The sequence below is a fragment of the Paraburkholderia fungorum genome (assembly GCF_046027605.1).
GTDB classification, from domain to species: domain Bacteria; phylum Pseudomonadota; class Gammaproteobacteria; order Burkholderiales; family Burkholderiaceae; genus Paraburkholderia; species Paraburkholderia fungorum_F.
Genome location: NZ_JAQQEF010000017.1, coordinates 1 through 57671 on the forward strand (window position 1 = coordinate 1; position 57671 = coordinate 57671).

Genomic DNA, 57671 nt, shown 5'->3' on the forward strand with positions numbered 1-57671 from the left:
CTACGTCGAACACGTGCTGCAAGCCGACCAGGGCGCGGATCTGGACTTTCTGGTGGGATCGAGCGGCGCGCCGGTGCCGCGCGACTCGCACTAAACCACACCTGGCGGCGGATGATATCAATGACACCTGACACCCATTCTTCACCAAGCGGAATCTGTCCCGTCCTCTATGCCTACTTCGATTCCCGCAACCAATTGGATCGCAAAGCACTACGAACGCAGATCAATGCGACGATCGCCGCGGGCGCGCGGAGCATCGTCATACTCGGTCTCGCGACAGAGGTAAATCGGTTAACCCTTGATGAAAAGCATCAACTGATTGAGTGGGCCAGCGAAGACATCGCAGCACGCGTACCACTCATCGTCACGATCACGGGCGACACCGTGGATGCGCAAGTCGAATTGGCCAATTACAGTGTCGAGCGCGGCGCTTCGTGGCTGATCCTTCAGCCGCCGTCGATGCGGGACCAGCCGGAAACGTTCTATTTCGACTTCTTTGCTGCGGTGATGCAACGCACACGCATCCCGGCAGGCATCCAGAACGCGCCGGAGTACCTCGGCGTCGGCCTGTCGGTGGAATCGATCGTGGCGCTTGCAAGTCAATGTCCGAATTTCCGCCTGCTTAAAGGTGAGGGACCCGCAACCACGATTCAGCGCACCGTCGACCAACTGCGCATGCTCGGTCATACGTTACCGGTCTTCAATGGCAGGGGTGGGCAAGAACTTGTCGACAACCTGCGAGCCGGATGTGCCGGACTGATCGTTGCGCCGGACACATTCGACCGGCAGGTCGCGATACATCGAGCGTTCGCAAACGGACTCGAGCAGGAAGCCGAAGCACTCTATGCCCAGGCCTTGCCGGCTATCGTCTTTGTGATGCAGTCGCTCGACGCGCTCACGTGCTACGGGAAGCGGATCGCCGCGTGGCGCATGGGTTTCGACGTACACCACGATCGTGGCGTCGCGCCGACGGCGTTTGGGCTGGAATGTGCACGGCGTTTCGCAATGCAGTTCGGTCCCTTGGGGTAGCGATTGAAGGGCAAAGGCGGAAAATTTCTCGTGTTGCCCCCGGCTATAATCGCAGCAAGAGCGGACGCATGAGGCACGGGATGAAGTTGGAGTTGCTCCAATGCCGCTGTCCGTGTGCGTATTTCAAGTACCTGCAGCACGGATTGCCCGCGTGGCCTGTTAGCGTCCCGGGCTCACTCGCCTGGTGGCGGGCAAGCCTCAACCGCGGAGCGCCGCACTAGCCACAACGAGAGCCGAGAAGATCAGCGCCGGGGCGAGATGCCCGAACGACTCCCGGTTTCGTAGCAACGTGAAGAGCACGCCAACCAGGATCGCGCCGGCCAGCGTTAGGCCCAAAACTCTGGTTTGTTGTCCAAAAAGAAGTGCCGCACACAACAGCTCAAGAGCGCCACAGAGCAAATGAAACCATGCCGGGTAACCCCAGCGCGCGAAGTCGCGCTTCACCGCGCCGCGTCCTGCGAGATTGACCGCCCCAGCAATCGTGAACAGAACCGCTACGATCATCGCGAGAATCGATTCGAAAGATGCACTGTTCCACGCCATGGTCATGCTCCGTCGATTTGCTGAAAGTGCTTTTGTGCAGAGAGGTCCGCAATCAGGCCGGGGCCATGGGGCTTCCACGCAAGAACTTGCCGGGCATGCTGGCCGCTTACTGTCTGATCGAGCGCCAGTGCGTCAGCGAACGGTCCAAGCGATTTGCGAGCATCGTCGAGCGGCCAGGGTTCGACGCGATCGGCGCCGACCGAGGCCCGAATCGCTTCACCCATTTCGGCAACGGCAACGGCCTCTTCCGCGACCACGTTGAAGATCTGTCCCGCGACTCGACCATCCCCACTTGCCGCCCGCTCCGCCGCGCTCAGGTAGGCCGTGGCGAGATCATCGACGTGAACGGCAGGCCAGTGGTTGCGACCATCGCCGACGACCCTCACGCTGCCGGTCTGACGGGCCATGCCGGCAAGCATGCCGAAGATGCCGCCGCCGTAGCCGTGCACCATCGCCGGCCTGAGGATCACTGCAGCAATCGAGCGACGTGCTGCTAGCGCCAGCACCTGTTGCTCCACTGCGGGCCGCCAGGCGATGAGTGGTGTCGGGTTCGGCGCCGATGCTTCAGTCGCGAGCTCCCCCTCCGTATTGCCGTAGACCCAGATGCCCGACGTATAGACAAACGCCGCGCCCGGATGCAAATGCGAAAGCATCGCTACAGCCGCGGCCTCATCAGCTGCAGCGGCGAAAGCATCGTTGGTCGACGCGGCGTGCACCACGCCATCAGTCGCACCCGCAGTTGCAGCGAAAGACTGTGGCTCGCGCAGGTCGCCGGAATGCAGTGTCGCACCGAGACGTGCCAGCGCGCTGGCGGCCGCCGAGCTGTCGTCGCGCACCAGCGCCGTCACCTGATAACCGAGGCTGATTGCCTTGCGCACGACCGCTTGCCCGATAAAACCAGTACCACCTGTAATGAACAGTTTCAAAGCGTTCTCCAATGATTGGCTGCGAAGTTGAAAAGTCATACAAACGAGACTCGTCGGTCTCGTTTCGACAAATCTAAACGAGACTGATCAGTCTTGTCAACCACTCAACGATCTGTTATTTATCTCGCATGGACACTTCTTCTCTCCCCAGCCTGAGCCCGCTGCAACACCGTAAGCGGTCTGCAATCCTCGACGGCGCGAAAGCCGTTTTTTTAAGCCAGGGTTTCGGCCTGGCAACGATGGATGATGTCGCCGCGGCCGCTGGCGTGGGCAAACAGACGGTCTACCGCCACTTCAAGTCGAAGGAGGCACTCTTCGTTGGACTAGTGAGCGCGATGTGCGCTCAGGTCGGCGCGCTGCTCGCCAGCGCTCAGGGCGAGCAATCCGATGGCGCACCCGAAGTCGAATTGCGCGAGTTGGGACGGGTTCTGGCACAAATCCTTATCGCGCCAGATAATCTGCGGCTTTACCGGGCCATCGTCGCTGAGGCCGAGCGGCTTCCGGAACTCGGCCAGGTGTTTTACGAAAATGGTGCAAAGGGCGTACGTGCATTCGCGGCAAAAGTTCTGCAAAAGCGATTTGACGAATCGACTGCTGCATTGCGGGCAGCGACATTCGTTCAGTTGGTGCTAGGCGACGCGTATCTGGAACTGTCAATTGGCTACACGGTGCCCGATGTTGAAGCACGCTTTGCGCTGCAGATTGACGAGGCGGTAGCGGCTGCACTTCGCTAAGGAACGCCGAATAACATGTCGAGCCGCTGCATGCGAAACGCAACCGCGTGTAGCGCGGGGAGCAAGACACCGCATGTCCGATTTCGAACGCAGTCGCGCACCGGTTTCCGTACGATCCAGGCGCGGTTCTAAAATTGTGAGTGTCGTTTTGTGGCGGGTCACTGGCTGCCGCCAATCGACGGCAACCCAAAGCAGTAGTTCGCGATGAGCCGATGAAACGACGGCTTTCGTGTGAGAAGCGGACACATTCGCCGGAGACGACCTCAATCGGACGCTCGCTACGCACGCTTTCAACGTCCGTTCTGCCCCGAAGTTGTTAGCGATCCTGGATTCAGTGCGCCGTTACGCGCCGACCTGATGCACGCCGAAGCCACGCCGCTGTCTGCCAGCGGGCCGCAAACCGCCAGCCTGTTCCAGGGCTGGCGTGACTCATCCCCACGGATCAGGGTTGGCGTTTGCCGCGGCCACCAGCGGGTTTGCCAGCCGGCTTGCTTGAACCCGCAGCTGGCTTGCTGGCGGGTTTGCTGCGTGGCTTTTGCAGGCTGAATGGGTTACCGCTGGACAGGCTTGTGCCTTTACCCGCGGCCGCAGCGCGCTGCGCCGCAGGCTTGCGTTTGTTTTCGGTACTTTGCGGGCGCGGTTTTTTGCTGAGCACCTGCATGGCGCCCGGCGCAGCTTGCGGCACTTTGGGCTTCTTGGGCTTTTTGGGTTTCTTGATGATCTGGCCCGTCGCGCTGGTTTGCGGCACGCGGTGTTCGGCTTCAAAACCCGGCTCTTCTTCACGGGGCAGCGTTTGCCGGATCAGCGCTTCAATCGCGGCCAGTTGCGGCGCTTCATCGGCACACACGAGCGACACCGCCACGCCGCTGGCACCCGCGCGGCCGGTACGGCCAATACGGTGCACGTAGTCTTGCGCCACGATCGGCAGATCAACGTTGATCACCAGCGGCAGGTCGTCGATATCCAGCCCGCGCGCAGCCACATCGGTGGCTACCAGCATATGTACTTCGCCCGTCTTGAAGCGTTCCAGTGCACGCATGCGCGCGGGTTGCGGTTTGTCGCCGTGGATGGTGTCGACCGCATAGCCCGCCTCATCCAGCATGGCCGCCAGGTAATCCACGCCATTGCGGGTTTTGACGAACACCAGCGCGTGCTCCCACTTGTTCTCAGCCACAAGGTGCATGAAGAGGTCAGGCTTGTTCTTTTTATCCACCGGCACCACCCACTGCTTGATCTTGCTGGCCGTGGCATTGGGCGGGCTGACGCTGATATTGACCGGGCCGCGCAGAATGCCCGCCGCCATGGCGCGGATATCATCGGTAAACGTGGCAGAGAACAGCAGGGTCTGGCGCTGAGCGGGCAAAGCAGCAAAGACGGCGTTGAGTTCGCGCGCAAAGCCCAGATCCAGCATGCGGTCGGCTTCATCCAGCACCAGCGTTTGTACCTGATCAAACTGCACTGCGTTCTGGCGATTGAGATCTAGCAAACGGCCCGGCGTGGCAACGAGCACATCCACGCCTTTGCGTAACTTCATCATCTGCGGGTTGATACTCACACCGCCGTAGGCGGCCAGAAATTGTAAGTCGAGGCCTTTGCCGTAATCGATAAAGCTTTGCAGCACTTGCTCGGCCAGTTCACGCGTGGGCACCAGCACCAGAACACGCGCGCGGTTGCTGGACACCGCCGGGCCGTGTTGCACCAGCCGTTGCAACAGCGGCAGCGCAAAACCCGCCGTTTTGCCAGTGCCGGTCTGTGCCGCAGCCATGACGTCCTTGCCACTGAGCACAGCAGGAATCGCCTTGGCCTGCACCGGCGTAGGTGTCTGGTAATTGAGGTCCTGCACATTACGCAGCAAGGGATCGATCAGGCCAAGCGAGGCAAAAGACATGGGCGTATTCCGGGCTAAAACCGCAATTCTAGCGGCTACCGCGCCGATTGCACCGCGCAGATCAATGGTCAAAAAGATCGACGTTGATCGCCACTGAAAAACGTAGCGGTGCCGGCAAGCTGTACTACGAGACGCCGATTCTCTGGATGGCGGTCGGAATGCAGCGTGCGACGAACGAGTCCTTCGACCCACAACGGAGGGTCGCCAATATCGATAATGGTCATTCGCAGCGTGCCCGAGACAACGCAGGGGCACGAAAATCGAGGCGTCTTTGGCTTTTGCCTCGGATCGACCGTGCCATGATTAGTCTAAGCCCATAACCGACACGTAAATTTTCACTACTATCGAGGTTCCCTGCCAATTGCGCTAAAACGCGTTCGCGAAGTTTCTCCTGGCCGGTTGGAGATAGCGGGTGGATATCGTATGTCGTCGAGAGAAACTGGTCCCAAATTTCCAATGGGTCTTTACGAACGACAAATTGACGTCAAGAAATTTGCAGTCGGTGAATGATGACGACAAGAGAATTCTCCAGCCCCCTTCGGTCCCTGTTCCAGGGCATCTCCGTTTTCAAAGACGGAGTCTTCCCGCGTTCCTCGAGATGAATTTATTTTCATGGTTCCACAATCGACCCGCCAGGCGCAAGCGGCTACGCTTCCGCTTGACCGATCTGCAAACAGCCAACGCTTGAGGAATCGGTCGTACGCTCTGCACACTTGCGGATATTGCAAATGACATACTTGGCGAGCGCAATGGCTCTGGCCTGCTCGCGCTCCCTGAGTAACTTGTTGATGTTTTCCGGAATGACGCGCTTGCCCGCCTGAAGGCCGGCGCGGTCGAGCCGGGCCAGGAAGCCGTAATCGTCCTGCTTACTTGTGTCGAAATATAGACCGTCATCGGTCCGATACACGTAACCGGCCCGTTCCAGTTCGCCGATGAACGCGATCTGTTCGACGATGTGATCGGTCGCACGGCACCATACCGTCGGCTCGAGCAGGTGAAGAGCGCGCCAGTCCGCGATGAAGGCCTCGATGTAGCGCCGCGCGATAGCCCACGCCGATTCTCCGGCCCGTCGGCTGCCTTTTTCCATCTTGTCTTCGCCTTCGTCAGCATCCGAAGTCAGATGACCGACGTCGGTGATATTGACGACGTGCCGGACCTCATATTCGTTTTGCATCAGCGCGCGGCGCAGGATGTCCTCGAACACGTAGGTTCTCAGATTGCCGATATGTGCGTAGTCATAGACGGTGGGACCGCAGCAATACATGCCGACGTTGCCGGCGTGGATTGATGTGAACGGGCGCACGGTACGCGACCAGGTGTCATACAGCGCAAGCGGCATCGAGTTTCTCTGTCCAGAAGGTATTGGGACAAAACAAAAAGGCCGCCGGTTTTGCAACGGGCGGCCAGAAGGCGATTGATTCAACGTGTAGCCAGATCGCTAGATGCAGCTTCCTCCCGGCACGTTCTGACAACATGCACGGAGCAGCGAACCGAGGAATTTGTTGAGACTAAGCATGGGACAATGCTAGCGTCTGTTGGCTGCGCAGGTCAATACCGTCGAATGGCCGCGTACAGTGTGTACTTCCGGATGACTGTCATGGGCGCCTCCAGTCTGATACGGCTGTTAGTCTTCCCTCGCATTCACCACGACGGCCTCCAGTCAGCCTGACCGCACTCGCCTGCGCGACCGGCTCGGCGGCAAACCCCGTAAGATGTGGGTTTGCCACGAATGCAACATGCCCATGACTACGCTCGCCGACCGCCCGAATACCGCGCTCATCGTCATCGATCTTCAAAACGGCGTCGTTGCGAACGCCTATCGACGCCAGGAAGTGCTCCGCATCATCAACGCGCTCGTTGAGCGAGCACGCAGCGCCCTCGTACCGGTCGTCTGGGTCCGTCACTCCGACGAAGACCTGGAAGCTGGAAGTGAGGCGTGGCAGATCGTCGACGAACTTTCGCCAGGACCGGCGGAAGTGATTATCGAAAAGCATTACCGCGACGCGTTCGAAGGCACCGACCTCGAACAGGTCTTATCGACGCTCGGCGTCGGCAAACTCATCGTGACCGGCGCACAAACAGACATGTGCATTCGCTCGACAGTGCACGGCGCGCTTGTGCGCGGCTATGACGCAACTCTGGTCAGCGACGCGCACACGACCGAAGACATGACTCGATGGGGCGCGCCACCACCGGACGGCGTGATCGCGCACACGAATCTGTACTGGAGCAATCAACGCGCGCCGGGGCGCACGGGCGGCATCGTCGCAAGCAAAGACGTCGATTTTGGAGTCGTCGCCGATTGATGAAGAGCGAACGAGGTAAGCTGCCGGGGGCATCGAGCAGTAGCATTACCCTGCTGACCACCGACCAAAGATGCCCGAAAAAACTCGGTAGCCGACGACGGGAATGTATTCGCCGCTTCGGGGAAGCTCCGTAGCCGCCCCTGAGCTGACTCTGACATGCGCCAGAAGCGGCCATTGATACTCTCGTTGTCTGCGAGTAACGAAGACCCTTTGTGGAAGGAGGTACCAAACATACCGGTAGGAGAGGTTGCCTTGTTAGACGGCGCCGGCATTGAAACAATGCCCTGCTTGAATGGTCTGAATCGCGGTCTCAATCGCGGTCGCGGAAGCGAAGAAACAGACGCGCAATCTAACGAAGGAAACAGGTAATGCGTATATCGTTTTTGCACACAGTCGATGGGAACAAACGCGTATTCGAGGACGCGGCCCAAACTCTTGGCTTGCGGGTCGACAATCTCCGCCGTGAAGTCCGGTCCGATCTTCGTGAGGCTGTCCAGGATGCGGGGACGTTTTCGGCCGGCTTGAAGGAGGAGACAAAGCATTGTCTTCTGGCATTGGCGGCCGACGCAGATGCCGTCATCCTGACTTGCGCGACGCTCGGGCCGGCTGTCGAAGAAATTGATAGTCCGCCAGTTCCCATTGTGAGAGCAGATGTCGCATTGGCCGCTGCGGCCGGCAAAGTGGGGGGCAAAATCGCCGTGTTGTGTGCGGTTGAAGCCGCCGTCGAGCCGACCAGAAAACTTTCCGAACAGCACGCAAGCAACACCGTTACGTCAGTGGACGTCATCCATGTTGCGCGGGTATGGGCACTTTTCAAAAGTGACGACCTCGCCGAATGCTTCGCTGCCATCGCGGCATCGGCGAGTGAAGCATATGAAGCAGGCGCAACCGTTGTTGCATACGCTCATCCCTGGATGGCGCCAGCGGTGAACCTCGCGCGTAACGGAAGCCAGCCGCTTGATAGCGCCCATACCGCGTTGCGCGCCGTGATGCAGCGAATCGGTGGACCCTCTCTCTGCATCTGACAATCAACCGTGGTGCCAGATTGTCGACGATCTTCGTCGCATTCAGCTATCAAAAGCACAATTTCATCTCCGCTTTTTCTCCCCGAGAATAGCGGGCTATTTAACCTGTGCTATTTTCATGACACGTTCAAATGGTCCGCCGCGCAACAGCGATATGCGCCTGATCCCTGAGGGCAGACGACAGTCGCACGTGGTGACGGGAAACGGTTCATAGTTTCAATTCGTCCCAAGCCCGATTTCAGCGGAAGCAGGCTCATGCCTTTGCAATCCGGGATGCCATCTGATTTCGTTCGCCATCGTTTCTCTCCAGTCGGGGCACCACGTCCTTATGTCGAGAATGACTACCAATGCGATGAGCCGCCGGCACCTGCTGACGCTGATTGGCAAGAACCTCGGCGCGGCCGCCATGATGCAAGGCATGGGCACGTTGGGGTTCGCCGCTGCCTCGACCTACGCCGGACCGATCAGACTCGATGGCGCACTCAAAGGAACGCGAATTCTCGTGCTCGGCGCGGGCATGGCTGGCCTCGTCGCGGCCTTTGAGTTGAGGAACGCGGGCTACCATGTGCAAGTGCTCGAGTACAACGACCGCGCGGGTGGCCGGGCCTGGACTGTCAGGGGTGGTGATCGTTATACAGAACTCGGCGGTGCCACCCAGTACTGCGATTTCGCTGACGGGCTTTATCTGAACCCGGGGCCGTGGCGCATTCCGTATCACCACCAGGGCGTACTCGACTATGCAAAACGCCTGAAGGTGCCGCTCGAGCCGTTCATCCAGGTCAATTACAACGCCTACCTGCATTCGACGGAGGCTTTCGGTGGCAAGCCGCAACGCTTCCGGGCGGTGCAGACCGACTATCAAGGCTATATCGCCGAGCTGCTTTCCAAAGCAATCCGCAAAGACGCACTCGATGATGCGTTGTCAGCCGAAGATGCGCATCTGCTGCTCGAATCCCTGCGCCAATGGGGTGCGCTCGGTCGGGACGGTCGCTATCAGGCGGGCCCGCGAAGCAGTGAACGCCGCGGATTCGCGACTGCGCATGGCGGTGGGCTGATGCCCGAGGCCGTGCCGTCGAATCTGCTCCCGCGCCACCCCTTGCTTGCATCGCGTTTATGGCAATGGCTCTCGTCTGGAAACGAGCAGGACTTCCAGAGCAGCATTTTTCAACCCGTCGGCGGCATGGACAGGATTGCCCATGCGCTTCATTCGCAGGTCGCGAGCGCCGTAGTGTTGAACGCCAGAGTCACGGCCATCTTGCAGGACGAGCAAGGCGTCTCAGTGCGCTACACCGATACGACCACCCGAACCGAACGGAACGCGCACGCGGATTGGCTGGTGTGCACCATCCCCCTCTCGATTCTGAGCCAGATCGACATTGCGGTCGGCCCGGCCATGCGCGCCGCGATCGATGCGGTGCCCTACGAGACATCGGTGAAAATCGGCTTGCAATTCGGCCGGCGATTCTGGGAAGAAGACGAGCAGATCTACGGCGGCATCACGCATACCGACCTGCCGATCTCGACGATCGGCTATCCGGCAACAGGTTACGGATCGACCGGTCCTGCGGTGCTGCTCGGCGCCTATATGTGGGGGCCCGCCAGCTATGAAATCGGTGCACTGCCCCCTGCCGAGCGAATCGCGGTGGCATTGAGCCAGGGCAGCCAGATTCATCCGCAGTACGCGCGCGAGTACCAGAACGGCTTCGCGATGAGCTGGAGCCGATCGCCGTTCACGAATGGCTGCTTCGCCGCATGGACGGACGCGTTGAGAGAAGCGCATTACGCGAATCTCTGTCAGATCGACGGACGGATCGTCCTTGCGGGAGAGCACGCTTCCCATATCCCGGCATGGCAGGAAGGCGCCGTGCTGTCGTCACTGGATGCGATCACTCGCTTGCATCGGAGAATCGTCAATGGATAGGCCGACGCTAATCCTCAGCGTGATGCTGATGGCCATGCCGATGGGAGCCGCGACGGTGTCGGCTCAGACCGTGGCACAGGACGCACCACGCACCTTCACGATTTCGCCGGACTACCGCTTCACCGAAACAAGCGGCGAAGCGCTTTACAACGCTACTTGCGCGGGATGCCATATGCCGGATGGAAAAGGCGCACAGGGCGCGGGTCACTACCCGGCGCTCGCTGACAACCCGGCAATCGAAGCGGCACCCTACGTCATCGTCAACGTACTGCACGGCCGAAGGGGGATGCCATCGTTTGGCGACGCCATGAATGACGATCAGGTCGCTGCTGTCGTCAACTACACGAGAACCCATTTCGGCAATCGATTCGCTGAAAGCGTCACGCCGAGCCAGGTCAAAAGTTTGCGCTGAGTTCGCGTGGCATCGCCATCGATGTGCGGCATCGAGCTGGAACGGTTTGGGACTGCGAAGGCATATCGCTATATTTCCTGCGCAACAGCATGCGCGGAAAACGCCAGCAGGTTGGCCGTCAGCATCCGTTGCAGCTTTAGCGCGCTAACCGGCAATTCCCGGCCGCGCCTGACAATGAGTTGCGCCTGAGCCGTTTCCATCAACTTGTGCCGGATCGGTAACGCCTGAACGACACCCCGCTGAACGTCGTCATGGACGAAGAATGCGGGCAGCAGCGTGACGCCCATCCCCGCCCTGACGAAACTCATCAACCCAATCAGGTGGTCGCATTCGAGCGCAACCTTGAATTGACGCTTCTCTAGCGCTTCGACCTCATCGGCAATCATTCGCGTACCGAACGCCGCGCTCGCCAGTCCGAACGGATGATCGAAGAGATCCCTTGCACGTACCACCGGAAGCTGCGTCAACGGGTGCCCCGTCTTCACGATCGCGCACACCGGCTGTGTCGAAGACGCAGCCTCTTTCAGGCGTACCGCATGAAGGTTGAGCCGGGGGCCATGAGTCAGGCCGAGATGCACCTGATCGTCCTGCAACCACGCGAGGATGTCATTCACGCTACCCAGTCTTAGCGTAAGGGTCACATTCGGATACTGCTGGTGAAACTCCCGTAACGCGCGATTCATCAGATCCTCGGTGAATCCCTGGATTGCGCCGACGGCGACGTTGCCATGCTGGAGTCCGTGAATCCCGTCCAGCTGTGAAATGAGCGCTTCCTCGCGGGAAACATGCTCCCTGTAGTACGCCAGCAGGATCAGGCCGGCTTCCGTCGGATTGGCCCCGCGCCGGTTCGTCTCGAGCAGCGGTGTGCGCGCCGTCTTCTCCAGCAGCGCAATCTGACGGCTGACTGCCGACGGCGCAACGTCCAGAAAATCGGCTGCAGCACGGATGCCGCGGAGTCGCACTGCCTCGAACAGATACCGCATTCGTGTTATCGAAAAATCGCTCATCCCGCCTCCGACCCAGCCGTTTCCGATTTGACAATATGTTGCCTAAAAGGCAACAAAATTTTAAATCGAGTGTCGTTGTTGTCAAAAAAGAACGATGCAAAAATCTTCTCCATCTACAACGGAACGGATTCATCTCCATGACACGCATCGTTTTTCGCAACGCCAATCTCTTCGACAGTTTCACGGGCGAGCTGAACCCCGAAACGACGATCGTGGTCGAGAACGGCAAGATCGGTACGGTGACTCGCGGATCGCTCGCTGTGGATGACGCGCAGGAAATCGACGTCGCCGGCCGTGTCGTGTTGCCTGGGCTGATCGATGGGCACGTTCACGTCGCGGCGACCGTCCCCGACTTCTTCAAACTGTCGATGCTGCCGCAGTCGCTAGTGACGGCGCAGACCAGCGATATTCTCGAACAGATGCTCAAGCGCGGTTACACCACGGTGCGTGATGCAGGCGGCGCGGATTCGGGTCTCGTGCAGGCCATCGAACTGGGCCACTTCGCAGGCCCGCGCCTTTTCATTGCTGGCCGTGCGCTGACCCAGACCGGCGGTCACGGCGATGCGCGTCCCGCCTTCTATCCAGGCATGAACTGCGCGTGCTGCGGTGCGATCGGTTTGCTCGGCGCCGTGGCCGACGGTGTGTCCGAAGTGCGACGCGCGGCGCGCAATGAAATCCGCAACGGTGCGACGCATATCAAGGTGATGGCCGGCGGCGGTGTTTCAACACCGAACGATCCGCTGGAAGGCACGCAATACTCGATCGAGGAACTCACCGCGATCGTCGAGGAAGCGAAGGCCGCGCGGACTTACGTGATGGCCCACGCCTATGCTCCCGAAGCGATCCAGCGCGCCGTTCGGGCGGGCATTCGCTCGATCGAGCACGGCAATCTGCTCGATCTCGAGACCGCACAACTGATGGCCGAATATGGCGCCTACCTCGTTCCGACGCTGGCCACGTACGCTGCGATCGAGCGCAATGGAGAGAAGCTGGGCTGGACACCCGCGATGCGTGAAAAGGCCGACCGCGTCAAGCATCAGGGGATCGAAGCGATACGCATCGCGCAATCCGCGGGCGTGAAGATCGGTCTCGGCTCGGATCTGCTCGGCGACATGCACGCTTGTCAATACGAAGAATTCACCCTGCGGCAGGCCGCGATGAAGCCCGCCGACATTCTCAAAAGCGCGACCTCCGTCAATGCGGAAATGATGAACCAGACAGGAAAAATCGGCGTGGTCGCGCCGGGAGCATACGCCGATCTGCTTGTGCTCGACCGCAATCCGCTCGAGGACCTCGGTGTTTTCCAACAACCTGGCACGCTAAGCGCAGTGATGAAAGGCGGCCAGTTCTACGTCAACAACCTGACCGCCTAACACGGCTTCCTTGCACCGACGGGACTAGTCACATGTCAACCATTTCAACAAGAATCGAAAGTTGGCCGTTCTCGAAGTTTCATCGGCGACTGCTCGTCATCGGTGGGCTGGGCTATACCTTCGATGCAATGGACGCCGCCGTTATCGCGTTTATCCTCCCGGTCCTGCGCATTCAGTGGAATCTCACCAGTGTGCAGACGGGCCTGCTCGGCAGCAGTACGTATGTGGGCTATATGCTCGGCGCGCTTGCCGCCGGCTTGCTGGGCGACCTGATCGGCCGCCGCCGCGTGATGATGTATGCGCTGCTGATCTATGCGGTGGCGTCCTTCGTGAGTGCCTCGACGCATGGCTGGGAAACCTTCCTGATTTCGCGGATCTGTGCGGGTATCGGCACCGGCGCGGAAAGCGCGATCATCGCGCCGTATCTGGCGGAATTCGTCGCGCGACGGTTTCGCGGCAGCTTCGTCGGATCGTTGGCGGGTTTCTTCTCGTTCGGCTTTGTGGCAGCCGCGCTACTCGGCTACATGATCGTGCCGGCATCGGATGAAGGCTGGCGCATCGTCCTCGTTTTGACCGGCGTCCCGGTTCTGATGCTGCTGTGGTGGCGACGCGCGTTGCAGGAGTCGCCGCGCTGGCTGGAAAGCCGTGGACGTCATGACGAAGCGAAGCGGATCGTCGACACGATCGAGAAAGAACTCCTCGCGACGGGATATCGACTGGCTCCTCCGGAAAGCACGCCGCCGGTAGTGAATCAGGAAAACTCGCATCCTTCGTTCGTCGCCAACTTCAAGGCGTTGTGGCGCGGCAAGCAGGCCCGCATCACCGCGATGACGTGGGCGATGTGGTTTGCAATCACGTTTAGCTACTACTCGTTTTTCACGTGGATCCCCGGCTTGCTCATGCAACACGGGATGAGCATCACGAAGAGCTTTGCCTATTCGATCGCCATCTATCTCGCGCAGATCCCTGGTTATTTCTCGGCTGCGTGGCTAAACGAAAAGATCGGCCGTCAGGCAACGATCGCCAGTTATATGGTCCTTGGCGGAATCGCAGCGTTGTCGATGACGCAGCTTCAAAGCAATGAAGCGATCACCGCAGCGGGCATCTGTCTGTCGTTCTTCATGAATGGAACTTATGCGGGCGTCTACGCCTACACGAGCGAAGTGTTTCCGACCGCGATCCGGACCACGGGTGCAGGTGTCGCATCGGCGATCGGCCGGATTGGTGCGATCGTCTCGCCGGTCCTCGTCGGCTACATCTTCCCGGTGCTGGGCTTTGGCGGCGTGTTCGGCGTGACGACCGCCGTGCTACTCGCCGGCGCCGTCGCGGTGGTCACGATGGGCGTGAAGACGAAAGGCCTGTCGCTCGAGGCGATCGAGGTCAAGGAATTGGGAGCCTGATTGCATCGGGCTGCGAGCGAAATCCGGAACTAAGGACGAATCATGACGAACCAGAAATCCGACATTGCACTCGATGCAGTGAAAGCAGTGGCAACGGCACTCGCCGAAGGCAAACCTGAGAGCGACGTCTGGAAGACTTTCGAACGGGAGATGACCGCCGTGTTCGGACAGCGCTATTTCACTGTGCTGGCGTTTGACGCCGAATCCAGCCGTATGTGCCGGGTGTACAGCAACCGGCCGGACATCGGTCCCGTCGGAGGCGTGAAGCGGGTCACCCGCAGCCCGTGGGTTCAGCATGTTCTGCTGGACGGGAAAATCTACGTCGGATCAACGAAGGCCGATGTCAAGTCTGCTTTCTCCGAACACGAGAAGCTCTGGAGTATTGGTTGCGAAAGCACACTCAATATTCCGATCCGAAAAAATGGCCTGACGTTGGGCCTCTTCAGTTTGCTCGACGGCGCCCACGCGTATGATTCCGCGGATCTTGCCTTGGCGAACGTGTTTGGCCAACTCGCTGTGGTGCCGGTCGAAGCGGGTCTCGACCGTCTCGGCGACATTGAAACGCCGAATCACACGGAGTACGTATAGAGATGTGTGCTGACCCGGCAAGCGCAGTGCAGAACTGAGTGGCCGGGGCCCTCCCGGGGTTAGTCAAACAATACTAAGTGGAGAAAGGCAGCGCGCCTCCTCCACGCTGGCAAAAGCCCCTCGACCTTGACTCGCACCTAATGCCGGTCATTTCTCAATTCGAATTAGTCAGCGAATTGGTCAGCAGAAGAGCTTTGCGATATTTACGGTGTGTGTATGTGAAGGCGTACAGCGCCAAGATCAAACCAACTCGACCATCGCGCCAATTTCCCCGACGGATATACCACTTTCCGAATGCCCCGACTGGACTAAACCACTGCTTAAACCAAAGTACGCCGACCCACTTCTTTTTATCGAATATATCGGCTGCGGCCAGGTCGGTGTATAGATCAATTTTACGCATCAGCTCGGAGTTGGTCTCAAAGGTATGGTGGACCAACGGGGATTCGATGCGCCCGGCACTTTCATAGCCGATAGGAGTTTCGTGAACGCTGTGTTCAGAAAAGTCAATTTTATCTCGCTTACATATACGAATGGGGTAATCAGGACAGCTAGCAGGCATGAGCGCGTGGACAACCCTGCCCCTTACTACCCAATCGCGGCGAACAGAATAGGCATCGTGCGAAAACCCCGACACTTTTAGCGCCAGTACCTCGTCAATCAGCGCGTCGCTGGCGATCTCGTCGCTATCAAGAAACATCACAGTCTGATGTAAACATAAGCTGTGGGCAAAAAGTCGCTGTGCGCGAAAATTGTCAAAGGTGCGGAGCGCTATTCGAGCACCGTGTCTGGCGGCAATCGCTAGTGTTGTGTCATCGCTGCCGCTATCTACAACCAGCAGATCATCCGCCACGCGCTTCGCGGCCGCGAGGACCTTGTCTAAGTGCCGTTCACTATTGCAAGTGAGAATGTATATCGAGAGAGGTGTCAAACTTTCACCAACCTAACGTCATTTTTAAAAGAACCGCATCATTTTCATACCATGGCGAAATTCGTCGGTCACGTTACCCTTCTCGCCGGATTTCCCAATTCCCCGTGTGACCATGGCCTGCCGATAAAGTTGTCGGCATCTGCGGTGAAATCTTGAGCCGAAAGCTCGGAAGGGCTTAACGGGCCGACGACATGGCTGTGACGGTAAACGTTTGCCCGCAGTCAGGTGCGGAACCGCGGTTGGGATGTCTGCTTGAGAGCGTGCACCGCCGATGTAGCTTGTTCGCCCGGCAACCGACGACCCGCTCGGGCGAACAGCCGCTTTGACCGTCAAATAACGGCAATGAAAGCCTTAGGCTCCAATGACAGAATGGTGCCCTGATGGTTCCGAATTCAGGCTTAGGCAGCGGCGACGCTCGGCCGCGCTCGCACGCGGGCGCGCCAGTCCTTGAGATATGTCAGTGTGTCGGGCACTTCGATCTTAAGGAAATCTGCGAGGCTCAATCCGGCGAACGCGGTAATGTCGACCATGGAGAAACTATCCCCTGCAAGATACGGTTGCCCGCTCAAGACCTGGTTCAGATAGTGCAGGCCGGCAATCCCGCGCTTGAGGCTTCGCTCGCCCCATTCGCGGTTCTGGTAGAGCTCGATCTTTTCACCCAATCCTGGTGTGGCGTGATGAAAGTAGGTCCCTAGAGCATCCATCAATTCGACTTCGGCCCGACGCTGCATCATGTGAATGATCGCGCGTTCCTTACCGGTACGGCCAGTGAGCGTCGGCTCGCCGTCCAGGTGGTCGAGGTACTCGGTGATCGCCGTACATTCAGAGATCGTCGTGCCATCATCGAGCTCGAGCACCGGTACCGCGCCCGACGGATTTTTGGCAAGGAACTCCGGAGTTCTATGTGCGCCGCCAGGCAGATCGACCTGAATGAACTCGACGCGGTTGGTGAGACCTTTTTCGGCAATCGCGATGCGAACGCGGGCGGGATTAGGAAAACCTTTGAAATCGTAAACCTTCACTTCTAATACTCCGGAACTTGAAATCGGTAAGCAAGGGCAATGCAAGGATGGGCGCACATTTAGCACCCGTTTTGAGTCTACCTATTTCTTCCGATGCATGCGTGCCGCGGAAGTCGGCCTCGGAGAAGGCGGCGAATGGAACGGCTGCTCGCGGCTCGACATGATGTGATCGAACGCGACGCTTCGATCAGCCTATTGCCGGTTGTGACAGACCTTCGAGCGTTTGGCTGTGTGACCGAATAGGAAAGTCCGGTTGATCGCAATCCACCGACAACTGTCGAATCCATTTCACCGTTCAGCCAGGTGTGACGAAACGCCGCCGGCTAGTTGCCCCCTCCCCTCGATCTCGCGTTTTCATCTAACCCACTTTTCATTGCGAGCAGAGCAGCCGCCGTGCCGCGTCGAGACCAGCTTCCAACCTAAACCTTTCGTAATCTTAACGACGGGATGCAGGAGCGAACGGACACTATTTGGGGGACGTTCGGCCGGTTCGCGGCCTTTTCGGTTAGCCTTACGGAGCGCTTCCAAAAAATGCCGGCATGTTTGTCGTATAACCTACTACCAGGGGCCCCTCCCATGGATGAGATCAGCGGTATCGTTCGCGAATTTATTGAGGAGGTTCTGAACCAGGGGCATATTGATGCCACTGGTAGGTTCTTCTGGGAGGACATGGTGGAACAGGTCCCGTTCCCTGGCCAGGGCCCGGGTCTCGAAGGCCTCAAGGACGTTCTGCGCGGCATGCGCGCAGCGTTTCCGGATATGCATTGGCGAATTGACGAACAACTTTCTGACGCAGACCGGGTGCTGACCCGTTTCGAATGGACGGGCACGCACAGTGGAGACTTTCTCGGCGTGCCCGCCACCGGGCGTCCAGTACGCGTCTGGGGTATGGTCATCGACCGCGTTCAGGAGGGCAGGATCAAGGAGAGCCGCATCATCATGGACACGCTCGGGTTGATGATGCAACTCGGTGTGGCCAAGCCGCCCGGCGATTAAGGTTGCCGACGCGCTTGACCATGTTTCGCAGTGGCCTGCATCCGCAACGGTAGTGTGCCGCGCCGCCGCGGTCAGCGGCTTCGATCGAGCAACAGGCCGTTGCCTCTGGTACTAGAGCCGGGCAGCGGTCGGAAAAAATAGAATGCAGGTTCGTAGGCCCGTCTTCCGGGTCAGACATCGAACGTGGTCGTCGACGATCTTTCGAGTTGCAGTTTGCTTGCCTTCTTGACGAGAGTGGCAAATGAATCCGCTTGCATCTTTATCATGACGTGGCCGCGATGCACCTGCACGGTGTATTCGGTGATACCAAGGACTGCTGCCGCCTGCTTGTTGGACAGGCCGCTTGCAAGTAGCGGCAACAGCTCCTGCTCACGAGGCGTCAGCGATTGGTAGAGCGCCTGGAGCGCCGCTGCACCTTGCGCCTCCTTGCGAAGAACGTGTGCCCGGGCAAGGGCCGCGTCAACCGCGCGCATCAACACATCTTCATCGAAGGGCTTTATGAGGAAGTCAACAGCCCCGCCCTTCATGGCCAGGACCGCGGACGGTACATCTCCGTTCCGGTAACGAAAATGACGGGAATCAGCGTCTGCTGTTAGAGGCGATCATCTCCTTTGCGAAAAAGTGGGATGAGGTCCGAGCCGTTGGAGTCGGATTCGTGAATCACGGGGCGAAGGGCTGGGCGACATCGGCGGAAGAAGCGATGACAGCGCTCAACTTTGGTTGGCGCGGCGATAGAGCAAAGAAGGTGTACCTGTACTCGGATATCGCCATTGACGAAAGCATTCGTTCCAACGGAAGCGCTTTGCGCTACTTCGAATCCATGTTTTCGGAAATCCTGCATGAGAAGGACTTGATGACGACCCTGGAGTGCTACTTCGACAACAGCCAGCGCCGTAAGTCGACCGCCGCTTCACTTGCCATACATCCCAATACGCTGAACCACAGGATCGCCCGTATCGAGACGTTGCTCGGCGCCGAACTCGATGCTCCAAGCTGGATAGCCCGGCTCTTTATTGCCCTGAATCTGCGCAATACAATTAGCGTCTATCCAGGAGGCGACGCCGAAAGCTCCGGCGCCAGGACGGAGGATTGACCTTGCGTTTGCATTCGACCGACGATCCCCGCGGCAGATGGATGAAGGTTGTCAGCACGTTATAACCGCATAGCGATGACGAGCCTATTCACGTTCTCGTCGCACAGTCGGATGCTCCCGCTCGCTGGAACGGAGACCGGCGACTTGCACTCGCGCGGATGAAACGCACCGCCGCGCTCGATATCGGTCCGCATGCGGGTCAACCGCCGAGCATACTAAATCCTGAAGTACTGGATAGACGCCGCGCGTTTTAGCCGGGTTTTAGATTTTTTCTTTAGGCAAGCCTCGACGTTGCAACGTACGGCTGACATAGCCTGAATCAAGATTCAGCCTCGCCGGCCCCAGAATCCGGCAACGGCTTCAACTCCCTTTCCACAAGGTCTTTCCAGTGCACTCGCAACTGTGATTCTTGTCAGGGCGGCCTGCACAAATTACCGAGTGGGGGCTCACCCAGACACCCCTCTTCATGGCGTGCCACGCACAGCCGGCGACCTTGTTCGAAGGCACCAGAAAGTAAGGGTCCTGCATACATTGCTGGTTCTTGATATGGAGCAAGCCGTCGCTTTCTGTCTTGAGTATCAGGCATGTCGGGTCAGCCGGGTCCACAGGACTTCCGGCAACCGATGCCGGGACCGCCCCAGGCGAGCCGCTCGACTTCTGATTGGCTCCGGCAAGTTCAGGAGCGCCCTGACTCGGGGCAGCGGCGGTCGAAGTCTGGCTTCCGATTGCCGAGTCCAGGCTTTTATGCGCCGCGTCGGCTAGTCCCTGTTTGAGCGTCTGGGTGAGATCGTCAAAGGGTCCGGCTTGCGCAGTACCGAGACAAAGCACGCAAACCAGGCCGGCGCATAAGCGAATGGAACGTGTACGAAGAAAACTCTTCGGGCTGGAAATCATTGCGTATCTCCCCATGGTGTCCGTCCTGATGCTGGCGGGTCGGCACGGCGAGTCGTGAAGTGATCCATGACGGCGCTTAGTTTGCCAGCGGCATCGCAGTCAGCTCGATGTTTGTGCCATCCGGGCAAGAGCACGGCACTCCGTAAGGCGCCGTTTTTGGCAACGGCATTGCCGTGCTGCACAGGCGGGCAACCGGCATTGCCCGCTTCACAGCATGCGGGTGCACCCACGAAGCGACGCACAGTTCTTTGCTGACCTTGCCCTGATAGGTCATCACGGTCAGCTCGCTGTCGCAGTCATTGACGATGTCCATGACCATGGAGCCGTTCCAGACGATGAACGCCTTCTGTGGGCTCGAGAGGCGCCTCTTCGCGCAGCCGGCGGACGCCTGGCCCGTGCCCTGAGAGGAAGCACCCGGACCGCTCCCGCGGACCGGCTGGATCGCGTCGGGCGCCTGGGGTTGTGCGGATCCCGTGCCCGCCGAGCTGGAGGTTTGCACCTGGGCGGGGCCACCCGACGGCGTGTTCCCGAGCGCTGCGTCGACGTTCCTCTTCGCCGCATCGTTGAGGCTCTTCCCCAGGCTTTGCTTGAGGTCGTCGAAGGCGCCGGCGTACCCGTACGATGGCTGTAGCGCGCAGACAAGCGTCACCAGCGCAGCACCCGCGCCGAAGAGAAATCCATCCCTTGACCACGTCATATGCGACTCCAGCGTCATCTGAGGAGATTCTGCAAGCGATCAGGAGACTACGTTTTCCTGACGTTGGCTTTCAGTCTAGGGCGCGAATCGCGGTTGGTCATCTCTCAAATGGGAGAGAAATCATCGACGGATGGAGATGGCAGCGACTTCTAAAATCAATCGACCTGCATCGAGAGCCGCAACCATCTACTCACCGCCTCTTTCGAACCGAGATGGCTACGCCAACCGAGATGCCCGTCAGGCCGCACGCCCCACACCGTGCCGCCTGGGGCACGAAATGCGATAGCAAATTCGTTTGCCGCATCCGTTAGCACAGTGAACCGCTCATTGGGAGGCACGTCACATCCCGGTGCCGCGATCAGCGCCGCGGACGCCAGCCCACGAGGCAGGGCGTCGAGCGCAGCGCAACCCTCGACAAACGCATCGTATTGCGCGCCGGGTGCATCGATATAGCCGAGCAAGACATGCCGGCCTCGGCCGACATATTCATGCAGCCGCTGCGCATGGCCGACGAACCTCTGCTGCAAGCCCCCCACTTCGGGAACACGATCACCAGGCGCGGGGGACGTCGCGTCCATCCCGGGACACTCGTCGGCGACGATGCGGCTGCCTCGATAGGTGACGAGCAACTGCGTTTCGCGCATGGCCGGCGTCGCCGCCTCGCGAGCGAACACCGCATTCAGCGCCGCGCTCGTCGACTGAACGACATCGACCCCGACCGGATGCCGTTCTTCCGAATAGCTCTCGAGCAATTCCGGCTGTGCGAGGCCTCTCGCCGCGAGCGACAGCTTCCACGCCAGATTGTGCGCATCCTGCAAGCCCGTATTCATGCCCTGACCGCCCACCGGAGGATGGATATGCGCCGCGTCGCCGGCAATGAACACATTGCCCCGCGCATAAGCAGGCACGATGCGATGACTGACACGGTAGACCGACGACCAGCGCATCGACGACAGCCGCGTGTTATCCGGCAAAGCCGGCAGGAGCAGCGCGCCCATCGTATCGAAATCGGGCGACGGCGTATCGGCGAGCGCCGCAGCCTTGTCTTCGGGCACGATGATCGAGAGCCGGTAGCGTTGCGCCGAGCCGCGAACCGGAACCGCCGCGAGCGAAGCTTTCGGGCGCGCCCCCGCGCTCCAGTCGAAGCGATACATGGGTCCCCGGGGCAGATCCCACTCCAAGTCGAGATCGGCCAGCGCGAATGTTTGCGGATATTGGCCGCCTTCGAACGCAAGACCGAGCGACGAGCGAACCTTGCTGTGCGCGCCATCGCAGCCTACGAGCCAACGGCAGCGCATGGTGTGCGTTTGCCCGTCGGGGTCAGTGAGTTGCGCATGGACCCTACCCTCGCGCTCTTCGAACGCGACCAACTCGACGCCATACTCCACGCGTCCGCCCCGCTCAGCGAGTGCGGCCTCGAGCAGGCGTTCCGTTTCGAACTGTGCGAGCGACAGCGAGCCGTACGGCAGGCCTTGCATCTGGATGCTCATGCTGCGGGCGGGGACAGGCGCGCCGTCCTGCCAGGTTTGAACGCCGGTGAGCCATACACCAGCTTCGATCGCGCGTCGGGCGATGCCGATGTCTTCGAATATCTCGATCGTGCGTGGGGTAATCCCAAGCGCCTTGCAATAAAAAACCCGGGCGGGCATACGGTCGACGAGGCGCACATCGACACCGTCGCGTCGCAACTCTGTCGCGAGCAATAGACCAACCGGGCCGGCGCCGACGATCAGTACGTCTGGAGCATCATTCGACATGTCAGCAAATCCTTAAGATGTACGGAACGACTTGCTGTAACGCCCGACCGTCAATTCGGCAGACAAATTGCCGAGATCGGCTGGTCGGCGGAGCCTGCGCTCCCTCGTGTTCGCGCAGGCAGCGGACGTGGCAGCTCGTCAAACAGCTTGCGCATATCGGGAGCGTCACTCTGCAGCCTGTCAAAATGTAGTCCCGATTTCAACTGTCTGCGCACACTTTCGACATTTCAAGCTGCTGCCCGGAACATCCATTCCTGACCGCCCTCGGAAGCTCGAGCCAAAAACGGATCCGACGCTGGGACGCGCAGAAGCATTGCGGCAAACCCTCATTGCGATGATCGACAATTCCGGGCGAGTCAGAGACGGCAAGGTCATCGCGTCGTATGCCCACCCGCTCTTCTGGACACCGTTCGCACTCTCTGGCAACGGAGAAGAAAACTGAGACGCCGCACAGCATGCATTTGATCTCCATGTCACTATTCTGTCTGCCGACTGGTCACTGGTAACGGTGAATATCTTCCCGGCGATGTTAAATAATTATTAATATTCCAATTCCTAAAACTTAACCCCGCCGCACTTGCGATTTTCACTCGCTTAATCAGCAGAACATCATAATTCAACTGTTATCGTTTCGTTCCAAAAATACAATTATCCTGCCAAACGACTAGCCCCTATCATCGGTCTCAACGGTACAGCCTGTCTGGCGAAATCCGGTTGATTAATCAATTTAGGATCGTTGATGATGAAAATTAATTTACCAGCCTTTTCGCTCAGAACGCGTTGAGCGTTCTATATATCGCTTACTTTTAATAGTCGGCTAACCGGTTGATCCCGGCATAACCGATTGAATTTCAGGCAGCAAAATACATCGCTTTAGTTATTCAGTTTTCGCAACGGAAAGGAGCAAACCATGACTGATCTGTCACGACGTAAAATGTTGGTAGGCGCGGCCGCCTCGGCCGCCGCGCTCGGCGTTGCCGCAACAGCCAAGGCGGCCACGTTCGGCAATCCCGACCGACCGCCCGAAGGTGAAATCAACGCCTTGAGCCCGACGAGCCGGACCGACCCGGGTCCTCAAAACCCCGCAATTGCTAATCAATTCCCGTCGTTCCAGAACCCGCCGGCTACCGACATCAACGGGATGCCGCTGTTCTGGGCGTCGTTCAACAATGCGCACAAGCGCTATCAGAACGGTGGCTGGGCTCGCGAAGTTACGCAGGATGACTTCGCAATCTCCGAAGACATCTCGGGCGTCAACATGCGCCTTGGGACCAACGGCACCCGCGAAATGCACTGGCACCAGCAGGCCGAATGGGCCATCATGCTGGACGGCCAATGCCGCATTACCATCCTCGACGAGCAAGGCCGCCCGCAGGTAGCCGACGTCAAAACCGGCGATCTCTGGTATTTCCCTCCGGGCTTGCCGCACTCGTTGCAAGGCATCGGACCTACCGGTGCGGAATTTCTGCTCGCATTCGACAACGGCCACGCATCGGAATTCAATACGCTTCTACTGACGGATTGGATTGCCCACACGCCGCCGGACATCCTGGCCGCTAACTTCAACGTACCGGCCGACGCCTTCAAGAACATTCCGGTCGACAATCTGTGGATTTTCCAAGGTTCAGATCCCGGTCCGCTGCCAGCCGCACAACGTTCAGTGGCGACGCCTCTTGGCCTGCCTGAGCACCCGTTCGTTTTCTCGCTGGGCGATATGGCGCCGACGAAGGAGACCAAGGGCGGCTCGGTACGGATCGCCGATAGTCGCAATTTCAAGGCATCCGCAAACGTCGCAGCCGCGCTGGTTACGGTCAAGCCGGGTGGTATGCGCGAACTGCACTGGCACCCGAACGCAGACGAATGGCAGTACTACATCAAGGGCGAAGCCCGCATGACAGTATTCGATACGGGCCCGAAGGCGGCGACCGCGGACTTCCGCGCGGGCGACATCGGCTACGTCAAGAAGAGTCTCGGTCACTACGTGCAGAACACGGGCACCACCGACCTCGTCTTCCTGGAAATCTTCAAGGCGGACCACTTCGCCGAAGTGTCGCTTTCCGACTGGCTGACGCACACGCCGCCGCGGATGATCATGGATCATCTGAACGTGACTGCGGAGACCATCGCCCGGTTCCCGAACAACCGTCCCGACGTTCTGCCGCTTTAAATCGCGGTTGCGGTTCCTCTACTCAGCAGCCGCCCGGGCATCAAGATATCCGTCCCGTGCGGACCGTTGAAAGATACACAGTGACAGTAATCGACTACCGCGTGGCTTCCGGCCAGGCCGACCGCGCGGGTAGTCATCTATCGGCAAACAACGGGGAATCAAGGAGAAGATGAGATGGGTTCAATAAGCATTTGGCATTGGTTAATCGTTGCGCTGATCGTCGCGCTGGTTTTTGGCACCACGAAACTGAGAACGCTCGGCGGCGATCTCGGATTCGCTGTGAAAGGCTTCAAGGATGGATTGCAGAGCGAACCGGGCAGTCCCACCGATGCGATGACTTCGTCGCGCGTTTCGATCGAACAGCAGCACACAGGAGCCGAAGAGGTCGCCAAAGTTGCGACGTCTCCAGTCCTGAACGATCACTGACCGACGCGGATCATCATGGGACCCGAAGAACTAACGGGCCCATACATTTCGTCGCGGCGCACGCATCACCTGACTTACGGCCGACTCCGCGAATACGCGTTTCGCTGCAAGACAGCTTCTATGCAACGGCTGATAGAAACGCAGCTTCAGTGCCGACGTTGCCAAGCCTACCTATTCGTGTTGAACCTTCTTCGAGAAGAAAGTGCTTAAATGCTTCGGCCACGGGAGAGAGTTGCTTATCGGCGCGATGCACGATACGCCACTCTCGCACTATCGGGAGCCCAACTACATCAAGCACGACAAGCATCCCCGCTTTCAGTTCAAGGTCGACGGTATGCGCGGACAGAAAGCTGATACCCATTCCCGCGATAACAGCCTGCTTGATCGTCTCTGTGTTCCTGATCTCGATCGGCTCGCTATTCTTGTCGAACCCATCCGCTATCCCTTCCTCCATAACACCCCACGTGTCGGAGCCCTTCTCTCGAACGATAAAACGCTCCGTCGTCAGCTCACAAACCGGAATCTCCCGTCTGTGCGCGAGTGGATGGGACGGCGACGCAACAATCAGGAATGGATGCGGTGCAAATGTCTCACTGACAATTCTCGAGTCTGCCGGCGCGCCCACCATCACGGCGAGGTCGATACGATTCTCGTCGAGTTGAGTCAACAACTGATCCCGATTCTCGACGGCCAGTTCCAACTTGATTCCCGGATTCTTCTGGTTGAAGTCCGCGAGCAAGCGCGGGAAGAAATAGCCGCCGGCGCTGACCACGCCGATGTTCAGACTATTGCCTTTAATACCCTTCAGCCGTATCAATGCCTCCTCCACCACGCGGAAGCGTTCAATGATCGCCCGCGTGTGATGCACCATTTCCCGTCCTGCGGGCGTAAGGAAGATTCGCTTGCCGAGTTGTTCGAACAGCGCAACACCTGCATGCTCCTCCAGGTGTTTGATCTGTGTAGAGACGGCCGGCTGCGAAAGATTTAACTCGTCCGCCGCTCGCGAAAAGCTTAGACGTCGAGCTACGGTTTCAAAGGTTTTTAGCTGACGCAGGGTCGCATTCTTCACAATAGTTTCGCCAAAATTTATGAACGCACCGAGAATCAACGGAGCGCCTCCAACAAGCCACCGTCCTTAACCGGCAGTTGAGGCAGATTCGATGCGCTCTCTTGCCGGGCCACCGAATCGGCTGCTATGCCCACGATCGTGGGAGGCCATGAATAAGCCTCAGCATAGACTGCGGACGACTGCCAGCGTATATCGCGAACATGGCAAATGTTTCATGTTTGCCGCAGCCTCGTTATGTAAATTGACCGCCTCGATCGCAATTCGGGACCGTTGCGTAAGCGAGGAACGAGGCGAAAGACGCAGCTCTCTCCCAACGTCACAACGGGGCACAGAGATCGTGCCCCGAATCAGCCAGTGCATCTGTAAGTCTCGACGCGCGTAATCAACGGGTAATGTTCGATGCCGACATTCGCTCAAAGGGGCAGATATCGCGCTAAGTCCGTAGTGCGAATCTACTATGCAGGACTTCGTCGCTAATTGGCGATGCGAACGCTCGTCCTGGCCACTGTGCTTCTTTTATCGTCCCACATGTGTGCTCTCCGTCCGGTGCAGGACGGCACTAACCTTCTCTCTGGTTCCGGCGGCATAGCCCTTGAATGTTGGAACCTTTAGCCGACCGCTTCACGGTCGGCGCTTTTTCCAGGTGCATCTAGCCAGTGAGTGACGCCGCCGGGCCCTGTGCGGTGTGCCTAACGTACGTGGCCGCCCGAACCCGCGGCGGGCCTGAGCCGGCCCTACGCTCACCGATCACTTCTTGCCTTGCAGGACCCTTGCAATGTCGCTTTCAATTCCAGTTACCGTCCGCCTTTCACATCACGACATCGCAAATATGTCGTTCGATGCAGAGAATGCAACGCTCCATATGGACTCGTGTCGGAACCTTTTGCGGTTCGAAGGCGATACATGCGGGGGGCGCACGAGATGACGATGTCGCGCGTGCTGACTATTGAAGATGACGAGATCACGGGAAACGAGATCGTTCGAGAACTGCAGAGCCGCGGATACTCAGTCGATTGGGTGGACGGCGGCCAGGAGGGTATGGTACGGGCGATCAGCGCCGAGTACGACCTGATTACCCTGGACCGTATGCTGCCAGGCATCGACGGGCTGACGATCTTGACCACCATACGCAGCGTTGGCATTCGCACGCCCGTGCTAATGCTCAGCTCGCTGGGCGACATCGATGAACGCGTGCGCGGCTTGCGAGCAGGCGGTGACGACTACCTGACCAAACCATTCGATCCCGAAGAGATGGCCGCGCGTCTAGAGGCACTGTTGCGCCGCAACCAGATGCCGCCCACTCAGGCCCAGACAACGCTGTGCGTGGGGCCGCTTGAACTCGACCTGATCTCGCGCAGGCTGCGGCGCGACGGCGAAGACATTGAACTCTTGCCCACCGAATATCGCGTGCTCGAAATCATGATGCGTCACGCCGGGCAGACCGTCACGCGAACAATGCTCTTCGAATCCGTCTGGGGCTACCACTTCGATCCGGGCACCAACCTGATTGACGTGCACATGGGCCGGTTGCGCAAGAAGATCGACCCGAGCGGCGCAAAACCACTGATCAAGACCGTACGTGGCGCCGGCTATATTCTTGAATGAGAGCTACCTTGCTGGACGTTCCACTTCTAACGCCACTGTCCCTGCGGTGGAGATGGCGCTCGACGACATTCCGGCTGATGGCCGTCTACACGGTGATCTTTTCGGTTTCTGTCATGCTGCTGATCGGATTTATCGGCTGGGTCGTGGCAGGTGCCATGGAGCACGAAGCCGATGTCGTCATGGACTGGCAACTGATCTATTTCGATTCGATGCCGCACGGCGATGTTACAGCGGCTATCTACCGACGCATCGAGCATGAGCGCATGCACTCGAACTATTACGGCCTGTTCACAGCCGACGGTCGGCACATTGCAGGCGACATGCTTGCCTTCCCGCGAGGACTACCGGTGAACCGCACCGGCGTAACACTAGGCACCCTGGCGGTTGCAGGCCCGGAGCGAGCGCCGGTGGTACGAGTCATGGCGGAACAGCGCAGCGACGGCGAGAAGCTGGTGCTTGCCCGCGATCTTACCCACGTCCTGAAGATTCGACAAAGGATGATCAACGCGCTCATCGCGGGTGGAATACTCTGCATGGTCTCGGGCATTGCCGGTTGTTTCGCATTGAGCCTGCGACAGGCGGCCCGCCTGAAAGCGATCCGGAACGCGACGCAACTGATTGCGCAGGGCGACCTCGGCCAGCGCCTGCCGGCCGGAGGGCGCGACGAAATCGACATGCTGGTGCATCTGGTCAACCACATGCTTGAGGAAGTGGAACGTCTGATGAATGAGGTGAAGGGAGTCTGCGACGGGGTCGCTCACGACCTGCGTACGCCACTCGCTCACATGCACACACTGCTTGGGCAAGCTGCGGAGCGCACCGGGAAACTTGACGACCGGGAACTGTCGATTCTGGTGGAGCGGGCCCGTGTTGAGACAACCGCACTCCTCGACCGTTTCCGCGCCATGCTGCGCATCTCCGAGATCGGCACTCTACAGCGGCGTGGGGGCTTTGCCTCGTTGCAACTCGAGACCCTGGTTCGTGAAGTTGGCGACCTATACGAACCGCTAGCGGAAAGTCGCTCGATCCAGTTCATGGTTCGAACGCGGCACGTCGGCATCATTCGCGCAGACCGCGACCTGTTGTTCGAGGCGCTGTGCAATCTGCTGGACAACGCCCTGAAGTTCACGCCGACAGGCGGCACGGTGCGGATTGAACTCAATTCAACGCAGGCCGGTCCCAAGGTGGAAGTAATCGACAATGGACCGGGCATCCCACAGGAAGATCGCGAGGCCGTGCTTCAACGCTTTTATCGAAGCGAACGCACTCACCATATTGCCGGTTCGGGACTTGGACTCAGCATTGTATCGACGGTCATGCACGTGCACGACTTCACCATCAGGCTACATGATGCACGGCCGGGTACCAGGGCAACCATTGAATGCTGGTCACGGATACTCGCCTGATTCGCGCGAACTCCATCTTCCATCGAGACCACCACCCTATGCGCATTCTTTTCGTGTCCCCTCAACATAGGGAGTCAGCGTGGCTGTGCAAAGCATTTCGCGAAAGTGCGCACAGCCTGCGATGCGCGAATGACCTCCGCGACGGGATTCTGACTGCCTCGAAAGAATCGTTCGACGCAATAGTCCTGATGATCCTTGACCCCTCTTCGTATTCCGACTTGACAACGGCGTTACCTCAGTTTCAATCCACCGCCGACGGCGCAGTGATTGTCGCCGTGCTCGGCCCCGCTAAATCCAGCGATAGAATTGCAACGCTACGTGCTGGCGCAGATGCATGTTTTACCCATCCGTATTCCTATATCGAGATGCACGAGCGAATGCAGGTTTTGCATCGTACAGCCACGGATAGACGGCAGCGAAACCATCTAACGACCCCACTCCGACTCGATCCGCTAACGCGAGAGCTGGTCGACGGAGACCGGCGTCTCCCACTCACCAAGAGAGAGTACCTGGTACTTGAATGTTTGCTGCGCCAGTTCGACGCACCTGTGCGGCACGATGAGTTGCTCCGCTACGCGTGGCCGGAAAAGGACGACATTGATTTGACTACCGCGAGTCCTCTGATCTGGCGCTTGCGCCGCAGACTCAAGCAGCATTTGCCCGACGTCACCATCGCCACGGTTAGCTGTTATGGATATCATCTCACCAGAACACCGATTTGCGTACAAGCGTCCGCGCAAGATCTACGCTCCCAGCTCACCGCAAACACTTGACCCGCAGCGCGGGCAAAAATCAATCTCCAAACGCGAATGCAAATCTGATCCTCGAAAAACCAACCTCTATGGAGCGACGAGAGCGTCAGCGGAATGCCTCCTCGCAGAGTTAAACGCGCTGCTTCGGGCGAGCGCGTTCCCACCTGTTCAATTGCCAAAATACGGCTGACAAAAATCGGGAGGACCGACGCAGCCGTCCGGACCATTTGGGCGAGCCGTGGCGCAGCCGGACAACAACAGCCCCACTGCCATACCGGCGGCTACCAAACGCGCAGATCGCGTTATCAGCTTACGGATTTTCACTATGTTCTCCACTACGTCAAAAAGTTAGCGTGCACGCTTGAGATGGTCAGCGCCTGGCTGATCATGGATGCGCGTAGACGGTCGAGTTGAGATACGCAAGTTGGCCGTCCTGCTCCGCATGGACCAGCTCCTGGTACACTTCAGCTCGCGTCTTCTCATGCACCGGCTGCCCATACGCGGCAACCGACTGGCTTTGCGCCGTAGATCCATCATTCGACGCGACCTGCGCGACAACGGACGTGGCTGGGGTATTCGATGAATTCGTTTGCGCAAATGCCGAAGCAGTGGCGGTAGCGGCGAACATAGCAACAACAATCGTCAGGTATTTCATTTCAGTCATCCTTATTACGTTAAGCCAATTCTCCGAAACATGATCTTTGATTCGCTCATTGATCGGATAACGTTAAGAATAACGAATACGCTTTATCAGAACGATGCAACCAAGATGAAATCACATTTAGTTTTCATCGAATCCCGTCAGTGGCACCGGGGCGCCTGCGAGAAGCAAGTTCGACAGCCCAGGAAAATTCCGCAGATCCAATTGAACTACGGCAACGGAGATCTCCGACATAAATAAATTTTCACGATTACGGAAAACGACTGTTAGTCGCGGACGCTCATAATAGCGATGCGTGTGTGTATCTTCCCTCCGCGCTTATCGGCCACGCCAGGCTACGCTCGTACAACTTCCAGGAATCGGAGCTTTTCGTGTTCAGTGAGATTAATTTCCGTATCCCCGGACAGTTTCGCCCTCGGCAGTTCATTGGCATCGTTTTGGTCATTGCCGGATTCTGTGTCATGGCGAGTCATATGGTCCGCCACATTCACGAGATATGCGAACCTTCTACGGGGTCCGCCCGGCCCGCGACACCCGTCACGACCATCACTGAAAACGGATATACCAGTGTTCGATGAGGCTAATAGTCGCGATTCCAGGCGACCACGCCGATAGCAGGTGATCTGCGTCACCCGCTGCTCGCGGCGCCATGAGGAAAGCCGCCGACAACGACAACGTAAGCCGCCACGTCACTTCTCATCTGTCGCATCGGGTCGTTTGCTAACGAACAGTCGTGCCGCAATGATCCCAGCTTCGTACAGGACGATCAAAGGAACGGCGAGAATCAGTTGGGAAAATACGTCGGGCGGTGTCACTACGGCAGACACGACGAATGCCCCGACAACCACATACGGGCGGATTTCCTTGAGCTTAGGCACAGTCAGCAGGCCCATCCGCACCAGCAGGATCACGAAAATCGGTACCTCAAAGGTGACGCCGAATGCAAGGAACATGGTCAACACAAAACCGAGGTAGTTGTCGACGTCGGTGTTCATTGCCGCACCCAATGGCGCGTTGTAGTGCGCCATGACGCGGAAAATAGTCGGGAACACCACAAAATACGCGAACGCCATCCCGCAGAGGAACAGCGTGTAACTGGTTCCGACAAGCGGCGCGACGAGCCTTTTCTCGTTTTGATAAAGCCCGGGCGCGATGAACGCCCATATCTGGTACAGCACAAACGGCAATGCGATCACGAACGCCACGAGCATCGTCACTTTCATCGGCACAAAGAATGAGCCAGTGACATCGGTGACGATCAACTTGCCATCCTTCGGCAGGTTCATCATCAACGGGCGGGCGAGCAGCTTGAATATGTCGGGCGCCCAATAGACGAGTCCGAGAAACACCACAATGATGGCTATGCTTGCGCGGATCAAACGGTCGCGTAGTTCGACGAGATGCGAGACGAAGGTTAGTTCTGGACCTTCTACCCGGGCTTGCTGAAGTTGGCTCATAACGGCCCTCGATTAAAAAGTAGGAAGCTAGACGTTGAAAAAGCCCTGTCTGCCGGCTGGATAGGTTGACGGCTGGCGAGCCACGCGAGCAGCGGTCGATTGCACGTGCCTACGGCGTGCGGCGGTGCGCTTGTACCAGGTCGGCGTGGCTGCCTGCTTCCCACGCCAGTTCCTGCGCTTGGGTCCCGTGGCAACACCACCGCGCCTCGAGACGACATCCGGCGCTTGCAACGGAAGCTGCGCCGCAGCTTGCTCTGCATCCGGCGACGCCGTAGAACCGCCATTCCACGCAAGCTTGAGATCCGCCTCCTGCTCACGCAGATTTTCGTGAATGACATTCTCGATGTTCGCCGCAGCCGCCACGAACTCGCTCTTCACATTCTGCAGTTCACTGAGTTCGATCTCGCGCGTGACTTCGTCTTTCACGTCGCTGATATAGCGTTGTGCACGCCCAAGGAGCGCTCCGGCCGTGCGTGCTACATGCGGTAGCCGCTCCGGCCCCAGTACGACCAGCGCAACCACGCCGATGACTGCCATCTTGGTAAGACCTAGATCAAGCATGGAGGTGTTCCGTCAACACATGACTGTTTATCGTTCAACGAATTTCGCCGGGCCCAAAGGTTTCTTCGGTCTCGACCCCAACTGTTCAGTTTCGCGGCAACTCTGCGTGCTCGGCCTGAGTAGCTGTCTCGGCTTCCTTTACTCCTTCCTTAAAGCCTTTTACCGCGCCACCCAAATCGCCGCCAATAGTCCGAAGTTTTTTCGTACCGAAAACCAGCGCGACAAGCACCAGAACAATCAGCCAATGCCAGATACTTAATGAACCCATGACAACTCTCCTTGACCCCGCCGTACCAATTTGCGCGGCGAGAATCTGTTTTGACCAGGCGGTCGAACGCGAAGCGCTTGTGCGCTTCAATGGAACAGCGAATATTGAGGCAGGGAGCCCGTCAGGCACCCTGAAAACCGGGGATGCTCACACCAGATGTTTGCAAAATCAGAATGACGTTGAGCACAAAAATTACCGAAGTTCCAAGAATCGCCGCCGCGCTAACCAGCCGGCCGCTGGCGAACGCCCCCATGATGTCGCGCCTGCGGGTAAAGATCACCAGCGCAATCATCGGCATCGGGAGGGCGAAACTCAGGACCACCTGACTATAGACGAGTGCCTTGGTGGCATTCACGCCCAGCGCGACCACCACAAATGCCGGCGCCATCGTCACTATGCGGCGAAGCAACACCGGAATATGAAAGCCGACAAAACCCTGCATGATCATTTGCCCCGCCATCGTTCCCACGACCGAGCTGGAAACGCCGGAGGCTAGCAGCGAAACGAGGAAAACCGCGGCAGCGCCGGCGCCGAGCAAAGGCGTCAGCGTGTGGTAAGCCGTTTCGATTTCCGCAATGTCGGGATGCCCCACGTGAAACGCAGCGGACGCCATTACAACCATCGCCATATTGACGAGGCCTGCAACCGTGAGCGCAATGATCACCTCGCGATTGGAGAAACGCACCAGCTTACGGCGCGCATCCTCGGTACGGGCAGGCGCGCGGTTCTGGGTCAGGCCAGAGTGCAGATAGATGGCGTGCGGCATGACCGTGGCGCCAAAAATGCCGACTGCGACTGTGACAGCCTGGCTCGAATGCAACGTTGGCACGACGGTTCCGCGAGCGGCCGCAGCCCACGTCACATGAACCATGAACAGTTCAACGAGATAGCACATGGCGATTGCCGCAACGAGCCCCCCGATGATCAGCTCGATGGGTCGGAATCCCTGCCGTTCCGCCAGTAATATCGCGTAGGTAACCACCCCGGTTACCACCATGCCGTCGATCAACGGCAGGTGAAACAGGAGCGACAAACCGATTGCCCCGCCAAGGAACTCCGCCAGGTCCGTTGCCATCGCGGCAATCTCACTGACGCCCCACATTGCATAAACCACTGGCATCGGGAAATGCTCGCGGCACATCTCCGCGAGATTCCGGTTGGTCACGATACCGAGTCTGGCTGACAGCGCCTGGAACAGCATGGCAATGACGTTCGCTGCCACGACAACCCAGAGCAACGAATAGCCGTACTGCGCGCCCGCCTGAAGGTTCGTGGCGAAGTTGCCTGGATCCATGTAGGCGATCGATGCCACGACAGCTGGACCGGCAAATATCAATTTGCTGAGACCACCGGCCCTTCGGCCGGCCAGCACATCATTGATTGCGCTCGCCGTCCGATCCGACAACCTTAGCGGGACTTGTCCATTATTCACTGTCAAATTCTCTTGGAGAATGAGTTAAACCGTTCGACGCCAAAGCAAAACAAAGAGACCGCAGGCCACATCGGATACATGCGTGGCAGATTGTCGCAAGGCGCGATTGCTGTTCGGACAATCACACATGCCTCTAACTCACCGTCAGAAACGGGCGTCGGACGAGCACCCGGCCTTCATGGCCCGGCTGGTTCGAAACACGACGGCCGCGCATGGATTCAGTTAAAGGTGAGGATATGTGCGAGACAACAGATCGGGAATGGCACGATTATGAAAAAATGTTAATCGTGCGATTGATGGCGCAGAGGGTCGGTTCGCGATCCAGGCGGGGCGTTTCGCGCATGAGGTAATTCACGCGCGTCATCCCCGTAAGCTAATCACTTGACGGTGGTGTAAAACGGCGCATCCTTATCGAGCAACGCCGTGCGGATAAAGTGCAGATAGCCAAGAATTCGTTGCATTCGATGACGCTTTTCACGATTCTCGCTCAACTCGCCGAGTAGGGACTGTGCTGTCTGGATCGCCGCTTCGACCGACGCCAGCGCCCGTGTAAGTCGAGCCGCGTCCGGCCGCTCGAATAGCGCTGCCAGATCTCGGCTCACCGAATCCAACACGCTCTCCCACTCCGGCTGCAGACGCTTCGCGTATGGCATATCGACCGTCTCGTTGCGAAGGTCGATTGCCGAGTGTCCAATCTCAAGGAGAACGAGCATCCATCGTAATGCGTCGCGATGCTGTTCGGAGCGCTTGATCAGTAGCATTCGCAACTGGAACATCAGGTCGTGCGTGCTCGACTGGAACGTCTGATTGAGTCCGACGAGCGCGCCCTCACATGCGAGCACCATCTGTCGCCGCAGATCGCGCTTGATCTTCTCAATCCGCCACGACATCTGCGTCGGAAAAATCACTGCGAAGACGATGCAGGACACGAGCATGCCCACGACTACGGCGATGCCGTTATTGATGACGAGATCCGGCGTATAGACGACTACGTTGTCCGGACCGTCCAGCAGACAGAACAAAAGACCGAAAGCGGTCCCGTAGCCGGCAGTGCCAGGCCGCATGGACAGAAACGTACCGACGCCGAGCACGGGCGTCAGTGCAGCGCATAGCAACGGAAACCCTTCGATATTCGGATAAACGAAGCAGGTAAAGACGTATCCCACCGCGGTTGCAAAGGCCACGCCCACTGCCATTTGAGCCGCAACCCTGGACGTGTTTGGCGCTGTGGAAGTGAGGGCGCACACGACCGCAGCCCCGATCACAGCGAAGCCACCGCTCGGCCAGTTAGTCGCGATCCAGAATGCGCCTACTGCCCCGACAGCCACCACCGTCCGTAAGAATGTAAACGCGACGACGTAAGCGTTGGTCTTGACAACCTGTCTCGTCACAGATCGCTCGAGCACATGCTTCTGGTCAATCAGCGACGCGTATGCTTCTGTATAGCGCTGGAAATCCTCCACAAAGCGATAAAGAAGCTCCATCGTCGTATCGAAGTCGAGCAATAGTTCCGGCACGGCCGTCTCAAGCGAGCGCCGCGTCTCGCGTGCACGTGCCGGCAACGTTGTCCGGAAGCGATCGAGTTCAATCGCCGCCCTCGCCGCGCGCACCTCGTCGGGATTCATGGGATCTTTCCGACTGACGAGCAAACCCGAAAGCTCGCCAAAATAGGGCCGTACGGCCTCCATTACCCGTCTTGGCCGCCCTGTGTGCATGCGATTCGACAATTGATGAAGCGCATGCAAACGCGTGCAAGCGTTCATGAAGTTGCTATTGAGTCGAGCTAACCGTCGGGTTCGGACGCGCGTGTTTGGGTCCTCGAAAGAAGCGAACCCGCGGGCACCCTCGAACCCCACAATCTGATCGACCAGATCGGCAAACCGAGCTTCGTAAACCTCGCTTTCAACCCGCTCGGCGAGCACGCTCGCTGCGAAGACAGAAAAGTTGGTATAGCGCGTGCGCAGGATCTTCCGCAATACGGTGCTTGATCGCATCGGTAGGAGCAGCGCGCTGACTGCGCTGGAACAAAGAATGCCGATCGTGACTTCGGCCGCACGGGTCATCGCACCCATGAACAGACCGCTTGGCTCCATTACCGTTGGAATGCCGATCAGCGCCGCGGTGTACCCTGCGAGCACGAATGCGTACCACTGAAAATGGCGATACCGGAGCGCGGCAGCAGTACAGGCACCGATCCATACCGTTATCCCCAGCATATAGAGTTCGGGCTGTTGCGCGAAAATCCCGCCTAGTATCAGTGCGGCGATCATCCCCAGCGTGGTCCCAACGACTCGATAGAAACTCTTTGCCAGGACCATGCCGCCGAACGGCTGCATCAGGACGACCACAGTGGCCATCGCGGTGCGCGGGCTCGACAATTCCAGCAGCATCGCAATACCCAACGCGAGCAACGCGGCGGTCGCCGTTTTTAACAGGTGCAGCCAGACGACGCCGTCGCCGGCGATCCACGCGGTGGCACCCATCTTTGTCGCGCGGACCCAGACAGACAATCGCGGAAATCCGGCCTGGGTTCGGCGTGCCACTTTCTCGTTGGTTGTAAACACAAATTCCTTCCCTCGCGCGGGTATTCATCACCCGCGGCTCATCGTGAGAAGGAGCATAAGGCGGAGCACGCAGCGCGGAAGAGCACAAACGGGCGGACCTGCCCCGAATACAGTCGTCGGCCTTTTGAATTGCCCGAATTTCAGCTTTAGACAGCCCAAATCACGCCGGTTAGCAGAGCGCGTATGCATCGGCCTGGCGCGGCCGGATAACTGTGATCTACTCCTCGCGTCCTTTCTGTACCCGCGCGCGCAAGAGAGCGGCAACGATACTTGACGTCATCGTTACCCGGTATATCCCTATGAACGGCATGAGCAATTTTCCCTCGATGACCGAGCGCGTCCGCGTCCATTTTGACCGCTTCCTGAATGTCGTCGAACTAATCGGACTGGTCCTGATAGGTCTCGCTACGACGTTCGCCATGGTGCAGGAAACCTGGAAGGTGCTGCTATCGGGGGAGGTCACGCTGACCGACCTGTTGTTAATGTTTCTATACCTCGAAGTATTGACGATGGACGCGCGATATCTTCGCCTCGGTCAGCTCCCCGTTCGGTTCCCGCTCTACATCGCGATGGCCTCGCTGGCACGTGATCTGATTCTTCGCTTCGGAGACGCAGGTGAGATGCACATGCTAGCGACTGCCTTCGGCATTGTGATGCTCGCCGCTGGGATATTCATCCTTCGCTACGGACAGCACAAATACCCGGCTAGCGATGACGAGGCCCGCGAAGAGTTGCCTAGGCGAAAGGCGCAGTGACACTGCTGGCCGATACTCACGAAAGCCGGTCGGACAGCAATTCTGGCCATGTGATCACCTGAGCGCAGTGCCCCCGGTTGCGAATAGCGGGGGCAGCCACCCAGCCCACAAGTACGATCATCTGGTTGCGATGACAACCGAGCACGTGGTGCCTGCCGTCAATACCTGGCTGTCTTGGATAGTGTCGATCTTGATGCGCACAGGCACGCGCTGTGCGAGGCGCACCCAGTTGAACGTGGGGTTCACATCGGCCAGCAGGTCGCGGCTCTGCGGGTTGTCGCGATCATAGATTCCGCGCGAGATGCTCTCCACGTGTCCTTGCAGCACACCGCCACTCATGAGGCGTATCTCGGCCTTGTTGCCGACCATGACATGCGGCAGCTTGGTTTCCTCGAAATACCCATACACCCAGAACGAATTGCTATCCACGATAGCCAGCTTCGAGGTACCCACACTCGCATAGTCGCCGCGAAACGTCTCAAGATTGGTGACATAACCATCCACTGGCGACAACACCCGTGTGCGTTCGAGATTGAGCTTCGCGGCGGCCAGCGTGGCGAGCGCCTGCTGATAGGCTGCATTCGCAGCGGACGCCGTATCGGCCGCGTCTTCGCGACCCTCTTTCGAAACGACGAGACTGTCCAGATCCGCGCGCCGTTGTGCATTGTCGCGACGCATCTGCAGTTCGGCTTTTCGTGCGGCCACCGCAGCCTCAGCCTGCTCGACGGCGATCTGGTAGTGCGACGGGTCGATCTGCATCAGCAGATCACCCTTCTTCACCAGTTGGTTGTCGTGCACGGGCAGGCCGACAATCTCGCCGGAAACGTCCGGCGCGATGTTGATGACATCGGCATTCACCCTCCCGTCGCGGGTCCAGGGTTCATCCATGTAGTGAACCCATAAGATACGGCCAATCAGGATCGCGGCCGCGAAAATGAAGGCCGTCGCGATAAAACCCAGAGAATTTCGGATGGTCATGATTGGACTCTAATCAACGATAGACGGCGAGACCTAGCACGCCACATACACATACGAGCAGACTGGCCCGGAACAGGTTGGGGTGCCAAACGATGCGATACAGGGCGGTATAAGCAATCACACGGTCGAGCAACCAGCTCAGCGCTGCGCCGGCAATGAACAGCAGCACAATGGTCGGCAGATACGCATCAAAGACAGCGACTTCACGTGGCATCGCGAACTCCTTGTTGCGCTTCGGCTCGCGAGCCCGGCAGCGTCTGGACCGTCTTCGGACTGTCGCTGGGTTCGGCGAGGCCGCCGCCCAAGGCTGTCATGAGCGACGCGTACGCGGAGAGGCGCTCGGCCTGGATGTGTGCGACGCCTTCCTGGACATGCAGCAACTGGCTCTGTGCGACCAGCACGTTCAGATAGTCGGTCAGGCCACGCCGGTAGCCTTCCCTCGCCAGGTCATAGTTCTTGCGCGCGGCCGCAACCGAACGCTCGGCATCGTCTTCCTGTGTATCGAGCGAGCGGATCCGCACGACCTGATCGGCAACCTCCTTCAACGCGCTAACGATGGTCTGGTTATAGCGACTCACGGCCTCGTCATAGCCCGCGTCTGCGGCGCCGAGTTGCGAGCGCAGCCGGCCGCCGTCGAAGATCGGCAGCGCCAGTGCCGGGCCAGCGGTCCAACTGCCGGTCGCCGAGCGCAGGAACTCGAACATCGGGCCGCCCGCCGCATAGCCGCCGACCGACGCCAGCAGATCGACGTCCGGATAGAAGTTGGCCTTCGCAACGTCAATGCCGCGTGCCTGGGCCGCCACTGTCCAGCGTGCCGCGACGATATCGGGGCGATGGCCGAGCAGCTCGGCGGGCAAGGCCGACGGCAGGCCGGCGGGCGCGGACAGTGCGAGCGTCGGCCGCGTGATCGGGTCACCCGCCCCCGGGCCCTTGCCGTCGAGCGCCGCCAGCTGGTTGCGGCCCAGCGCGATTTTTTCTTCGAGCGCGTCGATCTGGCGCTCGTACTCGGGGAGCGGCGTTTCTGCCTGGCTGACGTCGAGCTGGGTACCGAGACCGCCATTCAGACGGCGCGTGGCGAGATCGATGATCTCCTGCTGCTGTTGCAGCGTGGCCTTCGCGATATCGAGCAGCGCGTAATTCATCGACATGCCGATGTACGTGCGCACCACGTTCCCTTCCAGTTCGAGCTGCGCGGCGCGCTCGTCAGCGGCGCTTGCATGCGCGGTATCGAGCGCCCGCTCGGCGGTGTTCTTGTCCTTGCCCCACAGGTCGAGGTGATAGGACAGACTGAGGGCGCCAGTGTTGTCCCACGTGTTCGCATCGGCGTACGGGCCTGGGCCGTACCAGTCATTGTCCGGCCAGTGTTGCCGCTCGATCGACAGATTACCGTTGACCTGTGGCGAGTGCGCCGCGCTCGCCACGCCCACCATCGACCGCGCCTCGCGCACCCGTGCCTCGGCAACCGCGAGCGTTGGATTACCGGCCTGAGCCGCCTCGATCCACGCGTTGAGTTGCGAATCGTTATAGGCTCGCCACCAGTCGGCAGCGGGCCACTGCGCGTCGGCATTGGCTGCCCGCACGGCTGCGCCGGCATCAAGAGAGGATGTGTCGATTCCGCGTGCTTGTGGGGCGATACCTCGGGTACTGGCACAGCCCGCGATGACTAGCGAGATCGTAACAACGGCGAGCGCGGCGATCCCTTTCTGTACAGGAATCTGCACGATTTCCTCTTCAATGGACTATAGAACTCAGGTTGTCGTTGTTGCTTGCGACTGGGGTTAATAATGCCGCGTTGTCGAAGAGAGGAAAGTAGACAGTTTGTGCATCCGGTGGAAAACACAGCCGAGATCGCCGATGTACCCTGCTAGCCAGCGGCAAACTGTATCTCGTCAGTTTGCCGAACACAGGACACACTATGAATTAGTAAACATCGAGCGAGAGGAGCTTTGCGTGGATCCCAAAGTAACGTTTCAACCCGAGAGCACAGAATTGGACACGTCCATTGCTACTGTCTTGCTTCATCTGTGGACCGCTTCGCATGACCCAACCTCCAGATCGTGGTCGCTCGCCAAGCTTAGTAAACGCTCAAAGATTGCGATGAGTACGCTGTTACGGAACTTGGCCCCGCTGGAGGAAGCCGGGCTCGTGGAAGTCTCGATAGAGGGAGACGGAAGAGAAGTCGCGTCATTGAGCGCTTCCGGGCTGGAAGTATGTGCGGCACTTTTCGCGGCCGAGGATTAGTACTTCGTGCCGTGCCGCAAATCGCCCCGGCATTGAAAGGCGGCCCATTTGCCAGATGCCTAACCACCCACAAGCGACATTCGTACGGTCGGGTAAGTCTTTTTACCCGTTCTGGAATACACAGAACTTCGGGTCGAAGAATACTGATCGTCTCGATTATTCCAATGCTTTCGAATCTCTGAAGCGAGTTGCAATGGTGATTGGATCTCGCCAAGCAGAGGTTTTAGGTCAATCGAATTGGTTGCGAACAGGCAGAGGAACAGTTGGCCGTCTGCTGAGACACGCGCACGGGTACAATTTCCACAGAACGGCTTCGACACGCTCGAAATGAATCCTATTTTTCCGGCCCCGTCGCTGTACTCGTAATTGATCGCCGTATCATTCAACCGGCCTTTCTCAACAGGAAGGAGTGGATGCACCGACTCGATCGCGCGGCGAATCTCGTCCGATGCTACGACCTTATGCATGTTCCACAATTGCGCGCCGCCCACATCCATGAACTCGATGAAGCGGACGGTCACGCCTGTGTTACGGAAATATTCCGCTATAGGTAACACCTGTCCATCGTTGACACCCCTCTCGACAACCATGTTGACCTTCACGGGCTCGAGACCGACCGCTACTGCGGTTTCAATACCCTGCAGCACCTTGCCAACAGGGAATCCGACACCGTTCATTTTCCCGAAGACATTGTCATCCAGAGCGTCAAGGCTCACGGTAACCCGCCGCAATCCGGCATTCCGAAGGTCGGCCGCCTTTTTGGCAAGCAACGCGCCGTTCGTGGTCAGGCTGATTTCCACGTCTTCCCCGTCACGGGTCTTGAGTCGGGCAAGTCGCTCAATCAAAAATTCGAGATTTTTTCTCAGCAACGGCTCTCCTCCAGTGATCCGAATCTTTTCCACACCGAGCCTGACGAACGACTCGGCCAACAACACGATCTGGTCGAAGGAGAGAATCTCTGACGATGGAAGAAACGGATAGTCTTTGGTGAAGACGTCCTTGGGCATACAGTAGGTACATCGAAAATTGCACTGATCGATTACCGACAGACGTAAATCCTTTAACGGGCGGCCAAGCAAATCCACACATTCTGTTTCGTGCGGCGCCACCGACGAACGGGAGCGACGTAACGCGTCATTGCTTGCAAGGTCATATTGAATCGAACCCACCCCAGCCTCCGTTGGAACATCGGTATGTCGTATCAGTGCCCGGCCGTCAGTCCGTTCTGGAAACGCTAGAGGTCGACCTGGGAAACTGACAGCCAGCATACCGGCAGGGGTTATTCAAGAGCGGTACAGACTTCCTGATTGTCGAAGAACACAGAAGAGCGTAGAACCTGGCCTGGATTGGCCTGATACGTCAGATTGGACCTTGGGCAGCGAGGAGCGTCAGCTCCGGTGCAAGCGATTGGAGGCGGAATGCTCCGCGAACCGGCGAGTTCTGGGCGTTGCGCCCATGCACGGGCTATCGGGCGCTGGCCGCGACCAGTTTTGCCACCGTCTGCACCGCTCGTTCAATCTCCGGGCTCCAGGCGTAGCTATAGTTGAGGCGTATGAAGTTGCTATAAGCGTTCGAAGCAGAGAACATATTGCCGGGGGCAATCGTAATACCATTCTCTAACGCAAGCTGGTAAAGCCTCATCGAGTCGACTTTTTCCGGTAACTCTACCCAAAGGACGTATCCGCCCGCCGGAGTGGACGTGCGCGTCCCCTCCGGAAAGAAACGACTGACCATCGCTTTCATCAGATTGGCCTGTTGAGCGTAGAGCCGCCGAATCCGCCGCAAATGGTGCTCGTAGCCGTCATTCTGAAGATACTCGGCAATCGCCAGTTGCTGTAAGTTCGGCGTAGTCAGTGTGTTGAGAAATTTGAGCTTCTCAACCTGCTCCCGATAACGGCCGGGCAGCGCCCAGCCGATACGGTGGGCGGCAGTGAGGGTCTTCGAGAACGACGCGCAATGCAACACCAAACCTTGCGTGTCGTAAGATTTCAATGACCTCGGGTGAGTGTCGCCGAAATAAAGTTCATTGTAGACAGCGTTCTCGATAACGGGCACGTCGTACCGCGTCACCAGATCGACGAGCTCGCGCTTTTTCTCTTCCGTCATCTGGAAGCCGAGCGGGTTCTGGAAGTTCGGCATGACCATGCACGCGGCGATCTTCTGATTCTCCAGAACGTCTGCGAGCACGGCAAGATCGATGCCCTCTTGCGCGTCCGTCGGAATCTCAATTGCACGCATTCCCATGCGCTCTATGGCGTGGAGCATTGCGTAAAAGGTTGGCGACTCAACGACAACCGTGTCGCCAGGCTTGCCTACTGCCTGTAGACACAGGTTAATCGCCTCCGTGGCACCGATCGTAATGATCATTTCATTCGGATCGATCGACGCCCCATTCTCAAGGTAGCGTCTTGCGATTTGACGAATCAGATTCGGATTGCCTGGCGGCAACGCGTCGGTGACGCCCCATATCCCCTTCTTCTTGCTCATCGCGTGGGCGTAGCGATTGATCTTATCGGAGGGAAACAGGTCAGGGTCTGGATAAGGCGAACCAAGCGGCACTGCCTCGTCGGTTCCGATCGAGCGCAGTGTCGATAGCACCAGCCGGCTGACGTCCACTTCCGACGACACAACGATCGGCCTTGATGCACGCAACTCGTGAGCATTGCCGTCCGAATTGGCATCAAGTAGACGTACAAAATACCCCGACTGCGGACGGCTTTCGACAACGCCCTTACTCTCGAGCAGCAAATACGCGCGGATGACAGTGGTAATACTCAGTTGGTGGTGCTGACTGGATTGTCTAACTGAAGGGATGCGGTCACCAGGACGAAACACGCCCTTTCGGATCGTTGCTTCGATATCGCTAGCCAGTTTTTCGTAGAGCTTCACAGTTCATCTCAATCGCAAACGCTGCGCCATCGGCTTCCAGAACCGTTCGCAGCCGGTAGAACATGCGTAAGTGTACTCCTTTGGAGCACAGATTTCGCTTCTAACCACCTGGTGGAAACTGTGCTTCCTGGAGCACAGCGGATGTGTGCGCTTTGCGCCCAGTTCAGCGCTCTTATGCTTCGGTTACCGAATGCGCAACGTGGCGAAGCCCGATGGACCGATACCTCGAAGCGCGAAGTCAATGGAGCCGAGGTCATGGAAAAGCCGAAAGAGAAAGGGCGAATTGAGCCCTACCACCATCCCGCCGCCGGTTGGGGTGCGTTGAAGTACGTTGCTATCAATCTGATCAAGGAGAAAGTCTCCGGGGGCAACTATCGCGCGCTCTTCAAGCAGAACCAACCGGACGGTTTCGATTGTCCGGGCTGCGCGTGGCCGGACCGTCAACATGCCTCGACTTTCGAGTTTTGCGAGAACGGCGTCAAGGCAGTCGCTGCGGAAGCGACGACCAAGCGCGTCACGCCGGCGTTCTTCGCGGAGCACACCGTCGAAGAATTGCTGAAGCAGACCGACTATGAACTTGAGCAGCATGGCCGGTTGACGGACCCGATGGTTTACGATTCGTTGACCGACAAATATAAGCCGATTTCCTGGGACGATGCCTATCGGCTCATCGCCACGCATCTGAACAGACTGGACAGTCCGGACCACGCCGCCTTCTATACCTCGGGCCGCGCCAGCAACGAAGCAGCGTTCCTCTATCAGTTGTTTGTTCGTATGTATGGTACGAACAACTTCCCCGACTGCTCCAACATGTGTCATGAGGCGACCAGTCGAGGTCTTCCGACAACCGTCGGAGTCGGCAAAGGCACAGTGACGCTGGACGACTTTGAACACGCCGATACGCTCCTGATCTTCGGTCAGAATCCCGCGACCAACCATCCGCGGATGCTCGGGGAACTGCGCGAATGCGCGAAGCGTGGCGCGACCATCGTTTCAATCAATCCTCTCCGGGAGCGGGGACTGGAACGCTTCTCGAGCCCGCAACATCCGCTCGAGATGCTGACGATGTCCAGCACCAAGATTGCCTCCACTTTCATCCAGCCCAAGCTCGGCGGTGATTTTGCGCTGATCAAGGGCGTCGCAAAGCGGGTGATCGAGCTGGACGATGAAGCGATCGAGCGTGGCGCAGAGCGCATTCTCGACGTTGAGTTCATCAACGAACACACCTTGGGCTTCGAAGACTTCGCAGCCGATCTGCGCGCCGAAAGCTGGCCGGCTCTCGAAGAAGAATCGGGTGTGCCTCGCGAGCAGATTGAAGGGCTCGCGCGTATCTATGTGAACGGCAAACGCGTGATCGTGACGTGGGGCATGGGCATTACCCAGCACAAGCACTCCGTGCCAACGGTGCACATGCTGTCGAATCTGATGTTGATGCGCGGCAATATCGGCCGTGAGGGCGCAGGTCTGTGTCCGGTACGCGGGCACTCGAACGTGCAGGGCAATCGTACGGTCGGCATCGAGGAGAAGCCGTCACAGGCATTCCTGAATCGCTTAGGAAATGTATTCGGCTTCGAGCCGCCACGCGAGCATGGCCTCGACGTCGTGGAAACCATCGAACATATGCTCGAAGGCCACGTGAAGGTGTTCCTTGGCCTCGGCGGCAACTTTGCCATGGCAACCCCGGACACCCCGCGAACCTTCGATGCGCTTCGGTCATGCGACCTGACCATGCATATCACGACCAAGCTCAACCGCAGCCACCTCATTCACGGTCAGGACGCCCTGATTCTGCCGACCATGGGTCGAACGGAAATCGATATCCAGGGCGGCGTGTCGCAAGGCGTCACCGTGGAAGACTCCATGAGCATGGTCCACATCTCCTACGGCATGAGTATTCCGGCCTCGAAGAATCTGATGTCCGAGACGGCTATCGTCGCCAATATCGCCCATGCGACGCTAGGCGACGCCAAAGTTGACTGGTTGGGACGTGCGCGGGACTACGCGCTGATTCGCGACGACATGGAAAAGGTTCTCGACGGCTTCGACAACTACAACGAGCGAATCAAGCATCCGGGCGGCTTTCATCTGCGTGTCGCCTCCCGCGAGCGCGACTGGCAGACCGCTACGGGCAAAGCGAATTTCATGGTCCACAAGATCGAAACGGACACGCCGATCCGGCGTGCCAAGGCGCTTCACGGCGAACGCGTCATGACCTTGATGACCACCCGCTCGCATGACCAGTACAACACCACGATCTACGCCCTCGACGACCGCTATCGCGGCGTTTTCGGCCAGCGCCGGGTGGTGTTCGTCAATCCCGCGGATCTGGAAATGCTTGGCCTCAAGGCTGGCGATTGGGTCGACATGACGACAGTCTGGGACGACGGCATTGATCGACGTGCCGACTCGTTCCTGCTCGTTGAGTACGACATTCCGCGTGGATGCATTGGAGCCTATTACCCGGAGACTAATCCGCTGGTTCCCTTGTCCAGCGTCGGAGACGTATGCAATACGCCGACCTCCAAGTCGATCCCGGTTTTACTTCATCGTTCCGGGCCGCCCGCCGCAGCGGCATAACGCCACGCCCTTAAGACCAGCCGCGCGCCGCCTGGCGCGCCTGCCTTTCAATTCGCTTTTTTGGTGACCGAAATGCCTGTAGAAGCTTTACATCTGGCGCGAGGCCAGTTTGCAATGACGGCCATATTCCACATTCTGTGGCCGATTCTCACCATCAGCCTGTCGGCATTTTTGCTGGTGGTTGAATCCCTCTGGGTTCGAACCAACGAAGTGGTCTGGTATCGCCACGCACGTTTCTGGAGCAAGCTTCTCGTTCTCAATTTCGCCGTGGGCGTGGTGAGCGGCATCCCAATGGAATTCCAGTTCGGTACCAACTGGGGACCCTTTTCCGAATACACCGGACAATTCTTCGGCAACATCCTCGGCTTCGAGGGCGCAATGGCGTTCATGCTCGAAGCAGGCTTCGTCGGCATCATGATGCTCGGCTGGGAACGTGTGCCCAAGGGTGTCCATCTGTTTGCTACCAGCATGGTCGCTCTGGGTTCAACCCTCTCGGCGTTCTGGATCATGGTCGCAAACTCCTGGATGCAGACCCCCGCCGGTGTGGAAGTGCTCAACGGCAAACTGGTGGTCACCGACTACGCCAAGGCGATCTTCAATCCCGACATGGTGTGGGGCGCTTCGCATATGTGGTTCGCGGCGCTCGAAACCGGACTGGTCGTGATCACCGGCATTTCTGCCTACTGTCTCCTGAAGCGCCGCAACCCTGAATTCTTCGTCCGTTCTTTCAAAGTCGCACTGGTGTGCCTTGCGTTCGTCGCCCCGGTCCAGATCTGGCTAGGCGATTCAAGCGGGGTCGATGTCTTTGCAACGCAACCGGCCAAAGGCGCAGCTATCGAAGGCCACTGGCAGACCAATGCGCCGGGTACCGGTGCATCCTGGTCCTTGCTCGCATGGCCGGACAAAGCCAGGCAAACCAATGACTGGTCTCTCGAAGTTCCTGGACTCCTCAGTGTCCTCGGCACGCACACGCTGCACGGTCAGGTGAAGGGCCTTGCCGACATCCCGGTTGCTGATCAACCTCCGATGATTCCCTTGCTGTATTACGCGTTCCGCGTCATGGCGGGAATCGGTTTCCTCTTCATGGTGCTGGCTTTCTGGACCGTCTTCGCAATGCGCAAGGCACGTGGCCACCTCGACGCGCTGCTGGCCCAACGCAAATTGCTGCTCGCATGGGTCCTCGCCATTCCGATGCCGTATATCGCGGTTGAATGCGGCTGGATCGTCCGCGAAGTGGGTCGTCAACCGTGGGTCGTCTACGGCCTGCTTCGCACGGAACAGGCTGCTTCCAACATTTCGGCAACCGCAATCAGCGGCAGCATGATCATGTTTGCCACGTTCTACGCCATTCTGATCACGTCGTTCTTTATCTTTGCGCGCCGCTGGTTGAAGAAAGGCCCGGACCTCACGTTGATGCCGCCGGTTGAGACGACTCCGCGGGCTGCATCTCACGCCTCGGTTGAATACTAGGACTCGCGCCGCACTCGCTTAAATTCACCCAGATAGGTACTCCAATGAATCCAGCTTCTACCGAGAGTTTATTAAGTCACGCATGGTTCGGCATAATAGGCTTGATGCTCGTGCTTTACGTCATCACCGACGGCTTTGACCTCGGCGTCGGCATCCTCACGTTGTTTCGCCCCAGAGAGTCCGAACGCAATCTCATGATTCAATCGATCGGCCATGTCTGGGACGCCAACGAAACATGGCTTGTCGCACTCGGAGGTGCGTTATTCGGCGCGTTCCCGTCCGCGTACGCAATGATATTGTCCGATCTGTACGTTCCTATCATGGTGCTGATCGCGAGCATGATCATGCGTGGCGCCGCCATCGAGTTCCGGCACGCCGCGACGGGCAGCAAGCCCGTCTGGGACCGTATCTTCGGTGTGGGCAGCCTGCTCGCGGCAATTTGCCAAGGCGTGATCCTCGGGAAGATTCTCACCGGTCTGCTTCCCGGTCATCTGCACATGCTCTTCGTCGTGGTCACCGCAATTGGCGTGGTGTCTGGGTACGCGTTGCTCGGTGCAACCTGGCTCGTGAAGAAGACTACCGGCAGCCTGGAACAGACAGCACGGCGCTATTCCATTACGTCCGTCTTCACAACCGTGACCGCCGCGATCATCGTCTCTGCGGGAACCCTGGTGATCAGCCCGGTCGGCGTCAGCCGCTGGGACCAGCATGGGGTGTTAAACATTCTGATTGGACTCGCCGTACTCGCGGCCTTGGCCGTCTGCTACATCCTGTACTCGGTTCATATGGGCAGCGAACACGGTCCTTTTGCCGGCTCCGCGATCCTGTTTATTGCGTCCTTTTCGGGTCTGGCGATCAGTCTCTTCCCGTATATTGTTCCGGGCCAACTGAGTGTGGCGTCGGCAGCCTCTGATAGTTCGACACTCACCTTCATGCTGTTTGGAATTGGCACCGTCTTTCCAATCATGATTGGCTACAACCTGTACCAGTACCACCTGTTCCGCGGCAAGGTCGTCCCCGTTCATCACTAGACGACCCGTGGCTCGGCGCATAACGGTCCGGGCCACAACGAACACCGCGTCAAAACACTGGAGAAAGTCCGTGCTGTGCAAACTCTTCAGTTGCCGGACAAACAGACTTTGATGAAACAAGCCGGTGGCGTTCACGCCAGCGACTAAGGGGTACTCGGCCGGAGGAAAGTGGAATATCAACGACATGGAACCGAAGGAAGGAGAAATGTTGAATCAGTTAATGAACCTGGGAATAGAAACCTGGGTAGCCGGTATTCGCCGTGGCCACAATCTTCCAATCCAATTGAGCCTTTGGAACGGAAAACGTTTTGACCTTGGAGTGTTTGAAAGCCCGGTCGTACGCGTTCATGTTCGCGACCCGTCAGCCTTTCCGCTGCTTTTCAATTCGAATGTGGACTCGCTCACTGAGGCGTACATCACAGAGCGCATCGATGTGGACGGAAAGCTCGAAGAAGTCGTCGACGCGGTCTATCGCATGTCGGCACGTTCCAAACCCGCAAGTCGGACTAATCACAGCCGGCAAGGAGATAAAACATCCAGCCGCTATTATCATGACGTCTCCAACGACTTCTACAAACTCTGGCTGGATGAAAGGATGGTTTTGTCGTGCGGCTACTTCGAGAGCGGCAATGAAACGCTCGATGAAGCTCAACTCAAGAAGATCGATCGCGTTCTCAGCGAAATGGACATTCAACCCGGCCAGAAACTCCTGGACATTGGATGTGGCTGGGGAGCGTTAGTCATGCGCGCTGCTGCGACTTATGGAGCAAGATGCGTCGGTGTCACGCTCTCGGAAAATCAATACCAGCTCGCAACCGAAAGGGTTCGAGCGGCAGGCTTGAGCGATAAGGTCGAAATCAGGCTCGCTGACTATCGCGATGTCCGTGGGACGTTTGAGCGGATAACGAGTGTCGGAATGTTTGAGCACATAGGACGAGACTCCCTCCCATCATACTTCTCCAAGGTCCACGGCCTCCTTGCAGACGACGGCATACTGATAGACCATCGCTTCACGCACTCTGACTCCGACAAGGGCGACACACCGACGTCAGGAAGCGAATTCCTCGGCGGATTCATGTTTCCGTCCGGTGAGCATTCTCACATCTCGATGGTGACTCGCGCATTGCAGGAGAGCGGATTGAAGGCCATCGACGTGCAAAATCTTGGACGATACTGCGCCACGACACTGAGATGCTGGGCGGAGCGCTATGAGCAACACACCGAGCGCATTCGTCAGACTGTCGGCGAGACCAAATACAGGACCTGGCGCGTCTTTCTCGCAGGTTGCGCACACGCGTTCTCTACTCGCAGCGCATCGGCCCATCAAATCGTATGTCAGAAGGCATGAGGCATTGCGTCGATGCGTAGCGTGGTCCCGGTACCAGAGTCCCCGCCCGCCTAGTCGTCCCGATTCAAAGTGAGCACCGCGTCCAGCCCCCTGTCCGCGCGATTCCTCAGCGTGAGGGTTCCGCCATGCGCGGCAGCAATGCTCCGCGCAATGGTCAGCCCCAAACCTGTACCCTGGTTTTTCCCGTCTTTTGACGCATCGAGCCTGAAGTAGGCTTCGAACACCCTCTCAAGCATGGTCTCGTCGGGAATACCAGGGCCGCTATCGCTCACGACGATTTGCACAGCGTGCCCCAGATCCGTCACCCGGATCTTGACCCGATCGCCGTAGTGAATCCCGTTATCCACGAGGTTCTGCAAACAGCGTTTGAGATTGCGCGGATACCCACTCAATGGATGCAACGCGCGCCCCTCGACATCCACCCCATGACCCGCCTCACGCGCGTCCTCAGCCAGCCCTTCGAGCATCGAGTCGATATCGATCTCATGACGCTGCTCGGTGATCTCGACGCCTTGAACCGCGTCCAGCGTCGCGCGCACCATGGCTTCCATGTCTTCGAGATCGCCACGCATGGATTCCCGCCATGCCGGATCAGGCAGCATTTCGGCGCGCAGCCGCAAACGCGTGAGCGGCGAGCGCAGATCATGTGAAACCGCCGTTAGAAAGCGCGTGCGGGCGCTGATGCCATCGATCAACTGGGTCTGCATTGCATTGAACGACTGCGCCGCGGTGCGCACTTCCAGAGGGCCGCTGATCGACAGCGGGGGCCGATAGATATTGCGGCCAAGCGCGTCCGCGGCCTTCGCGAGCTGCCGCAGCGGACGCACCGCAAAGCGCACCGCCACCAGCGCCAACAGCAGCACGGCCGCGAGGCGAAGCAGATAGATCCGCGTGAGATAGTCGAGCACAAGCGCGTGCGGCTCGGTCTGCATACCCGCCTGGCCCTCGTTGGCCTGCACATCGAGCCACTCACCCTGCGGCAGTTTCATCTGCACATGGAAATCGCCCGTCGGCATACGCGAGTCGAACAGGCTGAGGATGCCCGTGTGCTGGCCCGCGTCGCCGCGCAGCTCAGCGTCGATTAGCCGCACTTCGATCGGCTCGCCAAGACGGCGGCGCAACACACCGGAGATCAGATCGCCGACTGCTTGCCTCGCGACCGATCCAGCGGGCGCCGAGGCCGGCGCATCGATCCACTGCAACCGGTAGCGCGCATCGCCTAGCTGCGTGGCAATTCGACGGCGCATGGCGTCATCGGGTGCATGCTGAAGCAGCCGCACGGTATCGGCAAGACGGCTCGCAAAGAGACGCGCGGGAATTTCAAGTGTCCGGCTGTCGTGGGTCTCGAACCAGATGGTGCTCGTCAAAAGTTGCCCGGCAAACATGCCGACCACCAGAATCAGGACAAGCCGCCCATACAGCGTGTCGGGCCATAGGCGCAGTTTCATCGCTGGTCGCGCCTCACGCTCCGTAGGCGACGTCGGCAACCAGCATGTAGCCCTCGTTGCGCACGGTGCGAATCAGCCTGGCGCCACGCGCCTCGTCTTTCAGATAGTGCCGCAGACGGCTCACGCAAACGTCGATCGAGCGGTCGAGCGGCGTGCGCTCCTTGCCGAATACCTGGTCGAGCAGGAACTCGCGCGACAGCGGCCGGTTCGGATGATCCAGCAGCGCGCGCAGCGTGCGATAGTCGGAGCCGCCGAGCGAGACGATCACGCCGGCGGGCGACAGCATCTGCTTCATGCGCGTATCGAGCCTCCAACCGGCAAAGCTCACGAACTCGAGCGAATCGGCCGGACGCACTCCGGGCACGCTGCGGGTGCGCCTCAGGACCACCTTGATCTTCGCGATGAGTTCGCGTGGGTCGAAAGGCTTCGGCAGATAGTCGTCCGCGCCCATCTCGAGGCCGAGGATCCGGTCGAGCAGACCGCCGCGCGCGCTCAGGATGATGATCGGCAAGCTGTGCTCGCGACGCAGTTCGCGCGTGATGTCGAGACCATCCTCCCCGTTCAGCATCAGGTCGAGCACCAGCAGATCCACGCGCGACTTATTGATGATCTGCTTCATCTGTGCGCCGTTTTCAGCGGCGCTCGCCGCATAGCCCATGTCGTGCAGATAGTCGCGCAGCAACTGGCGGATGTTGGGATCGTCGTCGACGACGAGTATGTGGTCCATCGTAAAAGCCTTTTCGCGCGGCACGGGCTGCGTTGAGCGAGTGTTTGCGTGGCCCATGCAGAGCTGCGCCACGCCCAACACATTCCATTACAAAACAGCGGTGTTTCAACACATTGCCATTACATCGCGCCGCTAAAGTAAGACCCGCAAATGGCAATCATTCTCATTCAGAACTATATCATGTCGATTCTCCGCTTTTCTCGGGCTCGCCGGCCCTTGACGCTTGCGGCTGGCGCATTGACGGCCTGCGTCGCGCTCACCTTTGGCGCGGTCGTCACGAGCGCCAGCGCGTGTGCCGCCACGCAGGCGCCAGCCACGCAGGCGCCGCAGACGGTCACCGACCTCGCAGGCCGCACCGTCGCAATTCCTGCCGAGCCGCACCGCATCCTGCTGGGTGAAAGCCGGCTGCTCACGGCGGTGGCCCTGCTTGAAGGTCAGCATCCGCTGGCACGCATCGTTGGCTGGCAAGGCGATCTGCCGACCATGGACCCGCAAACCTTCGACGCCTACGCGAAGAAGTTTCCGGAGATCAAACAGATCCCGCTAATCGGCAAGGCCACTGAAGACAGCATCAGCGCCGAAAAGGCACTGAGCCTCAAGCCCGATCTGGCAATTTTCAGCCTGGGCGGCCATGGTCCAGGCCAATACAACGCGCTCGTGAAGCAACTGGAATCGACCGGTACAACGGTCGTTTTCGTCGACTTCCGTCTGCATCCGATGCAAAACACGTTGCGCAGTATCAAGCTGTTGGGCACGGTGCTGCATCGTGAGAAGCAAGCCGACGACTACATCCGCTTCTACCAGCAGCATCTGGCGCACGTGCAGAGCGTCGTGAACCAGATTCCGCAGAACCAGCGGCCGAAGGTCTTCATCGACCTGCTGGCGGGCGCATGGGACGCAGGCTGCTGTCACACGGCTGGCAACGGCAACTTCGGCGAGTTCATCACGGCGGCGGGCGGGCGCAATATCGCGGCGGGTCTCGTTCCCGGTGTGCTCGGCGACGTCAGCATGGAGCAGATCATCGCGTCGCGCCCGGACGTTTATATCGCAACCGGCAGCCGTACGAAACCGGGACTCGCTGCGTTGCATGTCGGTGCGCTGACGAGCGAGCAGGATGCACAGGCGAGTCTGGCCGCCCTTGTCGCGCGGCCTGGTTTTGACACCATCAAGGCGATCCACGACGGCCGCGTGCACGGCATCTCGCACAACTACTACGATTCGCCGTACAACATCGTGGCCATCGAAGCCTTCGCGAAGTGGTTCTATCCACAGCAGTTCAAGGACCTCAACGTGCAAGCGACCCAGGACGAGCTGTATCGCCGTTTCCTCGCCGTGCCACCGGATGGCGCCTATTGGGTTGACACACCGCTCGTAGCGCACTGAGCGTCCTCACGATGTCCACACTTCAGAATCACGCAACTCTGCACGACGGCAGCGTGCTCCGCTACCGGCAGCTCACGCAGCGGCGCGTCGTCGCGCTTATCGTCGTGGCGGCGCTGATCGCGGCCTCGCTACTGTTCGACCTCCGCTCGGGGCCGTCGGGGCTGCCGTTCGACACGCTGCTGCGCACAGTACTTCATCGCGCCTCAGCCGATCCGGCGACCAGTGTCATCGTCTGGCAGATCCGCCTGCCGTACGCAGTCATGGCGGTGCTGGTGGGCGCATCGCTTGGCCTGTCCGGGGCCGAGATGCAGACCGTGCTCAACAATCCGCTCGCCAGCCCTTATACGCTCGGGGTGTCGGCGGCGGCGGCGTTCGGCGCGTCGCTGGCAATCGTGCTGGATGTCGCGATTCCCGGCGTTTCGCAGACCTGGATCGTGTCAGCCAACGCCTTTGTATTCGCGCTGCTGTCGGCGCTGCTGCTCGATGCCGTCGCGCGCTGGCGCGGCATGAGCACGGCTGGCGTCGTGCTCATGGGCATCGCTCTGGTGTTCGCCTTCCACGCGCTGGTTGCGCTGATGCAGTTCATCGCTTCCGCCGATGCGCTGCAAGGCCTCGTGTTCTGGACCCTCGGCTCGCTCGTGCGCGCCGACTGGCCGAAAATCGGCGTCCTCGGGCTCGCCCTCGCGCTTGCGCTGCCCATGTCGATGCGCAACGCCTGGCGGCTCACCGCGCTGCGGCTAGGGGAAGATCGTGCTGCCAGTTTCGGCATCGACGTGCGGCGGCTCCGGCTGGGTACGCTGCTGCGCGTGTCGGTGCTGTCGGCGCTGGCGGTCTCGTTTGTCGGGACGATCGGGTTTATTGGGCTGATCGCGCCGCATATCGCGCGCTCGGTCTTCGGCGAAGATCACCGCTTCTATCTGCCCGGCAGCATGTTGTTTGGCGCGCTGATGCTGTCGCTCGCATCCATTGCCTCGAAGCTGATCATTCCTGGTGTGCTGATACCGGTCGGCATCGTAACGGCGCTGGTCGGCATTCCACTCTTTCTCGGCATTGTCGTGCGCTCGCAGGGGGAACTGGGATGAGCGGCCTCGGTATTCACGCACTGAGCGTCGGGTATGGGCGTAGACAAGTGCTCGCCGCGCTCGAGGCCGGGCCATTGCCGCGCGGCAAGATTACGGCACTGTTGGGGCCGAACGGCAGCGGCAAGTCCACCTTGCTGCGCGCGCTCGCCGGGCTCACGCGTGCGAGCGCCGGAACGCTTTCACTTGACGGCGAGCCGCTTGCGTTGTCGGCGGCCAATGCCCGCTCGCATAGCGTCGTGTATCTGCCTCAGGCGCTCCCGGCGGGCGTGCGGCTGCAAGTGCTCGAGTCCGTGCTGGTCGCATGCCGCGCCACACGGCGGCAGTCGTTCCAGCTCCCGCGGACCGCTGGGCACGACGACGTCACGTATGCGCATGCCGTGCTGCAAAGGCTCGGCATCGACGAGCTTGCCACGCGTTCACTCGACGAGTTGTCGGGAGGCCAGCGCCAGCTCGTCGGTATCGCCCAGGCACTGGTGCGCGACCCCCAGGTGCTGCTACTCGACGAACCCCTTTCGGCGCTCGATCTCAACCATCAGTTTCACGTCATGCGCGTGCTGCACGACGTCACGCGCGAACGCGACATCGTGACCATCGTGGTACTGCATGACATCAACGCCGCGATGCGCGCATGCGAGCGCGCGATGTTGCTGCACGAAGGACGCATCGTGCGCTTCGGACCACCCGCCGAAGTCGTCACGCCGGCGAATCTCGCGAAAGTCTTTGGGGTGCAAGCGCGGATCGAGCAGTGCTCGCGCGGACACCATCAAGTGCTGATCGACGGTCTCGCCGGTCAGACGCGCATCGCCAGCGACACCGCCAGCCCCGCCGCCAGCAGTTAGCACGCGGCCCAGCCAGCCCAGCTTCAGACCGTTATGCCAGCCGTCGACCGGCGCCCGCTCCTCGGGTGCCGCGTCGTCGCGCCGATCGCTCCGCCGGCGAAGCGGAGCGTCATATAAAGCGTGTTAGCGCGGCTCATCGCAGTGCTGCGCACCGCCAGGTTGCGCGCCATGTTCGAGACATGCGCGCTTTGCAAGCCGAGGTCGAGCAGGATCACGCCGGCGATGAGCCCGCCGATGCTCGCGCCTTGCCACGCAAGCAGCGCGTAAGAGGCGATGAAGACGATGCTGGCGGCGGGGATGACACGACGCGGATCGCGCACATCGGTCAGCTTTCCCACGGCATAGGACGCACTCGCGCCGGCGACACCGACGAGCCCGAACAATCCCGTCGTCTCGCTACCGTAACGGGCATCGAGGCCGTGCAACTGAAACGCGAGCGTCGTCCAGAAGGCGCTGAATGCGGCGAATTGCAACGCCGCGATCAAAGCGGTCTGCCGTACGACGGGCTCCTCGCGCAGCAACGCAAACAGCGAACGCATCAGTGCGCCATAGCTGCCCGAGAAGGTCGGCTCCACGCGTGGCAGCACGCGCGCAAGCATGGCGGCAACGGCCACCATCGCGACTGCCGCGAAGGCGTAGACGGCGCGCCAGCCGAAATGCGCGGCGATCGTGCCCGATATCGTGCGAGAGACCAGGATGCCGCAAAGCAGGCCGAACATCACGATTCCGACGGCCTTGCCGCGGCCTTGGGGCCCTGCAATCTGCGCCGCATAAGGCGTGAGCAGTTGCGGTGCCACACTCGCCATGCCCGTGGCAAAGCTCGCCGCCACGCCCCAAGGCAGTGTGGGCGCCGCCGCCATCGCGACGAGCGCGACGACGGCCGCCGTCAAGTTCGACGCGATGAACGTGTTTGTCCGCGTGGTGGAAGCCGGCAGTCTGTCTGCCGCCGCACGTGCGATTCCGATGTCGCTGACTTCGGTGAGCCGCCATTTGTCGGCGCTCGAGAAACAATTTGGCATGCAGCTGCTGCGGCGCACGACACGGCACATTGCGCTGACAAACGAGGGGCGCCTCTTTTTTGAGCGCGCGAAGTCGATCCTCGCGGAGCTGGACGAAGTGGGCACGTTGCTCAGCGCGGGTCGCAGCGAGCCGACGGGCCGTTTGCGCATGGCTGCGCCCACGCTGCTCGGCCGAACCGTCGTCGCGCCGCTCTTGCCCTGCTTCCTTGCGCGTCACACCGCGGTTTCGATCGAGCTGCTGCTGATCGACCGCGCGGTGAATCTCGTCGAGGAGGACATCCACCTCGCGATTCGCGTGGGCCGCCTGCCCGATTCAGCGCTCGTGGCACGCAAGCTCGGTGACGTGCGCATGATCGTTTGCGCCGCGCCGTCTTATATCGAGCGCCGCGGCACGCCTTGCTCGCCTGACGAGCTGCGCCAGCACGACTGCCTCGTTTTCTCCGACCAGCCTGGGCCCGTCGATTGGCGTTTCAAGTCCGCGGGCACGCGTCATTCCGTCCGCATTACAGGTCGCCTCTGGGCCAACGCGCTCGACGTGCTCGCGGCCGCGGCGATCGACGGTGCGGGCATCATGCGCGCCCCGTCGTGGCAAGTGGCGGACGAGATCGCGCGCGGGCGGCTGCGGCCTATCCTTGAGGATTACGAGACAATGCCTGCGCCGGTGAATGTGCTCTTCGAACGCGCACGGCGCACGTCACCCTCTGTGCGGACCTTCCTCGACTACCTGGTCGAATCGACAGAAACGGGCCCGCTCGCGGGCATGTCCCGCTTCGGCGAAACGCCTGGCGCAGTGAATGGGTGATATCGCATACGGCTGCGCCTATGTGGCGCCCAACGCCCGCTCTATAAGGTTGGCACTCGCCTGGACTCTCGTCTGCCACGCAGACAGCTGTCGTGCGCATCAGCCGGCAGCGTGCCGTTGAGCAGCGTAAGGTTTTGCGCGCGGCAGGAGACGTCCGCCTGAAGACTGCGCG

At 59.2% G+C, this 57671-nt stretch carries 49 protein-coding genes and 1 pseudogene; 25 read left to right on the forward strand and 25 right to left on the reverse strand.

The annotated features are described in order from the left end of the window. Nucleotides 1-120 precede the first annotated feature (120 nt). Nucleotides 121-1029 (forward strand): dihydrodipicolinate synthase family protein, encoded by a 909-nt coding sequence (locus tag PQR53_RS25150; protein ID WP_408459933.1) that lies wholly within the window; start codon nucleotides 121-123, stop codon nucleotides 1027-1029. A 198-nt stretch (nucleotides 1030-1227) separates the two neighbouring features. Here the strand turns inward: PQR53_RS25150 and PQR53_RS25155 are convergent, their stop codons facing one another. Both PQR53_RS25155 and PQR53_RS25160 read right to left on the reverse strand, forming a co-directional pair. Continuing rightward, on the reverse strand, nucleotides 1228-1572 hold the full coding sequence (locus PQR53_RS25155) for a DoxX family protein (RefSeq protein ID WP_408459936.1): 345 nt from the start codon (nucleotides 1570-1572) through the stop codon (nucleotides 1228-1230). 2 nt (nucleotides 1573-1574) lie between these two features. Then, the gene (locus tag PQR53_RS25160) at nucleotides 1575-2498 is read right to left on the reverse strand and encodes an NAD-dependent epimerase/dehydratase family protein (RefSeq protein WP_408459939.1); all 924 of its coding nucleotides are present in this window, start codon (nucleotides 2496-2498) and stop codon (nucleotides 1575-1577) included. A gap of 128 nt (nucleotides 2499-2626) precedes the next feature. On the opposite strand from PQR53_RS25160, the gene PQR53_RS25165 reads away from it, so the two are divergent. Further along, nucleotides 2627-3232, forward strand: a complete 606-nt coding sequence (locus tag PQR53_RS25165; RefSeq protein ID WP_408459942.1) for a TetR/AcrR family transcriptional regulator — start codon at nucleotides 2627-2629, stop codon at nucleotides 3230-3232. A 442-nt stretch (nucleotides 3233-3674) separates the two neighbouring features. Here the strand turns inward: PQR53_RS25165 and PQR53_RS25170 are convergent, their stop codons facing one another. Beyond that, complete coding sequence (locus tag PQR53_RS25170; protein ID WP_408459945.1) at nucleotides 3675-5120, reverse strand: DEAD/DEAH box helicase; 1446 nt, start codon at nucleotides 5118-5120, stop codon at nucleotides 3675-3677. 802 nt (nucleotides 5121-5922) lie between these two features. Then, nucleotides 5923-6459: pseudogene (locus PQR53_RS25175) on the reverse strand (cysteine--tRNA ligase); the annotation flags it as partial. A 397-nt stretch (nucleotides 6460-6856) separates the two neighbouring features. Between PQR53_RS25175 and PQR53_RS25180 the strand changes: the two are divergent. The 4 genes from PQR53_RS25180 to PQR53_RS25195 all read left to right on the forward strand — a co-directional run bounded on the left by PQR53_RS25180 (nucleotide 6857) and on the right by PQR53_RS25195 (nucleotide 10784). Further along, nucleotides 6857-7426, forward strand: a complete 570-nt coding sequence (locus tag PQR53_RS25180) for a cysteine hydrolase family protein (protein WP_459251634.1) — start codon at nucleotides 6857-6859, stop codon at nucleotides 7424-7426. A gap of 368 nt (nucleotides 7427-7794) precedes the next feature. Then, the gene (locus PQR53_RS25185; RefSeq protein WP_408459948.1) at nucleotides 7795-8451 is read left to right on the forward strand and encodes an arylsulfatase; all 657 of its coding nucleotides are present in this window, start codon (nucleotides 7795-7797) and stop codon (nucleotides 8449-8451) included. A 328-nt stretch (nucleotides 8452-8779) separates the two neighbouring features. Further along, nucleotides 8780-10372 (forward strand): flavin monoamine oxidase family protein, encoded by a 1593-nt coding sequence (locus PQR53_RS25190; RefSeq protein WP_408459951.1) that lies wholly within the window; start codon nucleotides 8780-8782, stop codon nucleotides 10370-10372. After that, nucleotides 10365-10784: a c-type cytochrome gene (locus PQR53_RS25195; RefSeq protein WP_408459954.1), complete on the forward strand. Its 420-nt coding sequence runs from the start codon at nucleotides 10365-10367 to the stop codon at nucleotides 10782-10784. The genes PQR53_RS25190 and PQR53_RS25195 overlap by 8 nt, the downstream gene beginning before the upstream one ends. Before the next feature lie 68 nt (nucleotides 10785-10852). Here the strand turns inward: PQR53_RS25195 and PQR53_RS25200 are convergent, their stop codons facing one another. Continuing rightward, a complete protein-coding gene (locus PQR53_RS25200) occupies nucleotides 10853-11791 on the reverse strand; it encodes a LysR family transcriptional regulator (RefSeq protein WP_408459957.1) in 939 nt (312 codons plus the stop codon). A gap of 137 nt (nucleotides 11792-11928) precedes the next feature. On the opposite strand from PQR53_RS25200, the gene PQR53_RS25205 reads away from it, so the two are divergent. From PQR53_RS25205 to PQR53_RS25215, 3 genes are read left to right on the forward strand one after another with little or no spacing between them, the layout of a single operon-like run. Further along, on the forward strand, nucleotides 11929-13164 hold the full coding sequence (locus PQR53_RS25205; RefSeq protein ID WP_408459960.1) for a metal-dependent hydrolase family protein: 1236 nt from the start codon (nucleotides 11929-11931) through the stop codon (nucleotides 13162-13164). Between the two features lie 32 nt (nucleotides 13165-13196). Continuing rightward, nucleotides 13197-14564, forward strand: a complete 1368-nt coding sequence (locus PQR53_RS25210; RefSeq protein ID WP_408459963.1) for an MFS transporter — start codon at nucleotides 13197-13199, stop codon at nucleotides 14562-14564. 42 nt (nucleotides 14565-14606) lie between these two features. Continuing rightward, the gene (locus tag PQR53_RS25215) at nucleotides 14607-15152 is read left to right on the forward strand and encodes a GAF domain-containing protein (protein WP_408459966.1); all 546 of its coding nucleotides are present in this window, start codon (nucleotides 14607-14609) and stop codon (nucleotides 15150-15152) included. 154 nt (nucleotides 15153-15306) lie between these two features. Here PQR53_RS25215 and PQR53_RS25220 read toward each other — a convergent pair whose 3' ends face one another. Further along, entirely contained in the window at nucleotides 15307-16083 is a 777-nt protein-coding gene (locus PQR53_RS25220; RefSeq protein ID WP_408459969.1) for a glycosyltransferase family 2 protein, read from the reverse strand. Nucleotides 16084-16481: 398 nt separating this feature from the next. Then, the gene (locus PQR53_RS25225; protein WP_408459972.1) at nucleotides 16482-17105 is read right to left on the reverse strand and encodes a glutathione S-transferase family protein; all 624 of its coding nucleotides are present in this window, start codon (nucleotides 17103-17105) and stop codon (nucleotides 16482-16484) included. A 576-nt stretch (nucleotides 17106-17681) separates the two neighbouring features. Between PQR53_RS25225 and PQR53_RS25230 the strand changes: the two genes are divergently transcribed. Then, entirely contained in the window at nucleotides 17682-18101 is a 420-nt protein-coding gene (locus tag PQR53_RS25230; RefSeq protein ID WP_408459975.1) for an ester cyclase, read from the forward strand. Between the two features lie 170 nt (nucleotides 18102-18271). Here the strand turns inward: PQR53_RS25230 and PQR53_RS25235 are convergent, their stop codons facing one another. Beyond that, on the reverse strand, nucleotides 18272-18628 hold the full coding sequence (locus PQR53_RS25235) for a response regulator transcription factor (protein ID WP_408459978.1): 357 nt from the start codon (nucleotides 18626-18628) through the stop codon (nucleotides 18272-18274). A 128-nt stretch (nucleotides 18629-18756) separates the two neighbouring features. On the opposite strand from PQR53_RS25235, the gene PQR53_RS25240 reads away from it, so the two are divergent. Beyond that, nucleotides 18757-19194: a PucR family transcriptional regulator gene (locus tag PQR53_RS25240; RefSeq protein WP_408459981.1), complete on the forward strand. Its 438-nt coding sequence runs from the start codon at nucleotides 18757-18759 to the stop codon at nucleotides 19192-19194. 970 nt (nucleotides 19195-20164) lie between these two features. On the opposite strand, the gene PQR53_RS25245 is transcribed toward PQR53_RS25240, so the two are convergent. Both PQR53_RS25245 and PQR53_RS25250 read right to left on the reverse strand, forming a co-directional pair. Beyond that, nucleotides 20165-20803, reverse strand: coding sequence for a hypothetical protein (locus PQR53_RS25245; RefSeq protein WP_408459984.1), 639 nt, complete (start codon nucleotides 20801-20803; stop codon nucleotides 20165-20167). Between the two features lie 137 nt (nucleotides 20804-20940). Next, nucleotides 20941-22542: an FAD-dependent monooxygenase gene (locus PQR53_RS25250; RefSeq protein ID WP_408459987.1), complete on the reverse strand. Its 1602-nt coding sequence runs from the start codon at nucleotides 22540-22542 to the stop codon at nucleotides 20941-20943. A 910-nt stretch (nucleotides 22543-23452) separates the two neighbouring features. Here PQR53_RS25250 and PQR53_RS25255 point away from each other — a divergent pair. Further along, a complete protein-coding gene (locus tag PQR53_RS25255) occupies nucleotides 23453-24709 on the forward strand; it encodes an oxalate decarboxylase family bicupin (protein WP_408459990.1) in 1257 nt (418 codons plus the stop codon). A 174-nt stretch (nucleotides 24710-24883) separates the two neighbouring features. After that, the gene (gene tatA / locus PQR53_RS25260) at nucleotides 24884-25135 is read left to right on the forward strand and encodes a Sec-independent protein translocase subunit TatA (RefSeq protein ID WP_408459993.1); all 252 of its coding nucleotides are present in this window, start codon (nucleotides 24884-24886) and stop codon (nucleotides 25133-25135) included. Between the two features lie 118 nt (nucleotides 25136-25253). Here tatA (PQR53_RS25260) and PQR53_RS25265 read toward each other — a convergent pair whose 3' ends face one another. After that, nucleotides 25254-26243, reverse strand: a complete 990-nt coding sequence (locus tag PQR53_RS25265) for a LysR family transcriptional regulator (RefSeq protein WP_408459996.1) — start codon at nucleotides 26241-26243, stop codon at nucleotides 25254-25256. An 888-nt stretch (nucleotides 26244-27131) separates the two neighbouring features. On the opposite strand from PQR53_RS25265, the gene PQR53_RS25270 reads away from it, so the two are divergent. The 3 genes from PQR53_RS25270 (at nucleotide 27132) to PQR53_RS25280 (ending at nucleotide 29988) form a co-directional block, all read left to right on the forward strand. Beyond that, a complete protein-coding gene (locus tag PQR53_RS25270; RefSeq protein WP_408459999.1) occupies nucleotides 27132-27809 on the forward strand; it encodes a response regulator transcription factor in 678 nt (225 codons plus the stop codon). 77 nt (nucleotides 27810-27886) lie between these two features. Next, nucleotides 27887-29215 (forward strand): HAMP domain-containing sensor histidine kinase, encoded by a 1329-nt coding sequence (locus PQR53_RS25275; protein WP_408460002.1) that lies wholly within the window; start codon nucleotides 27887-27889, stop codon nucleotides 29213-29215. 377 nt (nucleotides 29216-29592) lie between these two features. Continuing rightward, on the forward strand, nucleotides 29593-29988 hold the full coding sequence (locus tag PQR53_RS25280) for a winged helix-turn-helix domain-containing protein (protein ID WP_408460316.1): 396 nt from the start codon (nucleotides 29593-29595) through the stop codon (nucleotides 29986-29988). 364 nt (nucleotides 29989-30352) lie between these two features. Here the strand turns inward: PQR53_RS25280 and PQR53_RS25285 are convergent, their stop codons facing one another. From PQR53_RS25285 to PQR53_RS25310, 6 genes are all read right to left on the reverse strand, one after another. After that, nucleotides 30353-30622, reverse strand: coding sequence for a DUF4148 domain-containing protein (locus PQR53_RS25285; RefSeq protein ID WP_408460005.1), 270 nt, complete (start codon nucleotides 30620-30622; stop codon nucleotides 30353-30355). 695 nt (nucleotides 30623-31317) lie between these two features. Further along, nucleotides 31318-32085, reverse strand: coding sequence for a twin-arginine translocase subunit TatC (tatC, locus tag PQR53_RS25290; RefSeq protein ID WP_408460008.1), 768 nt, complete (start codon nucleotides 32083-32085; stop codon nucleotides 31318-31320). 27 nt (nucleotides 32086-32112) lie between these two features. After that, nucleotides 32113-32646, reverse strand: a complete 534-nt coding sequence (tatB, locus tag PQR53_RS25295; RefSeq protein WP_408460011.1) for a Sec-independent protein translocase protein TatB — start codon at nucleotides 32644-32646, stop codon at nucleotides 32113-32115. An 85-nt stretch (nucleotides 32647-32731) separates the two neighbouring features. Next, on the reverse strand, nucleotides 32732-32914 hold the full coding sequence (gene tatA / locus PQR53_RS25300; protein WP_408460014.1) for a Sec-independent protein translocase subunit TatA: 183 nt from the start codon (nucleotides 32912-32914) through the stop codon (nucleotides 32732-32734). Nucleotides 32915-33035: 121 nt separating this feature from the next. Beyond that, complete coding sequence (locus tag PQR53_RS25305; RefSeq protein ID WP_408460017.1) at nucleotides 33036-34226, reverse strand: Nramp family divalent metal transporter; 1191 nt, start codon at nucleotides 34224-34226, stop codon at nucleotides 33036-33038. 497 nt (nucleotides 34227-34723) lie between these two features. After that, the gene (locus PQR53_RS25310; protein WP_408460020.1) at nucleotides 34724-36889 is read right to left on the reverse strand and encodes an FUSC family protein; all 2166 of its coding nucleotides are present in this window, start codon (nucleotides 36887-36889) and stop codon (nucleotides 34724-34726) included. Nucleotides 36890-37209: 320 nt separating this feature from the next. On the opposite strand from PQR53_RS25310, the gene PQR53_RS25315 reads away from it, so the two are divergent. Then, nucleotides 37210-37665, forward strand: coding sequence for a phosphate-starvation-inducible protein PsiE (locus PQR53_RS25315; protein WP_408460023.1), 456 nt, complete (start codon nucleotides 37210-37212; stop codon nucleotides 37663-37665). Between the two features lie 117 nt (nucleotides 37666-37782). Here PQR53_RS25315 and PQR53_RS25320 read toward each other — a convergent pair whose 3' ends face one another. The 5 genes from PQR53_RS25320 to PQR53_RS25340 form a co-directional block, all read right to left on the reverse strand. Continuing rightward, on the reverse strand, nucleotides 37783-38643 hold the full coding sequence (locus PQR53_RS25320; protein ID WP_408460026.1) for an efflux RND transporter periplasmic adaptor subunit: 861 nt from the start codon (nucleotides 38641-38643) through the stop codon (nucleotides 37783-37785). 13 nt (nucleotides 38644-38656) lie between these two features. Beyond that, nucleotides 38657-38857: a DUF1656 domain-containing protein gene (locus tag PQR53_RS25325; protein WP_408460029.1), complete on the reverse strand. Its 201-nt coding sequence runs from the start codon at nucleotides 38855-38857 to the stop codon at nucleotides 38657-38659. Beyond that, on the reverse strand, nucleotides 38847-40364 hold the full coding sequence (locus PQR53_RS25330; RefSeq protein ID WP_408460032.1) for an efflux transporter outer membrane subunit: 1518 nt from the start codon (nucleotides 40362-40364) through the stop codon (nucleotides 38847-38849). The genes PQR53_RS25325 and PQR53_RS25330 overlap by 11 nt, the downstream gene beginning before the upstream one ends. Before the next feature lie 579 nt (nucleotides 40365-40943). Next, the gene (moaA, locus tag PQR53_RS25335) at nucleotides 40944-41993 is read right to left on the reverse strand and encodes a GTP 3',8-cyclase MoaA (protein WP_408460319.1); all 1050 of its coding nucleotides are present in this window, start codon (nucleotides 41991-41993) and stop codon (nucleotides 40944-40946) included. A gap of 355 nt (nucleotides 41994-42348) precedes the next feature. Continuing rightward, entirely contained in the window at nucleotides 42349-43773 is a 1425-nt protein-coding gene (locus PQR53_RS25340; RefSeq protein ID WP_408460035.1) for an aminotransferase-like domain-containing protein, read from the reverse strand. A 255-nt stretch (nucleotides 43774-44028) separates the two neighbouring features. Between PQR53_RS25340 and PQR53_RS25345 the strand changes: the two genes are divergently transcribed. From PQR53_RS25345 to PQR53_RS25360, 4 genes are all read left to right on the forward strand, one after another. Then, the gene (locus PQR53_RS25345) at nucleotides 44029-46350 is read left to right on the forward strand and encodes an FdhF/YdeP family oxidoreductase (protein WP_408460037.1); all 2322 of its coding nucleotides are present in this window, start codon (nucleotides 44029-44031) and stop codon (nucleotides 46348-46350) included. A gap of 72 nt (nucleotides 46351-46422) precedes the next feature. Continuing rightward, complete coding sequence (locus PQR53_RS25350) at nucleotides 46423-47820, forward strand: cytochrome ubiquinol oxidase subunit I (RefSeq protein ID WP_408460040.1); 1398 nt, start codon at nucleotides 46423-46425, stop codon at nucleotides 47818-47820. A gap of 44 nt (nucleotides 47821-47864) precedes the next feature. Continuing rightward, nucleotides 47865-48851 carry a cytochrome d ubiquinol oxidase subunit II gene (gene cydB / locus PQR53_RS25355; RefSeq protein ID WP_408460043.1) on the forward strand — a complete coding sequence of 329 codons (987 nt, stop codon included), beginning with the start codon at nucleotides 47865-47867 and terminating at the stop codon, nucleotides 48849-48851. A gap of 184 nt (nucleotides 48852-49035) precedes the next feature. Next, entirely contained in the window at nucleotides 49036-50199 is a 1164-nt protein-coding gene (locus tag PQR53_RS25360) for a class I SAM-dependent methyltransferase (RefSeq protein ID WP_408460046.1), read from the forward strand. A 50-nt stretch (nucleotides 50200-50249) separates the two neighbouring features. On the opposite strand, the gene PQR53_RS25365 is transcribed toward PQR53_RS25360, so the two are convergent. Together PQR53_RS25365 and PQR53_RS25370 are read right to left on the reverse strand one after the other, a co-directional pair. Then, nucleotides 50250-51647, reverse strand: coding sequence for an ATP-binding protein (locus tag PQR53_RS25365; protein WP_408460049.1), 1398 nt, complete (start codon nucleotides 51645-51647; stop codon nucleotides 50250-50252). 13 nt (nucleotides 51648-51660) lie between these two features. Then, entirely contained in the window at nucleotides 51661-52374 is a 714-nt protein-coding gene (locus PQR53_RS25370) for a response regulator (RefSeq protein WP_408460052.1), read from the reverse strand. A gap of 180 nt (nucleotides 52375-52554) precedes the next feature. Between PQR53_RS25370 and PQR53_RS25375 the strand changes: the two genes are divergently transcribed. From PQR53_RS25375 to PQR53_RS25385, 3 genes are read left to right on the forward strand one after another with little or no spacing between them, the layout of a single operon-like run. Continuing rightward, nucleotides 52555-53757 carry an ABC transporter substrate-binding protein gene (locus tag PQR53_RS25375; RefSeq protein WP_408460322.1) on the forward strand — a complete coding sequence of 401 codons (1203 nt, stop codon included), beginning with the start codon at nucleotides 52555-52557 and terminating at the stop codon, nucleotides 53755-53757. A gap of 11 nt (nucleotides 53758-53768) precedes the next feature. Further along, nucleotides 53769-54839 carry a FecCD family ABC transporter permease gene (locus tag PQR53_RS25380; protein WP_408460054.1) on the forward strand — a complete coding sequence of 357 codons (1071 nt, stop codon included), beginning with the start codon at nucleotides 53769-53771 and terminating at the stop codon, nucleotides 54837-54839. Then, nucleotides 54836-55678, forward strand: a complete 843-nt coding sequence (locus PQR53_RS25385) for an ABC transporter ATP-binding protein (protein ID WP_408460057.1) — start codon at nucleotides 54836-54838, stop codon at nucleotides 55676-55678. The genes PQR53_RS25380 and PQR53_RS25385 overlap by 4 nt, the downstream gene beginning before the upstream one ends. Before the next feature lie 23 nt (nucleotides 55679-55701). On the opposite strand, the gene PQR53_RS25390 is transcribed toward PQR53_RS25385, so the two are convergent. Then, nucleotides 55702-56538, reverse strand: coding sequence for an MFS transporter (locus PQR53_RS25390; RefSeq protein WP_408460060.1), 837 nt, complete (start codon nucleotides 56536-56538; stop codon nucleotides 55702-55704). Here PQR53_RS25390 and PQR53_RS25395 point away from each other — a divergent pair. Further along, nucleotides 56483-57499: a LysR family transcriptional regulator gene (locus PQR53_RS25395; RefSeq protein WP_408460063.1), complete on the forward strand. Its 1017-nt coding sequence runs from the start codon at nucleotides 56483-56485 to the stop codon at nucleotides 57497-57499. The genes PQR53_RS25390 and PQR53_RS25395 overlap by 56 nt on opposite strands. Nucleotides 57500-57671 lie beyond the last annotated feature (172 nt).

What these genes read in the sequence shown, in the direction of transcription:
- PQR53_RS25345 (WP_408460037.1), top strand. Translation starts at nt 44,029, where the DNA reads ATGGAAAAGCCGAAAGAGAAAGGGCGAATTGAGCCCTACCACCATCCC.
- PQR53_RS25315 (WP_408460023.1), top strand. Translation starts at nt 37,210, where the DNA reads ATGAACGGCATGAGCAATTTTCCCTCGATGACCGAGCGCGTCCGCGTC.
- PQR53_RS25350 (WP_408460040.1), top strand. Translation starts at nt 46,423, where the DNA reads ATGCCTGTAGAAGCTTTACATCTGGCGCGAGGCCAGTTTGCAATGACG.
- PQR53_RS25390 (WP_408460060.1), bottom strand. Translation starts at nt 56,538, where the DNA reads ATGGCGGCGGCGCCCACACTGCCTTGGGGCGTGGCGGCGAGCTTTGCC.
- PQR53_RS25360 (WP_408460046.1), top strand. Translation starts at nt 49,036, where the DNA reads ATGGAACCGAAGGAAGGAGAAATGTTGAATCAGTTAATGAACCTGGGA.
- PQR53_RS25270 (WP_408459999.1), top strand. Translation starts at nt 27,132, where the DNA reads ATGTCGCGCGTGCTGACTATTGAAGATGACGAGATCACGGGAAACGAG.
- PQR53_RS25180 (WP_459251634.1), top strand. Translation starts at nt 6,857, where the DNA reads ATGCCCATGACTACGCTCGCCGACCGCCCGAATACCGCGCTCATCGTC.
- PQR53_RS25385 (WP_408460057.1), top strand. Translation starts at nt 54,836, where the DNA reads ATGAGCGGCCTCGGTATTCACGCACTGAGCGTCGGGTATGGGCGTAGA.
- PQR53_RS25320 (WP_408460026.1), bottom strand. Translation starts at nt 38,643, where the DNA reads ATGACCATCCGAAATTCTCTGGGTTTTATCGCGACGGCCTTCATTTTC.
- PQR53_RS25285 (WP_408460005.1), bottom strand. Translation starts at nt 30,622, where the DNA reads ATGAAATACCTGACGATTGTTGTTGCTATGTTCGCCGCTACCGCCACT.
- PQR53_RS25210 (WP_408459963.1), top strand. Translation starts at nt 13,197, where the DNA reads ATGTCAACCATTTCAACAAGAATCGAAAGTTGGCCGTTCTCGAAGTTT.
- PQR53_RS25395 (WP_408460063.1), top strand. Translation starts at nt 56,483, where the DNA reads ATGCCCGTGGCAAAGCTCGCCGCCACGCCCCAAGGCAGTGTGGGCGCC.
- PQR53_RS25150 (WP_408459933.1), top strand. Translation starts at nt 121, where the DNA reads ATGACACCTGACACCCATTCTTCACCAAGCGGAATCTGTCCCGTCCTC.
- PQR53_RS25380 (WP_408460054.1), top strand. Translation starts at nt 53,769, where the DNA reads ATGTCCACACTTCAGAATCACGCAACTCTGCACGACGGCAGCGTGCTC.
- PQR53_RS25195 (WP_408459954.1), top strand. Translation starts at nt 10,365, where the DNA reads ATGGATAGGCCGACGCTAATCCTCAGCGTGATGCTGATGGCCATGCCG.
- PQR53_RS25170 (WP_408459945.1), bottom strand. Translation starts at nt 5,120, where the DNA reads ATGTCTTTTGCCTCGCTTGGCCTGATCGATCCCTTGCTGCGTAATGTG.
- tatA (WP_408460014.1), bottom strand. Translation starts at nt 32,914, where the DNA reads ATGGGTTCATTAAGTATCTGGCATTGGCTGATTGTTCTGGTGCTTGTC.
- PQR53_RS25200 (WP_408459957.1), bottom strand. Translation starts at nt 11,791, where the DNA reads ATGAGCGATTTTTCGATAACACGAATGCGGTATCTGTTCGAGGCAGTG.
- tatA (WP_408459993.1), top strand. Translation starts at nt 24,884, where the DNA reads ATGGGTTCAATAAGCATTTGGCATTGGTTAATCGTTGCGCTGATCGTC.
- cydB (WP_408460043.1), top strand. Translation starts at nt 47,865, where the DNA reads ATGAATCCAGCTTCTACCGAGAGTTTATTAAGTCACGCATGGTTCGGC.
- PQR53_RS25215 (WP_408459966.1), top strand. Translation starts at nt 14,607, where the DNA reads ATGACGAACCAGAAATCCGACATTGCACTCGATGCAGTGAAAGCAGTG.
- PQR53_RS25255 (WP_408459990.1), top strand. Translation starts at nt 23,453, where the DNA reads ATGACTGATCTGTCACGACGTAAAATGTTGGTAGGCGCGGCCGCCTCG.
- PQR53_RS25235 (WP_408459978.1), bottom strand. Translation starts at nt 18,628, where the DNA reads ATGAAGGGCGGGGCTGTTGACTTCCTCATAAAGCCCTTCGATGAAGAT.
- PQR53_RS25275 (WP_408460002.1), top strand. Translation starts at nt 27,887, where the DNA reads ATGGCCGTCTACACGGTGATCTTTTCGGTTTCTGTCATGCTGCTGATC.
- PQR53_RS25325 (WP_408460029.1), bottom strand. Translation starts at nt 38,857, where the DNA reads ATGCCACGTGAAGTCGCTGTCTTTGATGCGTATCTGCCGACCATTGTG.
- PQR53_RS25165 (WP_408459942.1), top strand. Translation starts at nt 2,627, where the DNA reads ATGGACACTTCTTCTCTCCCCAGCCTGAGCCCGCTGCAACACCGTAAG.
- PQR53_RS25370 (WP_408460052.1), bottom strand. Translation starts at nt 52,374, where the DNA reads ATGGACCACATACTCGTCGTCGACGACGATCCCAACATCCGCCAGTTG.
- tatB (WP_408460011.1), bottom strand. Translation starts at nt 32,646, where the DNA reads ATGCTTGATCTAGGTCTTACCAAGATGGCAGTCATCGGCGTGGTTGCG.
- PQR53_RS25205 (WP_408459960.1), top strand. Translation starts at nt 11,929, where the DNA reads ATGACACGCATCGTTTTTCGCAACGCCAATCTCTTCGACAGTTTCACG.
- PQR53_RS25230 (WP_408459975.1), top strand. Translation starts at nt 17,682, where the DNA reads ATGGATGAGATCAGCGGTATCGTTCGCGAATTTATTGAGGAGGTTCTG.
- tatC (WP_408460008.1), bottom strand. Translation starts at nt 32,085, where the DNA reads ATGAGCCAACTTCAGCAAGCCCGGGTAGAAGGTCCAGAACTAACCTTC.
- PQR53_RS25375 (WP_408460322.1), top strand. Translation starts at nt 52,555, where the DNA reads ATGTCGATTCTCCGCTTTTCTCGGGCTCGCCGGCCCTTGACGCTTGCG.
- PQR53_RS25245 (WP_408459984.1), bottom strand. Translation starts at nt 20,803, where the DNA reads ATGACGCTGGAGTCGCATATGACGTGGTCAAGGGATGGATTTCTCTTC.
- PQR53_RS25190 (WP_408459951.1), top strand. Translation starts at nt 8,780, where the DNA reads ATGTCGAGAATGACTACCAATGCGATGAGCCGCCGGCACCTGCTGACG.
- PQR53_RS25365 (WP_408460049.1), bottom strand. Translation starts at nt 51,647, where the DNA reads ATGAAACTGCGCCTATGGCCCGACACGCTGTATGGGCGGCTTGTCCTG.
- PQR53_RS25280 (WP_408460316.1), top strand. Translation starts at nt 29,593, where the DNA reads ATGCAGGTTTTGCATCGTACAGCCACGGATAGACGGCAGCGAAACCAT.
- PQR53_RS25155 (WP_408459936.1), bottom strand. Translation starts at nt 1,572, where the DNA reads ATGGCGTGGAACAGTGCATCTTTCGAATCGATTCTCGCGATGATCGTA.
- PQR53_RS25250 (WP_408459987.1), bottom strand. Translation starts at nt 22,542, where the DNA reads ATGTCGAATGATGCTCCAGACGTACTGATCGTCGGCGCCGGCCCGGTT.
- PQR53_RS25185 (WP_408459948.1), top strand. Translation starts at nt 7,795, where the DNA reads ATGCGTATATCGTTTTTGCACACAGTCGATGGGAACAAACGCGTATTC.